The following is a 55,412-nucleotide window of genomic DNA, read 5'->3' as shown; positions in this document are numbered from 1 at the left end:
CACGCCGATCTCTTTCAGCTTCTGCGCCACCTTGATGCTGCTCTCGCTGCCGAGGTTGAGATCGAGCAGGGCAAAACTCGGCCGCGTGCGTTCAATCGAACGCAGCGCCTGATCGACGCTCGCGGCGGTGTCGACGTGGCGTGCGCCGAGATCGAGCAGGATGACCTCCGCCGCCATGGCGATGATCAGATTGTCCTCGACGATCAGCGCGGTCTCGGACAGCCGTGGACGGCTGGACTGTTGCTCCTCGATGCGCATGGCGGCTCCTGCTATTGATGGCACGATTTCTACGAAATTTGCGGGGATGACGAAGGTCGCCTGCACACCCAGAAGATCGAAGCGGATCTCGGCGTCGCCCTTGAGATCGAACGGCACCGAGCGCTCGATGATCGTGGTGCCGAAGCCCCGCCGCGACGGCGGCTGCACCGGCGGGCCGCCGCTTTCCTTCCATTCGATCACCAGGCTCGACGAAGGATCGAGGCGCCAGACCACCTCGACGCTGCCGGTGGAATCGGCGAGCGCGCCATATTTGGCGGAATTCGTCATCATCTCGTGGACGACGAGCGCCAGCGTGGCGAACGCCTTGGGATCCAGCGCGACGTCGGGCCCGCCCATCCTCACCCGGCCTGCGCGCGCCCCGAGATAGGCGCCGGCCTCGGATTCGACGAGGGTTCGCAGCGCCACCGGCGCCCAGTTCAGATTGGTGATCTGGTCGTGGGCGCGCGCCAGGGCCTGGATGCGGCCGCCGAGAACGCTGGCGAACTCCTCGACGCTCGTCGCGGTGTCCTTGCTCTGCGCCACCAGGGCGCGGACCAGGCTCAGGATGTTGCGGACGCGGTGGTTGAGCTCGGCGATCATCAGCTCCTGCCGCTCCTGCGCGCCGCGGCGCTCGCGCGCGGCGAGGTCGGACAATTGCAGGATGACTTCCAGCAGCGTGACTCGCAGGCTCTCGGCGATGCTGATGTCGGCCGCCGACCACGGCTTCGACTGGCCCGCCACCGTCTCCTGCCACAGCTCGAAGCTCTTGCGCGGCGTCAGCCGCGGCCCGTTCGGACCTTCATCATAGACCTTGTCGGGAGCGCCGGCCCAGTTCACGGACCGCACGACCTCGCGGCGGAAGAAGATCAGGCAATCGCGCGGGGTTCGCGAGATCGGAATGGCGAGAAAACCCGCCGCACGGTCGCGGAAGGACTGGCCGGCGGCATAGACCTTGGCGATCTCGGCGCTCGCCAGGATCCGCCCGGGCGAGGTCCGGTTGATGAAGGCGACGAGGTCCTTCACTTCCTCCTCGGTCGGCGTGTCTCCTTGAAGCGCGATCTTGTTGTCCGACCACACCGCGACGCCGTCGCAGTCGACCATCTTGCGATAGTCGCCGAGGAAGTCGACGATGGCGCGGCGGCTGTGCTCATGCGCAGCCGCGATCTCGATCAACCGCTCCTGAACCTGGTGGGCACGGGCTTCATAGGCGACGTCGCCCTCGCGCTCGCGCCCCTCGACGATCCAGGAGAACATCTGCCCGAACAGCTCGGAGGCCGTACGCTTGTCGAATGAGATGTAACGCGGCGAATAATGATGGCAGGCAAACAGTCCCCACAGCTTGCCGTCGCGCAGGATCGACACGGACATCGAGGCGGCGACACCCATGTTGCGCAAATATTCGATGTGAATCGGCGAGACCGAGCGCAGCACGCTCATCGACAGGTCGAGCAGCCCGGCATTGTGTGTGGCCGTGGACACCAAGGCTGCCGGTACGGCATTGACGTCGGCGATGATACGCAGCCAGTTGCGCTGATAGAGCGCTCGGGCCTGCCTCGGGATGTCGGAGGCGGGATAACGCAGGCCGAGGAAGGATTCGAGTCCCGCCTCCGCGGTCTCGGCGATCACCTCGCCCGATCCGTCCGGGTGAAACTGATAGACCATCACCCGGTCGAAGCCGGCCAGCGCCTTGAGCTGGCGCGCCGCCTCGCGCGCAAGATCGGTCATGCCGCGCGTCTTGCGGATCCGGTCGAGCATCAGGCGGACCAGCTCGCCGGAGTTGACACCCGGCTCGTGGACGCTCGGCTCCGCCTCGATGATGAGGTAGACGCCGGAGAAATGGATCGAGAGATCGTATTGCGGCTTGCCGGCCTGGAGCTCGATACCGAACAGGCGCTCGGTCGCATCCGGCCCGCTCAGATGATCGACGCGGCTGCGGATGGTCTCGACGGCCGCTTCGGAGATGACGGTCGCCAACGGCCGCTGGAGGATGTCGGCAAGATCGCTTCCGAGAAAGCCGCCGACATTGTCCGAGGCCATGCAGATCGTGAAATCCGAGAGAACGACGAGCATGAAGCCAAACGGCTGCACGCTGCCGGGAATGTGGATCGGCTCGCGATCGCAATTGGTGAGATTGACGGCCTCGTTCATGCGCGGTCCGCCGCCTGCTCGAACGCGGCGAAAGCCATGCGCGCCGCCGCGATCACCTCGACCTCGTCGCAGGCCTCGCTTTCGAGCTTCGCCAGGAAGCTCTGCCAGAGCCGCTTGCCTGTGCCGTGACGGAGATAGAGAGTGGCCGCGCTGATGCGCGGATCGGCGGCCTCCGCGACCTCTTTCAGCAGGAACTTGGCCCCGAGCCGGGAGCCCTCCAGCACGTACATGGTCCCGAGCAAGCCCCCGGGCGTCAGCGGCAGCACCGATACGGGAGATGGCGCGGCGCTGCCGAGCCGTCCAAGATCTGCCGCGATCGCCGCGCTGCGCGCCCGCTCCGGCCAGTCGGGAAACATGAAGGTGACGCCAGCCGCCTCGAGCGCGGATTCGAGCGGAAGCAGCGCGCCGGCGCTGGCCTGGAGAAAGCGGCGATAGCCGGTCAGGACGGTGAGATCGAACGACGACAATTGCGCATCGAGCTCCCGGTGCGCCGCCGCGGTCGCGTCTCTCAATCGTCCACGGAGTCCGGGAAAGCTGCTGTCTACCTGTGTGGAAACGTCCGAAACCCCAGCCAGCATGAACTTCCCAAACGCGCGCGATGCCGCGGCGCAATTGCCCCGGAAGCGAAGAAAACGCCGGCGGAACCCAAAGGGTTCCACCGGCGCTGCAAAATTGGCGCGGGTGACGGACCATGCCCCCGGACCTCTATTGCCGGAGGCGGGGCTTGTGCAGCTCGTACGTGATCTCCGCCCTGGTCATTCCGCAGTCCAGAAGCTCCCGCTCGGTCATTGCAGCGAGTTGATTTCGGACCCGGGACCCTTCGCGCTTGTGCCGGAGCATCTCGACGAGCGCCTGCCAGGCCCGCATGACCCTCGCCGGCTCGGCCCGATGACACCGGCCGGCGGAGGTGACGCGCACGCTCCTCAGCTCGCAGCTCTCACCGGCGCCTGCGGAAAAGGACCAAGCGCCCGCTCCGTCAGGATCGAGTCGCAGTACTCGCGGATTTCCTTGATCTTGCCGCCCTCGAGACGAAACACCAGGCAATAGTCGTTGTCGTAGCGCACGCCCTCAGGCGTGACGTTGTCGCCCTTGGCCTCCACGACGACTACGTCGCCGTCGGCGATGAAGCGGTGCGCGACCGTGCGCGTGCGGTCGCGCAGTCGGCTGCGCACATAGCCGTGCAGATCGACAAGGATTGCCTCCTTGCCCGAAAAGGTGCGCGACCAGGAATATTGGCCGGTGACAACCCATTTGGCGTCCTCGGCAAGGCTTGCGGCGAACAGGGCACGATCGCGCGCGGCAGGATCGGGATTGGCGGCGGCGGCGAAAATATCCTGCATCAGTTTCTTGTTGGCGGCGGCGCTCATGGCGGCATCTCCGTTTGGTGAGAACACGGAGATCATCGCCGCGCGAAGACAATTCTTCAAATCGATAGAGAATATGATATCTATTCGTTTGATGAATTTGACTTCGCTCGACCTCAATCTGCTGACCGCCCTCGACGCGCTTCTGCGCGAGGCCAGCGTCAGTCGTGCCGCCATGCGGATCGGGCTGTCGCAACCGGCGACGAGCCACGCGCTGCAGCGCCTGCGCGACATCTTCGGCGATCCGCTGCTGGTGCGCACCGGCGCGCGGATGGAGCTGACGCCGCGGGCGCAGGCCCTGCGCGCGCCGCTCGCGCAGGCGCTCGACCAGGTGCGCGGGTTGTTCGTGCCCGACGATTTCGACGCCGCGCGCAGCGAACGACAATTCCGCCTGATGATGCCAGATCTCGCAGTCGAGCTGCTGATGCCGCCGCTCATGGAGAAGGTGACGCGGGCCGCGCCCAATGTTCGCATCGACATCGTGCCGTGGCGGGGACCTGCGATCTTCCACGCCGAGTTCGCCCAAACCATCGACCTCGTGATCTCGATCGGCAATGCCTTCAAAGGCTTTCACCGCCAGCTGCTCTACACCGACAGCGACGCCCTCGCGGTGCGGCGCGGCCACCCCTGGGCCGCGAAGCTGAAGCGGCGCGAGACCTTCCTGGCCGCGCGCCATGTCGGCGTGATCATCCGCGGCAGCAACGAGGATCTGATCGACACCTGGCTGCAAGCCAAGGGCATCGAGCGGCATATTTCGCTGGTCGTATCAGGATATCTCGAAGCACTGCACGTCGCCGCCCGGACCGATCTCGTCGCCTTCGTGCCGCGCCGGCTGATCGCCGCATTGTCGAAACAGCTCGGCCTCGTCACGGTGACGCCGCCGCTCGACCCCGGCATCGACGAGCAGTTCATGTTCTACCCGACGCGGGCGCAGATGGACCCGGGCTCGATCTGGTTGCGGCGGTTGATGCTGGAAACGGGCCGGGAGCTGGAGAACAAATCTTCGTAGGCGGATCAGCGAAGCGTAATCCGCCTACCTCGTCGAGATCGCTGAGCATGGTGGGTTACGCCGAGCAAATGCGCCTTGCGCATCTGCTCAGCTAACCCACCCTACAAGAGCTGTCACGCCTTCTGCGCCGCCATCACCTTCGCCACCGCCGGGCGGTCCGACATGCGCTTGAAGTGATCGGCGATCTTCGGCGTGGCCTTGATGTCGACGCTGTCGCCTTCGAGCCAGGTCGAGAGCGTGTAGAGATAGGGATCGCAGATCGTGTACTGCTCGCCCATCACCCACGGCCCCTTGAACATTTTCTGCTCCATCAGCGCGAAGCAGGCGGCCATGGTCTGCGGAACCTTCGCCTTCATGTCGGCGAACGAGCTCTCCTGCGTCGCCCAGCGCGCACCGCGCATCTTGTGGGCGTGATTGATGTGCACGGTCGAGCACAGATAGGAGTTGAACGACTGCACCTGGGCGAAGTCGAAGGGATCGTCGAGCGGCGCGAGTTTAGCCTTGGGGAATGTCTGCGCGAGGTAAGCCAGCATCGCCGGCGTCTCGGTGAGGACGCCGCGATCGGTCACCAGCGCCGGGACGCGGCCCTTCGGGTTGATCTTGAGGTAATCCGGGCTGTTCTGCTGGTTGTCCTTGAAGCTCAGCCGCTCGGCCGTGTAGTCGGCGCCGGCCTCTTCCAGCGTGATGTAGGTGGCGAGCGCGCAGGTGCCGGTGGCGTAGTAGAGCTTGAGCATGTCGGACCTCATGGGAAAACCCGAGGTTAACGGCCCCCCGCCGCGCCGTCCATAGGCGACCTCTTCGCAGTTGCCCACCGCCGCCCTGCCATGCGAAGACGCGTCAATCGGAGGGGGATTGTCATGACCGTACTCATCGCCGGTGGCGGCATCGGCGGCCTGACGCTTGCGCTCAGCCTGCACCAGATCGGCGTTCCCGTAAAAGTGTTCGAGAGTGTCGCCGAACTGAAGCCGCTCGGCGTCGGCATCAACGTGCTGCCGCATGCGGTGCGCGAACTGATCGAACTCGGGCTTTTGGACAGGCTGGACGCCAGCGGCGTGCGGACGCGCGAGCTCGCCTATTTCTCCAAGCACGGCAAGCCGATCTGGAGCGAGCCGCGCGGGCTGGAGGCCGGCTACAAATGGCCGCAATTCTCGATCCACCGCGGCACGCTGCAGCAGCTCCTGCTCGACACCGCGGTCGAGCGGCTCGGCCGCGGCAACATTCTCACCAGCCATCATCTGACCAGTTGGACCGAGACCGCAGACGGCGTGCGCGCCGACTTCATCGACCGGGCGACCGGTAGTGCCGCCGGGACCTATGATGGCGCGATCCTGATCGCGGCCGACGGCATTCATTCCGCCGCGCGAGAAAAGCTCTACCCGAACGAAGGCCCGCCGATCTGGAACGGCCGCATCCTCTGGCGTGGCGTCACGCCGGCGAAAGCCTTCCTCAGCGGCCGCACCATGATCATGGCCGGGCATGAGATCCTGAAATTCGTCTGCTATCCGATCAGCAAGGAGCCGGATGCATCCGGCAATCACCTGATCAACTGGGTCGCCGAGCGACATATGCCCCCGACCTATCAGTGGCGGCGCGAGGACTATAACCGAACCGCGCGGCTGGAAGAGTTCCTGCCCTGGTTCGAGAGCTGGCAGTTCGACTGGCTCGACGTGCCCGGCCTGATCCGAAACTGCCCCCACGCCTATGAATATCCGCTGGTCGACCGCGACCCGGTCTCGCAATGGACTTTTGGCAAGGTCACGCTGATGGGCGATGCCGCGCATCCGATGTATCCGATCGGCTCGAACGGCGCCTCGCAGGCGATCCTCGATGCCCGCACCATCACCCGCGAGATTCTCGCGCATGGCCCGACGAGCGCGGCGCTGCTCGCCTATGAAGCCGAGCGCAGGCCCGCGACCACCGACCTCGTCCTGCTCAACCGCAAGAACGGCCCCGAGCAGGTGATGCAGCTGGTCGAGGAGCGCGCGCCCGACGGGTACCAGGTCGTCACCGACGTGTTGTCGCAAAAGGAGCTGGAAGACATCGCGGCGAACTACAAGCGCGTGGCGGGGTTCCAGGTGGAGGCGCTGAACGCCAAGCCGCCGATCGTGAGCAAGGATGCGCGGGCGGGAGCTTAGGACTTCGCGCGAAGCGAGATGCGCATGAATGCGCCCTGAGGGGTTTGTCCCCCCGCGCTCAACTCGCGATGAGAGTTCGCGGAGAGATACCCCTCATCCGGCGCTTCGCGCCACCTTCTCCCGCAAGGAGAGAAGGGAAGAGGAGCGCGCGGCCCGGCCTATTTCCCCACCACCCTCGCCGCCTCCAGCAATCGCTCGCTCGCGCTTGCCGTTGCCAGCACCGTGCCGTCTTCCGCCATCAGCTTCGCCTCGACGAACGCAATCGTCTTGCCGAGCTGCGTCACCTTGGCCTCGCCGACAATCGTCCCAGGCTTGGCCGGCGCCAAAAAGTTCACGGTCATGCTGATGGTGGTGGTGTAGAGCCGGCCCTCGCTCATCACCAGCACGGCCGGGCCCATGGTGTCGTCGAGCATGGCCGAGAGCATGCCGCCCTGGATGAAGCCTGCCGGATTGCAGAACTCGGGCCTGGCTTCGAAGGCGAGCTTGATCCAACCGTCCTCCGGACGCGCATCGAGTAGCCGCCACCCCAGCAGCTCGGCACAGGGCGGTCTTGGAAAGTTGTCGAGTGCGGTCTTGACCATTGGCAGCCTCCGTTTCGCAATCCCCTAGCGCAACGCTGCTGCCAGCGTGCTGTCAGGAGGATCGGCTTGGTGGAAGATCCAGCGCATGCGCGATCACCTTGCGCATGACGTTGGGCAGCGCTTCACCGGCCAGGGTCGCAGTCGGCACCCAGCGCATACCCTCGGGTGCACGCGTGCGCGCCTCCGCCTTCGCGGTATAGACCACGAGCTCCAGCGGAAAATGCGTAAAGACGTGGGTGACGACGCCCACCTTGCGCTGCCAGCGCGACAACCCCTTCAACTCCGGCGCCTGCTGCTTCGCGGTCGCATCGTCCTGGCCGGCGAGCCAGTCCGAGCCCGGCACTTCCGTCATGCCGCCGAGCAGGCCTTTTTCCGGCCGCGAACGGACCAGCAGCTCGCCGCCGCGCGTGACGACAAAGGCGGCGCCGCGCCGCAACGTGCCGCTCTTCTTCGGCGCCTTGCGCGGAAAGGTTTCCTGCGTGCCTTGCGCACGCGCGATGCAATCCTCATTGAGCGGACACAGCGAGCAGGCCGGCTTCTTCGGCGTGCAGATCGAGGCGCCCAGATCCATCAGCGCCTGGGCACTGTCGCCGGCGCGCGAATTCGCCAGCAGCGTCGCCGCCAATTGCTGGATCAGCGGCTTCGCCTGCGGGAGTTCTTCTTCAACCGCAAAGAGCCGCGACACCACGCGCTCGATATTGCCGTCCACCGGCATGGTATGGCGGTCGAAGGCAATCGCCGCAATCGCCGCCGCCGTGTAGGGCCCGATCCCCGGCAGCGCGCGCAGGCCCTCCTCGGTGTCCGGAAAGACGCCGCCGCGCTCGCGCGTGACGGCAACGGCACAGGCGTAGAGATTGCGCGCACGCGAATAATAGCCGAGGCCGGCCCACATTCGCAGCACGTCGTCCTGCGAGGCGTTCCCCAACGCCCTGACGTCAGGCCAGCGCGCGACGAATTTCTCGAAGTAAGGCCCGACCGCCTTCACCGTGGTCTGCTGCAGCATGATCTCCGACAGCCAGACGCGGTACGGGTCCGACGCCTCTCCGGGCGCCGCCCGCCAAGGCAGCCGGCGCCGGTGGCGGTCGTACCAGGCGAGCAGCAAGGTGGGGCGAGCCGACGACGTGGTGGACGTCGTGCTCCTTTCTTTCTTGCGCGCCGTCGTGGAGGACATTCGCCTTTACTAGAGGAGGATTTCGCCTGTGGCCAGCGCGACCGGACCGTTGCGAGCTATAACGCCTTGCGTTATACACAAGCATGATCCAGAGCTTCGCCAACTCCGAGACCGAGTTGATCTGGTCCGGGCGGCGAAGCAGGAAACTGCCGCCCGACATTCAGAATGCAGCGCTGCGAAAACTGCGTTTGCTGAACCAGGCGCGGGTGGCCGATCTCAGGGTTCCCCCGGGCAACCGGCTCGAAGCCTTGAGGGCTGATCGCCGGGGTCAGCATTCAATCCGGATCAATGATCAGTGGCGCATCTGCTTTGTTTGGGATGACGGAGGTCCGAGAGATGTCGAAATCGTCGACTACCACGACTAGGAACGGGCTCCTCCGCAACCCGCACCCCGGCGAGATCCTGCTGGAGGAGTTTTTGAAGCCGATGGATCTCAGCCAGAACGCACTGGCCCGCGCCGTTCGCGTGCCGCCGCGACGGATCAACGAGATCGTGCTTGGCAAGCGCGACATCACCGCCGACACCGACCTGCGGCTGGCCCGCTATTTTGGTCTGTCGGAGGGCTTTTTCCTGGGGCTTCAGATGGATTACGACCTGATGCAGCGGCGACGCGAGATCGATCGCGACCTCAAGGCCATTCGGCCGCGTGCAGCGGCCTAGATCCGGTCATGTCCAAATTTCCTCCCAAACCCGGCCCGATCAGCGCCAAACCGCTCGGCATCCTGCTCGACGACGTCTTTGCCGAGGCCTATGCCAAGCAGGGTTTTGCCGCGCGCGAGCTGGTGACGCGGTGGGCGCAGATCGCAGGGCCTGAGATCGCGGCCCATGCCGAGCCCTTGAAGATGCAATGGCCGCGGCCCGTAGAGGGCCAGCCGCAGGAGCCGGCGACGCTGGTGCTGCGGGTCGAGGGGCCGATGGCGCTGGAGATCCAGCATTCCGCCGACGTGATCCTGCAGCGGGTCAACCGCTTCTTCGGCTGGAGCGCGGTCGGCAAGCTGGCTTTCCGCCAGGCCCCGCTCTCGCGGCCACGGACCCGGAAGCGGCCCGGCCCGCCGGACCCCAAATCGGTCGCCAAGGTGGCGGAGAGCCTGGGGGCGATCGAAGACGAAGAACTGAAGACGGCGCTGGCGCGGCTTGGGGCGGCCATCAAGCGAAATTGAGCCTTATTTTGCGGCCAATCTGGACCCGTCCCTGCCGCTCGCCATTGCTTCAAACCACGTTTCAAGCTAGCGACAGGCCGCCCGGCGGGAACTCGATATCCCCCTGGGGCAAGACCACGCCAATCCGGGAGCCGACCTTGATCATCACCCGCCGCGCCTTCACCACGATGCTGTCGCTGACCGGGCTTGCCGCGGTCGCCGGGTTCTCGCCGCTCCGGTTGATTTCTGACGCCATGGCGCAGTCGGCTGGCGATGTGGCCAAGCCGGTGTCGCTGCCCGACATGGCGCTCGGCCCGAAGGACGCCGCCGTCACCATCACCGAATACGCTTCGATGACCTGCCCGCACTGCGCCGCCTTCAACGAGCAGGTGTTCCCGAAGATCAAGAAGGAATACATCGACACCGGCAAGGTGCGTTACATCTTCCGCGAGTTCCCGCTCGACATCAAAGCCGCGGCCGGCTCGATGCTGTCGCGCTGCATCGCGAAGGACGACGGACCGAAATATTTCGCGGTCACCGACATGCTGTTCCGCCAGCAGAACGACTGGGTCGTGAAGAACACCACCGAGACCCTGACGCGGATCGGCAAGCAGGCCGGCCTCACGCAGCAGCAGGTGGAAGCCTGCCTGAAGGACCAGGCGCTGCTCGACAAGATCGCCGCCGACCAGAAATACGCCAGCGACGTGCTCAAGGTGGATTCGACGCCGACCTTCTTCATCAACGGCGAGAAGATCAAAGGCGAGGCCTCGTTCGAAGAGTTCGCCAAGAAGATCAATCCGCTGCTCAAGAGCTGATTCGCGCGTCAAGACTCTGATTCGCATTTCGAAAGCCGTATCTTTCCCGGCATAAATCCCTTGGGAAAAGCGGCTTTGGCCGGTTGCCCTCGCGGCATACCGCGGCCATTGTCCAGCCGCATGAGGCGCCTCGCGCGACTCGCCCGGATAGCGACATTGCCTTCCATGGTAGTGTCCCGGCAGGGGGATTCGCGCCTGCCAACAGAGATGCGTGCTTATGAAAATCACCCGCCTGCGACTTCACGGCTTCAAGTCCTTCGTTGAGCCGACCGACTTCGTCATCGAGCCCGGCCTGACCGGCGTGGTCGGCCCCAACGGCTGCGGCAAGTCGAATCTCGTCGAAGCGCTGCGCTGGGCGATGGGCGAGACCTCCTACAAGAGCTTGCGCGCCGCCGACATGGACGCGGTGATCTTCGCCGGCTCCGGCAACCGTCCCGCGCGCAACCACGCCGAAGTGACGATGACGATCGACAATGCCGATCGCACCGCGCCGGCGGCGATGAACGACAGCCAGCTGCTCGAAATCTCTCGCCGCATCGAGCGCGAAGCGGGCTCGGTCTACCGCATCAACGGCCGCGACGTGCGCGCGCGCGACGTGCAGATCCTGTTCGCCGATGCCGCCACCGGCGCGCGCTCGCCGGCCCTCGTCCACCAGGGCAAGATCGGCGAGATCATCCAGGCCAAGCCCGAGCAGCGCCGCCGCGTGCTGGAAGACGCAGCGGGCGTTGCCGGCCTGCACGCCCGCCGCCACGAGGCCGAACTGCGGCTGAAGGCTGCCGAAACCAATCTCACGCGCGTCGAGGACGTGATCGGCCAGCTCTCCGGGCAGATGGAAGGCCTGAAGAAGCAGGCCCGCCAGGCGGTGCGCTATCGCGAGGTCGCGGCCAAGGTCCGCAAGGCCGAAGCCACCCTGTTCCACCTGCGCTGGATCGGCGCGCATGCCGACGTCAACGAATCCGGCCAGACCCATGATCTCGCCGTCCGCGAGATGGCCGAGCGCACCCAGCACCAGGCCGAGGCCGCTCGCATCCAGGCGATTCGTGCCGCCGAAATGCCGGCGCTGCGCGATGCCGAAGCGCGCGCCGCCGCCGGGCTGCAGCGCCTGACCAATGCCCGTGAGCTGCTCGACCGCGAGGAAGAGCGCGCCAAGGAGCGCGTCGCCGAGCTCGAGCGCCGCCTCGCGCAGTTCGAGGGCGACATCTCCCGCGCCCAGCAGCAGACGATGGATGCCGATGTCGCGCTGCAGCGACTCGACACCGAAGACGCCGAGCTCAAGGAAGAGATCAAGTCGCGCGTCGAGAAGCGCTCCGGCGTCGACGAGCGCGTCGCCGAAGCCGAGGCGGTGCTGACCGAGACCGAGCAGCAATTCGCCGAGCTCACCACCGCGCTCGCCGACCTCACCGCCAAGCGCAATCAGCTCGAGGCCAATGTCCGCACCCACCGCGACAAGCTCGCCCGGCTCGACCAGGAGATCGCGAACGTCGCCGCGGAAGAGCAGAAGCTTGCCGCCGAGACCGGCGGCTTCGGCGACCTCGACGAGCTGACCGCTCTGGTCGAGACCGCGGAGCAGACGCTGGCGGCTTCGGAAGCCGCGGCGCAGGCCAGCGAAGCCGCGCACGTCGCCGCGCGCCAGACGCTGGAATCCTCGCGCTCGCCGCTGGTCGAAGCGGACAAGCGTGTGCAGCGGCTCGACACCGAGGCACGCACGATCTCCAAGATCGTCAACGGCGAGACCAAGAATCTGTGGCCGCCGATCATCGACGGCATCACCGTCGACAAGGGCTTCGAGAAGGCGATCGGCGCCGCGCTCGGCGACGATCTCGACGCCCCGATCGACCCGTCGGCGCCGATGCGCTGGACCAATGTCGGCCACACCGAAGGCGATCCGGAACTGCCCGAAGGCGCCGTGCCGCTCTCCAATCACGTGCAGGCGCCGGCCGAGCTGGCCCGACGTCTGGCCCAGATCGGCGTGGTGCCGCGCGAGCGCGGTGCCGAGCTGGTCTCGCAGCTCAAGACCGGCCAGCGGCTGGTGTCGCCCGAAGGCGACGTCTGGCGCTGGGACGGCTTTGTCGCTGCCGCCCATGCTCCAACCGGCGCGGCCCGCCGCCTCGCCGAGCGTGCCCGTCTCGTCGACATCGAGAACGAGCTGGAGCAGGCCCGCATCGACGCGCAGATCAAGCGCCAAGCGCTGGAGAATGCCGAGTCCGAGCTGCAGATGGCCGCCAGCACGGAAGGCGCCAGCCGCGAAGCCTGGCGCGCCGCGCAGCGCGAGCTGAACGTCGCGCGCGAGCGCCATGCCACCGCCGAGCGCGAGATCAGCCGCCATGCCGCGCGCAAGGCGACGCTGTCGGAAGCGCACAGCCGCCTCGCCGCCGACCGCGCCGAAGCCGAGGCTGCCTATGAATATGCCGAGGCCGGCATCTCCGAGCTGCCGTCGAGCGAGGACACCGAGACCCGTCTCGCCGCCGCCCGCAGCGACATCGAAGGCCACCGCCGCATGGCCGCCCAGGTCCGCGCCGAGGCGCAGGCGTTGGCCCGCGAGGCCGAGCTCGCCGACCGCCGCGTGCAGGCGATCCTCGCCGAGCGCACCGAGTGGCAGTACCGCAAGGAAAGCGCGGCCTCCCACATCGACACCATCCAGGCCCGCATCGCCGAGCTCACGATCGAGCGCAGCGAGCTCGAAAACGCGCCGCAAGTGTTCGCCGAGAAGCGCAGCGCGCTGATCACCGAGATCGAATACGCGGAAAACGACCGCCGCATGGCCGCCGACGCACTCGCCACCGCGGAAAGCGCGATGGCCGAGACCGATCGCGTCGCCAAGCTGACCCTCGAAGCCCTGTCGAGCTCCCGCGAGGCCACGGCCCGCGCCGAGGAGCGCATGGAAGGCGCGCGGCGCCGGCTCGAGGACATCGAGCGCGAGATCCGCGACATGCTCGAGGTCGAGCCGCAGGCCGTCGCCGGCCTTGCCGAGCTCGAGCCCGGCGCGGAGCTGCCGCCGCTGCACGACATCGAGGAAGACCTCGAAAAGATGCGGCGCGACCGCGAGCGCCTCGGCGCCGTCAATCTGCGCGCCGAGGAAGAGCTGCGCGAGGTCGAGACCCAGCACACCGGCCTCGTCACCGAGCGCGATGACCTCGTGGAAGCCATCAAGCGGCTGCGCCAGGGCATCCAGAGCCTCAACAAGGAAGCGCGCGAGCGCCTGTTGACCTCGTTCGAGGTCGTCAACAACCACTTCAAGCGCCTGTTCGTCGAGCTGTTCGGCGGCGGCGAGGCCGCGCTGCACCTGATCGAAAGCGACGATCCGCTCGAAGCTGGTCTCGAAATCATTGCCAAGCCCCCGGGCAAGAAGCCGCAGACGCTGTCGCTGCTGTCGGGCGGCGAGCAGGCGCTGACCGCGATGGCGCTGATCTTCGCGGTGTTCTTGACCAACCCCTCGCCGATCTGCGTGCTGGACGAAGTCGACGCGCCGCTCGACGACCACAACGTCGAACGATACTGCAACCTGCTGAATGAGATGACCAGCTCGACCGACACGCGCTTCGTCATCATCACGCACAACCCGATCACGATGGCGCGGATGAACCGTCTGTACGGCGTCACCATGGCCGAGCGCGGCGTGTCGCAACTGGTGTCGGTCAGCCTGTCCGAGGCCGTGGACATTCTCGACCAGAACGTGGCGTGACGTGGCTGTCATTCCGGGGCTCGCGCAGCGAGAACCCGGGATCCATTCCTCGACCGACTCTGCCGCGCGATGGATTCCGGGTTCGATGCTACGCATCGCCCCGGAATGACGGTGGGCAAAGATGATCTCCCCCACCCTCCCCGCCGAACTGAAGGCCGCCCTCGACGGCAAGCTGCAGGGCTTCTCCCGCACCGACGCGGCGCAGCGCTCGCAAAAAATCTCGACCGCCTATCGCGCCGGCGGCGGCTCCGGCACGATCAAGTCCGAAGCCGATGCGCTCGCCTATGCGCTGGCGCGCATGCCCGCGACCTACGCCGCCGTCGCGGCCAGCCTGAATGCGCTGACCGAGATCGCACCAAGCCTCGCACCTGAAACGCTGCTCGACGTCGGCGCAGGCCCGGGCACCGCGAGCTGGGCGGCAGCGGAGACCTTTCCCTCGCTGCAGGATTTCACCCTGCTCGACGCCAACGCCACGTTGAGCCGGCTCGCGCTCGAACTTGCACGCGGCAGCTCGCGATTGGCGGAGTGCCGTTATCTGCCCGGCGATGCCGGTGCGAACCTCGCGGAGGCCTCGCAAGCCGATCTCGTGATTGCCAGCTACATCATCGGCGAGCTCAGCGAGGCCGACCAGCGCAAGCTCGCGGAAACCATGTGGGCCAAAGCGCGCCACGCGCTGGTCGTGATCGAGCCCGGCACGCCCGCGGGTTACGCGCGCATCCTCGCGCTGCGCCAGCAACTGATCGCGGCTGGCGCCTACGTCGCCGCGCCCTGCCCGCACGAAAGGCCCTGCCCGCTCGTCGCGCCCGACTGGTGCCATTTCTCTCAGCGCCTCCCCCGCTCGCAGGCGCACCGGCAGATCAAGGGCGCCGAGGTGCCGTTCGAGGACGAGCGCTTCATCTACGTCGCCCTGACTCGCACAGCGCCGGCGAGCCGCGCCGCACGCGTGCTGGCCCCGCCGGATGTTGGCAAGGCCGAGATCGCGGCGAAACTCTGCACCGAAGAAGGTGTCGCACTGACAAAGGTCCCACGGCGCGACAAGGCCGCCTACGCGAGTGCCCGGCGTTGGCGCTGGGGCGACGCCGTCATTGCCGAAAGTTAACCTCATCGGGAGCTTTTGCCTTGAACTCGGGCGGCTCCCCGTTCGACCAAGTCCTACCTCTCCTCTGCGCCGGGGCTCTCGCTCTGCGCCAATTTGGTCTAGGCTAGGCCCGCCTTCTTCCCCCTTCAGGAGTTCTCCATGTCGACCGGCTGGATCGTTCTCGGCGTCATCGTCGTCCTCGCTTTCCTCGCGTTCAGCGCCTACAACCGCCTTGTGGCGCTGAGCCAGCGCGTCGGCCAGGCCTTTGCCGATATCGACGTTCAGCTCAAGCAGCGCCACGATCTCGTGCCCAATCTGGTCGAGACCGTGAAGGGCTATGCCTCGCATGAGCGCGGCACGCTCGACGACGTCATCAAGGCGCGCAATTCGGCGATGTCGGCGCAAGGCCCCGCGCAGGTGTCCGCGGCCGAGAACCAGCTGTCCGGCGCGCTCGGCCGGCTGATCGCGCTGTCGGAGGCCTATCCGGACCTCAAGGCCAACGCCAATTTCCAGCAGCTCGCATCCGAGCTCTCCGACCTCGAGAACAAGATCGCAGCGAGCCGCCGCTTCTTCAACAACGCGGTCCAGGAATACAACACCGGTATCCAGCAGCTGCCCGCGGCGCTGTTCGCCGGCATGTTCGGCTTTACCAAGAGGGATTTCTTCGATCTCGGCGCCAGCCGCACCGAGGTCGAGGCGGCGCCGCAGGTAAAGTTCTGATCTTGAGCCGCTAGGTCGCAGGGCAACCGCGTCATGGCCGCGTATGGTCTCTACACGCACATCGCCTCGAACAAGTTTCGTTCGATGCTGTTGCTCGGCGGCCTGTTCGCGCTGGTCTATGTGCTGGTCTATGCTGGCGCGCTGGTCGCCGAGGTCGTCATCAACAGCAATGGCACGGTCGCCTATTATCTGAACCGCGCCTTCCACGACCTCATCGTCGCCGCGCCCGTTGCAACGGTCGTGGCCGCGGCCTGGATCGTGATCGCCTATTTTTTCCACCAATCGATGATCGATGCGGTGACCGGCGGCCACGACGTCGACAGGAAAGAAGAGCCGCGGCTCTACAATCTGCTCGAAAACCTCTGTATCTCGCGCGGCATCACCATGCCGAAGCTGAAGATCATGGACAGCCCGGCGCTGAACGCGTTCGCGACCGGCCTCAATCCCAGGCAATATTCCATCACCGTCACCACGGGTCTCCTCGATACGCTCAATGACAAGGAGATCGAGGCGGTGCTGGGCCACGAGCTGACCCACATCAAGAATGGCGACGTACAGCTGATGGTGGTCGCCGTCATCATCGCCGGCGTGGTCGGCTTCTTCGGCGAATTGTTCTTCCGACTGTTCACAAATTTCAATTGGAGCTCCGGCTCCGGCGGTTCGTGGTCCTCGGGCTCCTCCTCGTCGTCGCGCTCGTCTTCCTCGTCGTCGAGCGACAGCAAGAGCTCCGGCGGCGGCGCGGTGATCGTGATCATCATCGCGATCGTACTGATCGTGGTGGCCTGGCTGCTGTCGCAGGTGGTCAAGCTCGCGTTGTCGCGCTCGCGCGAATATCTGGCCGACGCAGGCTCGGTGGAATTGACCAAAGATCCCGATGCCATGATCTCAGCACTGCGCAAGATCGAGAATCGTGGCGAGCTGCCCGGCGCGACCTCGGCCGTGATGGAGCTCTGCGTCGACAATCCCCGCGAGGGCTTTGCCGACCTGTTCGCAACCCACCCCTCGGTGCAATCGAGGGTGGATGCACTGGTCAAGTTTGCCGGCGGCCATGATCCGGGCCCGCTGCTACCAACCGAGGAAACGGGCAAGCCCGGGGCGCCAGCCGACCCGCAGCATGCCCCACCGCCGCTCCATCATGGTCCCTGGAACGATGCCAGCGGCCCAGCCGCTCCGCCGCCCATGCCTGCCCCCGGAACCGCGAACAGCAACCCCGCGGGCAATCCCATAGGCCCTTGGGGCCGTCATTGAGCGCGCGATATGCCGTCACGCGCGGCAGTTTCGTCGCGCTTGGGAAAAACTTCGGGAATTGCCGTATCGACGGGCTGCGGAATTGAATTCTCCCTTGTTTCTGCCATGTTCGCGCCCAACAGCAGACTCGGGACATCCTTGGGACCATCCTCGGGACATCGATTTGGGACCCGGCCGATCGCGACCTCGCGATCGGGGGGCGCGCGTTAGGGGACAGCAATGGCAAAGCCGGCAGTGGTTGTGGTGGGCGCGGACAAGGGCGGGGTCGGCAAGACCACGGTGTCGCGCACCTTGCTCGATTATTTCTCAGCCAACAACGTGCCGACGCGCGCCTTCGACACGGAGTCGCCCCGCGGAACCCTGAAGCGCTTCCACCCTGACATCACCGAGATCGTCGACATGACGACGACGGCCGATCAGATGAAGATCTTCGATACGCTCAACGCGACGAGCCCGTCGGTCACCGTGATCGACGTCCGCGCCGGCCTGCTCTCGCCGGCGCTCGCATCCTTGCGCGACATCGGTTTCCTCGACGCCGCCAAGGCCGGCCAGATCACCTTTGCCGTGTTTCACATCCTCGGACCCTCGATCGCCTCTCTGGACGAAATCGCCGAGACCGCGGGCTTCATGACCGGTGCCAAATACTTCCTGGTGAAGAACTTCATCAACGACACCCAGTTCTTCCAGTGGGACCAGGCGACCTATAATTCCTACTTCCACCGCATCAAGGACGCCACCGAGCTGACCATCCCCAAGCTCAACGAAATGGCCTATGAGCAGGTCGAGGTGTCGTCCGTCCCGTTCCTGAAATTCGTTGCCAACAAGGGCATCAACGACGAGGCCGCGAACTATTCCTTCGTGCTGCGCGGCTATGTCAGGCACTGGCTGGCCAACGTCTGGAGCGAGTTCGACCGCATCCGCCTGACCGACATCGTCGGTTCGAAGTCCGTGACCCGCAACAGCGAAAAATAGTTGCGCAAGCCGGGCTGATACGGCTGGATTGGTCGCCAAGTTCGACTGATATAGCTGTCGATGCCCGCAACGCCCGTCTACATCATCTGCTCGCCCCGCCCGCAGGTCGGCAAGACCCTGCTGGCGCGGCTTTTGAGCGAATTCCTGCTGCTCAAGAACGGCAATGTCGCGGCCTTCGACGTCAATCTGAAGGAGCCGTCGCTGCTCGACTACCTGCCGGGGGTCACAGAGACCGCTGACGTGATCGACACCTACGGCAAGATGCAGCTGATGGACCGCGTCATCATCGACGATGGGCTTCCCAAGGTGATCGACCTCGGCTTCCACGCCTTCGACGAGTTCTTCAAGATGACCGACGAGATCGGCCTGTTGAAGGAGGCGGCGCGCCGACACGTCGCGCCCCAGATCCTGTTCGTCGCCGACACCGACCGCGTCTCGGCCCGCGCCCACGAGATGCTGCGCGGGCGGATCCCGCGGATGAACCTGATCACGGTCGACAACGAACATGTGGTGCGCGGCGAGCTGCCAGCTGCGATGGCCGGCGGCCGGCTGTTCCGCCTGCCCGCCCTGCCCGGCTTCCTCAAGACCTATATCGACCGGCTGAACTTCTCCTTCACCGGCTATCTCCGCCAGGAGAAGGACGCCTCGACCGAGCTGCACCAATGGACCCGGCGCAATTACCTCGCTTTCCGCGAGCTCGAGCTCAGCCTGATCCTGCAGCGGTCCTGATTGCGCTGGTTTTTTACCCGGATAATATTGACGACGGGCTGAAGCCGATTTATTGAGACGGGCATCGACATCCCCTCAGCAAGGCCCATCCCCCGTGAGCATCGACCGGAAAGCAGCGATCGCCGCCTACAAGGAGCGCAAGACCGTTGCAGGCATCTACGTTGTCCGCTGCGCGGCCTCGGGCGAGGCCTGGGTCGGCCAGGCGCCGAACCTCGAGACGATCCGGAACCGCATCTGGTTCTCGCTCCGCCAGGGCAGCCATACCTGCCGCAGCCTCCAGGCCGCCTGGAAAGCCCACGGCGAGGCCGGCCTGACGTTTGACGAATGCGAGCGTCTGGAGGACGAAGAGAGTGCCTATGTCAGGAACGCGCTCCTGAAGGAGCGCCTGCTGCATTGGCGGGCCGAGCTCAAGGCCGAGGCGATCTGACCGCCGACGGCGGCTCAGTGCCCCTCGAACGTCATCAGCGTGCGCACCGGCACGTCCATGGCACGGAGCTTGGCGGCGCCGCCGAGCTCCGGCAGGTCGATGATGAAGCAGGCGGCGACGACGTTGGCGCCGATCTGCCGCAGCAATTTTACGGCGCCTTCCGCGGTGCCGCCGGTGGCGATGAGGTCGTCGACCAGGATGACGCGCTCGCCGGGCTGGATGGCATCGACATGCATCTCCATCTCGTCGATGCCGTATTCGAGCGAATAGGCGATCCGCACCGTGGTGTGCGGCAGCTTGCCTTTTTTCCGGATCGGCACGAAGCCGGCCGAGAGCTGGTGTGCCACCGCGCCGCCGATGATGAAGCCGCGCGCCTCCATGCCGGCGACCTTGTCGATCTTGTTGCCGGCCCAGGGATTGACGAGCTCGTCGACTGCACGGCGGAACGCGCGCGCGTCCGCGAGCAACGTGGTGATGTCGCGGAACATGATCCCGGGCTTGGGATAGTCGGGGATGGTGCGGACGCTCGCCTTGATGTCGTGGTCAAAGGTCATTGGTGCCTCTCAATCGACACGCGCATCCAGCCGGAACGCGTTTTCAACAATACGTAGTCCCACCTCGTTGCCGAGCGACATCAGCGATTCCGGGTGGAATTGGACGCCGGCGACCGGCAGGGTCTTGTGCTCCAGCGCCATGGCGACGCCGTCCTCGGTGCTGGCGGTGACATCGAGCACCTCCGGCATGCTGTCGCGCTCGACGAAGAGCGAGTGATAGCGGCCGATGACGATCTCGTTCGGCAGATTGCGCATCAAGCGCCCGCCGCGCACCTGCACCCGTGAGGGGCGGCCGTGGGCGGGATGGGTGAGCTGGCCGAGCTCGCCGCCGAAATATTCTCCGATCGCCTGCACGCCCAAGCAGACGCCGAACACCGGCAGCTTCTTCTCGAGCGCCGCATCAATCGTCTTCTTGATCGCGAAATCCTCAGGACGCCCGGGCCCCGGCGACAGCACCAGCAAATCCCAAGTCTTCTGCTTGAGCATGTCGAGCGCGTGCACATGGCGGACCACGGTGACTTCGGCGCCGACCTGGCGGAAATAATCGGCGAGCATGTGCACGAAGCTGTCGTCGTGGTCGATCAGCAGCACCCGCTTGCCCGAGCCGGTCGCATCCGGTGCGAAGGTCGACAGCGGCTTCGGCGGATCGCCGCGCAGGGCCTGGAATAGGGCTGCGGCCTTGACCTGGCATTCGCGGTCTTCTGCGGCGGGGTCTGAATCAAACAGGCAGGTCGCACCGACGCGCACTTCAGCAAGACCATCCTTCATGCGGATGGTGCGGATGGTGAGGCCGGTGTTGATGCTGCCGTCGAAATTCACAGCTCCAATGGCGCCGGCATACCAGCGCCGCGGCGAGCGCTCGTGATCCTCGACGAACTGCATCGCCCACAGCTTCGGCGCGCCTGTCACGGTGACCGCCCAGGCATGGGTGAGGAAGGCATCGAGCGCGTCGAAGCCGGGGCGCAGCATGCCCTCGACGTGATCGACGGTATGAAACAGTTTTGAGTAGGTCTCGATCTGGCGCCGCGCCAGCACCTTGATGGTGCCGGGGACGCAGACCCGCGCCTTGTCGTTGCGGTCGACGTCGGTGCACATGTTGAGCTCGAACTCGTCCTTCTCCGAGTTCAGAAGCTTGCGGATCTGCTCGGCATCGCCGATCGAATCCGTGCCGCGCGCGATGGTGCCCGAGATCGGGCAGGTCTCGACCCGGCGGCCGTCCGAGCGCACGAACATTTCCGGTGAAGCCGAGACGAGAAACTCGCCCTCGCCGAGATTCATCAGCGCGCCGTAAGGAGACGGGTTGATGACGCAGAGGCGCTGGAAGACTTCGGCCGGCGAGCGGTCGCAAGGCTCGGCGAACAGCTGTCCCGGCACCGCTTCAAAGAGATCGCCGCGCGCAAAGGCGGCGCGCGCGGTCTCGACGGTCGCCTGATATTCGCCGGGCGCGTGATCGGCGAAGCCCTGGCGCGGCGTCTTCAAATAAGGGCTTTCGGCGGTCTCGCGCGGCAGGCCTGCGGTCGACTTGCCCTTCCAGGCGAAGTCGTAAGCGAGCACGACGCCGCGGCCGGTGGCGCGGTCATAGGCCAGCAGGCGATCGGGCACGTAGAGCACGATGTCGCGCTGGTCGGCCTCGCGTGCGCGCTTCTGCTCGAGATCCTCGATCTGGAACACGAGGTCGTAGGCGAAGGCGCCGAACAGGCCGAGCAGCCCGTCGTCATTGGCGGAGAAGGCTGCGATGATGTCGCGCACCAGCGACATCACGCTGGCGCGGCGGGTGCGCTGGTCCTCTTCGACCGGCGCGTCGCCGCGGACGATGTGGCCGGCAAGATGCGTCGCGCTCTTCTCGGAAATCACGACGCAGGGCTCGCGCAGGACATCGGCGAGGAAGGCGATCAGCACCTGGCCGCGCCCATTCAGCGCTTCCAGCTTGAAATCGACGCCAGTGGTCTCGAGCTTGAGCGGCGGATCGGAGAAGCCGAGGTCAAAACTCTCGTAGCGGCCGGGCACGGTGGTGCCCGAGGACAGCACTACGCCGCGGCGGCGGTCGAGCAGGTTGATGAGATCGTCGAGCCGGTTGGCGCCGCCCGTGAACTGCTCGGCCACGCGCGTGATCGCGAGACCTGCGCGGGTCAAGTAATCGCTTCGGGCCGGGAGGGCAAAGACTGTCCTGTTCATGTCGTCCTCTTACGAAACTTGCCGAGGGAACGCCACACAGGACAAACGAGAAGGCCGCCGCACTGTGCAGGCGACCTCAGACGATTTTGGGAGAATAAATCGCACCGGCCACCTCTTAGGAGGTGCGCCACCAAAGACGGGCTGGGCGGACGGCCGTGCTCATGGGCGGATACTCACCATCCGAGAGAGGCCATGTCAAGAGACGGAACCACGCCCCTGCCCGTCCGGGCCCTCTTTCGAGGCTTGAAAGCGTGAAAACAGCCTGACGGTTGTTCAGCCCTCGCGGACATATAGCAGGTCGATGGCGCCTTCTTCCTCGTTCATCCATCGATCGCGCTCGCGAAAGCCGTGTTTCTCGTAGAACGCACGCGCAGCGAAATTCTGCTCGAATACATTGAGCGTGAACCGGCCATGAGCACTCGCATGCGCACTCGCGATCGCTCGCTCCAGCAGCGCCGAACCGGCGCCGCGCCGGTGACACGATGGATCGACGAAGAGCTGATCGACATGCCGGCCCTCCAGCGCAATGAAACCCGCCATGGCGTCCGCCTCGAATGCTGCGAGTGTCCAGCTCCATTCGGCGAATTTAGGCGAATACCAGGCCTCGACCTCCTGCAGCGAATACGACCAGTTCATGAATTGATAGGCGATCAGGCAGGCGCGGTAGTGCACGAGACTGATCGCCTTGAGATCGTGCGTTTCGAGCGGCCGGAAGCTGAGGTTCGGGCTGCCCGTCATGCTACCCCAGATGCTTCCTGAAAAACTCCGTCGCCCGGCCCCAGGCGAGTTCAGCAGCTTCGCGGTCGTGTACGGCCTGGCGCTGCTCGTTGACGAAGGCGTGCTCGGCGTCATAGCGGAACAGCTCGAGCGACTTGCCGGCGGACTTCATGGCCTTTTCGAAGCCGCTGACCAGCTCCGGCGTGCACCAATCGTCCTTGTTGGCGAAATGAGCCTGCAGCGGGATCTTGACGTCGGCGGGTTTGGCCGCCTGCTCCGGTGGGATGCCGTAGAACACGACGCCGGCAGCGAGTTCAGGCACGTGCACCGAACCGATGATGGTCACGGCGCCGCCGAGGCAGAAGCCTGTCAGCCCGACCTTGGCGCCGTTGCGCGCCAGATATTGCGCGGCGCCGCGCACCGTCTGCGTGGTGGCGTCCATGAAGTCGAGGGAGTTCATCTCCTTGTTGGCGCTGTCCGTGTCGTGATACGGCACCACCTTGCCCTTGTAGAGATCGGGCGCCAGCGCATCGAAGCCGGCCAGCGCAAAGCGGTCGCACAGGCCCTTGATCTGGTCCGACAGGCCCCACCATTCCTGGATCACGACCACGCCCGGCGCGTTGCCGCGCGCGGCATTGGCGAGATAGCCCGAGGCGTCCTTGCCATCCGGGCGCTTGAAGGTGATGGCGGTTCCCATGGTGTCCTCCGATGAGTTTCTGGCAGAGCGATTGACGTGCATTTTGGCGGCTGGGACCGCGAGGCGCAATCCACACTCTCGTCATTTCGGGGCGCACGACAGTGCGAACCCGGAATGACCGAGAGCTGAGCTCAGAAAAAAAGCCCCCTTGCGGGGGCTTCTCATCTCTCGTTTCGCGCGCGCTGCTCAGTGCGAGCTGGCCCAGACCTTCTTCTTGGTGAAGTACATCAGGCCCGCGAACAGGATCAGGAAGATGAAGACCTGGAAACCGAGGCGCTTGCGCGCTTCCATGTGCGGCTCGGCGGTCCACATCAGGAACGTGGTGACGTCCTTGGAATACTGCGCCACCGTGGTCGGCGAGCCGTCGTCATAGGTCACCTGGCCGTCGCTGAGCGGCTTCGGCATCTTGATGGCGTGGCCCGGGAAGTACTTGTTGTAGTACGAGCCCTCCGGAATGGTGACGCCCTCGGGGACGTGATCGTCAAAGCCCTGCAGCACCGCCGAGACGTAGTCCGGACCCTGCTCCTGGTACTGGCTGAAGAAGTCGACGATGAACCAGGGGAAACCGCGCTTATAGGAGCGCGCCTTGGTGATCAGCGACAGGTCGGGCGGCGCCGCGCCGCCGTTCGCGGCACGTGCGGCCTGCTCGTTCGGGAACGGCGAGGGGAAATAATCCGCCGGCCGCCCTGCGCGCTCGAACATGTCGCCCGCATCGTTCGGACCGTCCTTGACCTTGTATTCGGACGCGAAGGCTGCCGCCTGCGCCACCGAATAGCCGGGCCCACCGGGCTCGGCGAGGTTGCGGAAGGAGACATAGGACAGCCCGTGGCAGCTGGCGCAGACCTCCTTGTAGACCTTCAGGCCGCGCTGCAGCGCGCCGCGGTCGAACTTACCGAAAGGGCCGGAGAACGACCATTTGTTGCCGGGAGGCGTGTCGCTGCCTTCAGACGCCTTCGCGCTGTCGACCGAGCCCGCGAACAGCGAACCCGCCAGTGCCAGCATGATCGCGGTCGACACCATCGGCGTCGATCGGCTGCCGGTCTTGGCCAGAACCGCATCGGAGATCGAGTTCGGCACGGGCCGCGGCTTCTCGATGCGCGAGAGCAGCGGCAGCACGATCAGGAAGTAGGCGAAGTAGCAGACCGTCAGAACGCGGCCGGCAACGACGTAGATGCCTTCCGGCGGCTGTGCGCCGAGATAGCCGAGCAGGATGCAGACCACGACGAAGATCCAGAAGAACTGCTTGGCCAGCGGACGATACTTCGACGACTTGGTCTTCGCGGCGTCCAGCCAGGGCAGGAAGCACAGGATGATGATCGCGCCGAACATCGCGACGACGCCCGCCAGCTTGTTCGGGATCGAGCGGAGGATCGCGTAGAACGGCAGGTAATACCATTCCGGCACGATGTGCGGCGGCGTCACGCCCGGGTTCGCCGGAATGTAGTTGTCGGCGTCGCCGAGATAGTTCGGCATGTAGAAGATGAACCAGGCGTAGAGCAGCATGAAGCAGGCGACGCCGAACATGTCCTTGATGGTCGCGTGCGGCGTGAACGGCACCGTGTCCTTTTCCGTCTTCGGCTCGACGCCGTCAGGATTGTTCTGGCCGGCGACGTGCAGCGCCCAGACGTGGAGCACAACGACGCCCGCGATCAGGAACGGCAGCAGGTAATGCAGCGAGAAGAAGCGGTTCAGCGTCGGGTTGCCGACCGAATAGCCGCCCCACAGCAGCGTCACGATGCTCTCGCCGAAATAGGGAATGGCGGAGAACAGATTGGTGATGACGGTGGCGCCCCAGAAGCTCATCTGGCCCCAGGGCAGCACGTAGCCCATGAAGCCCGTCGCCATCATCAGGAGGTAGATGATGACGCCGAGGATCCACAGCACCTCGCGCGGCTCCTTGTAGGAGCCGTAATAGAGACCGCGCAGCATGTGGACGTAGACCGCGAAGAAGAACATCGACGCGCCGCAGGCGTGCATGTTGCGCAGCAGCCAGCCGTAGTTCACGTCGCGGACGATCAGCTCGACCGACTTGAAGGCGAGATCGGCATGCGGCGTATAGTGCATCGCCAGGATCACGCCGGTCAGGATCTGCATCCCCAGCATGAAGGAGAGGATGGCGCCGAAGGTCCACCAATAGTTCAGGTTACGCGGGGTGGGATAGGCGACGAACGAGGAATGCATGAGGCCGAAGATCGGCAGGCGCCGCTCGATCCATTGCAGGGCCGGATTGCTCGGCTGGTAGTCGGATGGTCCGCTCATGATGCGATCCTGAGGAAATAAAACGACGAGACGGCGCGAAGCTTCGGACGTGCGTCCGAAGCTCAGCCGATCTGGATTTTGGTGTCGGAAACGAACGTGTACGGCGGCACCGGCAGGTTCGCGGGCGCGGGCCCCTGGCGGATGCGGCCGGACGAATCGTACTGCGAACCATGGCAGGGGCAGAAGAACCCGTCGTAGCTGCCTTCATGAGCGATCGGGATGCAGCCGAGATGGGTGCAGATGCCGATCACGACCAGCCATTGCTCGTGGCCGGACTTGACCCGGGCCTCGTCGGTCTGCGGATCGGGCAGGCTCGCCACGTTGACGGCGCGCGCCTCGTCGATCTGCTTCTTGGTGCGGTGGCTGATGTAGATCGGCTTGCCGCGCCAGAACACCTTGATGTCCTGCCCTTCGGCGACCGGGCTGAGATCGACCTCGATCGGCGCACCGGCGGCGATGGTCGAGGCGTCAGGATTCATTTGCGAGATGAAGGGCCAGAGCGCGGCTGCGCCCCCTACTGCGGCAGCTGCCCCCGTTGCAACGAATAAGAAATCACGGCGTGTCGGATGGTCCGCCGAAGACGCTGTCGTCACGATTCCAACCCTTTCTTCTTACGCAGCCGGCGGAACCGCTCCAGGAGGCGCCCATGAGGTCCCCGGAAAGGCTGCCGGCGCCCGCGGCCCCCCGCGGCGGCAGAACTTCGCTTATTCGCCTCTAAACAGGCGAAACAGCAGTCCAGAATCGTTCTATTGGCACCCTTGCCGGGCGAGCGCAAGCCCGCTATCGGCGCGGGGGCGTGCCATGCACGAATTCCCGGCCATGCGATGTTTTATTGAGACATTTCCGACCCGCAACCAACCCGCCACCCCCGATGCAGATAGCGCTTTTCCAGCCCGACATCCCACAGAACACCGGCACGATTCTCAGGCTCTGCGCCTGCCTCGGACTGGACGCCCATATCATCGAACCGGCGGGGTTCCCGGTCTCCGACCGCGCGTTCCGCCGGGCGGGAATGGATTACCTCGGCCATGTCAGCATCGTCAGGCACGACTCCTGGCTGAAATTCGAGGACTGGCGCGCCGCGCATGGCCACCGCCTGCTGCTGTTCACCACCAAGGCCGCCACCGACTATCGCGATTTCCGTTACCAGACGTCGGACATCCTGCTATTCGGGCGCGAGAGCGCCGGCGTCACCGACGCGGTGGTCGAGGCCGCGGATGCGCGGCTGGTGATCCCGATCAAAGCCGGGCTGCGGTCGCTCAATGTGGCCATGACCGCGGCGATGGCCGCAGGCGAGGCGCTGCGGCAGATCCGGAACCCGCAAGTTTGAAGGTTTGAGGAGAGACGATTGAGTTACGCGGTCAAGGAAATCTTCCTGACCTTGCAAGGCGAAGGCGCCCATGCCGGGCGCGCCTCCGTGTTCTGCCGCTTTGCCGGCTGCAACCTCTGGAGCGGGCGCGAGGCGGATCGGCTCGAGGCCACCTGCAAGTTCTGCGACACGGATTTCGTCGGGACCGACGGCACCCTCGGCGGCCGCTACGCCTCGGCTGCCGAGCTCGCCGATACCATCGCCGCACAATGGCGCGCCTCCACAGCCAACCGCTATGTCGTGCTCACCGGCGGCGAGCCCCTGCTCCAGGTCGATGCCGCATTGATCGAGGCGCTCCACGCCCGTGGCTTCGAAATCGGGGTGGAGACCAACGGCACCATCGAAGCGCCCGATGGCCTCGACTGGATCTGCGTCAGCCCCAAGGGCGGCAGCGAGCTGGTGCTGCGCCAGGGCCACGAGCTGAAGCTGGTCTATCCGCAGGCCCTCGCCGCCCCTGAAGCCTTCGAGCACCTCGCCTTCGAGCGCTTCTCGCTGCAGCCGATGGACGGCCCCGAGGTCATCGAGAACACCGCGCGCGCGATCGACTACTGCCTGCACCACCCGCAATGGCGGCTCAGCGTGCAGACGCATAAGTCGCTCGGCATCAGATAGAACGCGACCGGGAATGCAGATGGACAGTTCGACGATCGAAGACCGCAAGACCCGCGCCCGCACCTGGTTCGAAGCCTTGCGCGACGACATCTGCGCGAGCTTCGAGCGGCTCGAGGACGACGCGCCGCCAAGCCTTTATCCGGGCGAGGCCGGCCGCTTCAAGCGCACGCCCTGGCAGCGCACCGACCATACCGGCGCGGCCGGAGGTGGCGGGGTGATGTCGATGATGCATGGCCGGCTGTTCGAGAAGGTCGGCGTGCACTGCTCGACGGTGCACGGCGAGTTCGCCCCCGAGTTTCGGGCTCAAATTCCCGGCGCCGCGGACGATCCGAAATTCTGGGCCTCGGGCATCTCGCTGATCGCGCATATGCGCAATCCGAACGTGCCCGCCGTGCACATGAACACGCGCTTCGTCGTCACCACCAAGGCCTGGTTCGGCGGCGGCGCCGATCTCACGCCGGTGCTCGACCGCAGGCGCACGCAGGACGACGCCGACACCATCGCCTTCCACGCCGCGATGAAAGAGGCGTGCAACCAGCACGGCAGCGTTGCCGACTACGACAAGTACAAGAAATGGTGCGACGAATATTTCTACCTGCCGCACCGCAAGGAGGCGCGCGGCATCGGCGGCATCTTCTACGACTGGCACGACAGCGGCGACTGGGACGCCGACCTCGCCTTCACCGGGGACGTCGGCCGCGCCTTCCTGAAGGTCTATCCCGAGATCGTCAGGCGCAATTTCGAAAGCGCCTGGACCGCCGCCGACCGCGAGGAGCAATTGATCCGGCGCGGCCGCTATGTCGAGTTCAACCTGCTCTATGATCGCGGCACCATCTTCGGGCTCAAGACCGGCGGCAATGTCGAGTCGATCCTGTCGTCGATGCCGCCCGAGGTGAAATGGCCGTGACGACGATGAAGCCCGCCTTGAAGCCGCTGCCCCGCGCCATGCTGATCGACATGGACGACACCATCCTGTCCGCCTATGGCCGGCCCGAGATCGCCTGGAACACGATCGCGAACGAGTTTGCCGAGGAGCTCGCGCCGCTGCCGCCGCCGCAGGTCGCGGCCGCGGTGCTCGCCTTCGCGCGAAACTTCTGGGCGAACGCGGAAGCCGCATGGCGGATGAAGCTCGGCGAGGCGCGGCGGCTCACGGTGCGCGGCGGCTTTGCCGCGCTCGCCGCAAGCGGCCATCGCGCCTTGCCCGACGATCTCGCCGATCGCATCGCCGACCGTTTCACCACCTACCGCGAGGAAGCGATCTTCGTCTTCCCCGGCGCCCATGATGCGATCGACGCGTTCAGGGCCAGCGGCGTCAAGCTCGCGCTCGTCACCAACGGCGCCGCCGAGATGCAGCGCGCCAAGGTCGAGCGGTTCGAGCTGACGCATCGGTTCGACCACATCCAGATCGAGGGCGAGCACGGCTTCGGCAAGCCCGAGGAGCGCGCCTATCTGCACGCTATGGAGGCGCTCGGCGTCACGCCTGAGGACACCTGGATGATCGGCGACAATCTGGAATGGGAAGTCGTGACGCCGCAGCGGCTCGGCATCTATTCGATCTGGATCGACGTGCATGGTGACGGCCTGCCCGAAGGCTCGACCGTCAAGCCCGACCGCATCATCCGTTCGCTGACCGAGCTGGTGCCGGGCCGCTCCTGAGCAGGGGCTCCAAACAAAAAATGCGAAAACAACCCCATGCACAGTAGACGGCCCTAGCAGAATCAAAGGGTTACGGATTCTCCAAAAAAGGCCTTCTGATCCGTCGGGCAAAACAGGGGTATGATGCCATCGTCGAAACTTGCGGCGGGGAGATTTTGGCGCGAGTTGCAGTCATCTGCCGGCCTCGAACGGCAGCAGCCGCCAAAATTTCTTCGCCTGCTGACGTAACGACCTGCCGAGCTTGCACGTAGATGACCCCGCGGGCGCGTTTCAGCGCCAACGGGAGGCACGGCATCGTGAGTGGAGAATTGAACATCCGAAAAGCCGAGGCGAGCGACTATGCCGCCGTTCGCGCTCTTGCGGACGCACTGGCGGCTCATATCGAAGAGCCGCCGCCGCCTCTGACGCTGGACCGCTATGTCGCCTTCTATGCGCGCGAGCATGCGCCCGTGCACCTTTTCGTCGCGCTGCTTGGAGATCGCGTCGTCGGCATGATCGCGTGGATCCTGACGCACGAGCTCTATAGCGCTCAGGCCGCGCTCTACATCAGCGACATTGCGGTACACGCCGATGCGCGCGGGAAGGGCATCGGCAGAGCGCTGATGATGAAGGCCAAGGAGTGGGGCTCCGATTACGGCGTCACGAGGCTCGGCTGGGATGTCTGGAAGCACAACGCGTCGGCCATGCGATTCTATGAGCGCCTCGGCGCCACCGTCGACACCGAGGCCGTGCCGCATCTTCTGCGGCTGACGAACGACTAGCTTCATCATGGCTGGTTGGCGACTGCGGGCGTCGCGGCCTGACGACATCGAAGCGATATACGAGGTGTGGCGTGCTGCCGTGCTGGCCACCCACGACTTCCTCAGCGAATCCGATTTCGCGGACATCTGCATTCAGGTCCGGCGAGACTATCTTCCGCATCGCGACTTCACCGTTGCGGTCGACGAGGACGATCGGGTGATCGGATTCATGAGGATGGAAGGAACGGAGATCGACGCGCTCTACATCGCGCCGGCGTTTCGCCGTCAGGGACTGGGACGGCGGTTCGTGGCCGAGGCGGCCTCTCGTGGCGAGAACCTCGAGGTCGAGGTGAATGCCCAAAACACCCAGGCCGTCACATTCTACGACGCGATGGGTTTTCGCGTCGTAGAATCGAAGCAAACCGATCGTGATGGGCGGCCTTATCCGCTGCTGCGACTACGGCGGAGTTTGCCTCGCGATCTCCCCTGATTTGCGTCGCCCTGCTCTCCACCTCTGCGTCGGCGGAATTCCCGCCTCGGCCGGCCGTGATCGGCCTGTCATCTCCGCTTGCTAGCTTGCCTTCCGGATCGATCACGCGAAAGGAACACGCGATGGACTTGAAAGCCGGCGATGTCGTGATGCTGAAATCCGGCGGCCAGCCGCTGACGGTTGCGGACGTGAAGCAGGACGAGGTGCTCTGCCTCTGGATGGGCATGGAAGGCGATCTGTTCCGCGAGACGCTGCCGCTGGCTGTGCTCGACCGCGTGGAAATCGAGGAAGAGGACGACGAGGACGAAGACGAGGACGAGGAGTAAGCACCGCCTAAGATCGCATTCCGGTCAGCCCGGCCTGCCCCGGTCCCAGTGCGTCCGATGTCCGCTTCTCTGCCCATCATGGCGCAACGGCGGACATCGCTGAATGTCGCAGAAGGGCCGATTCCGTTGAAAAAGGCGGGCAGTATTTCCTTGTAATGGCTCGGTCGCGATGTGGCCGAACTGCTCTACCGATCGCTATGCGAGCCTCGGGGTGGACATCGGGATCAGCTTGGCCATCTTTCTTAGGTTCTGGGCGGTGGCCGCCAGGATGAACTCGTCATGCGCACCGTTTGGACCTCGTAAGCGTAGACGGTCGAGTTTGAGGATGCGCTTGAGGTGCGCGAACAGCATCTCGATCTTCTTGCGGAGCCGACGCGAGGTGCGGCCCTCCCATGATCTTGCGATCTGGCGCGCCATGTCGCGAGCGCCCTCGTAGATCGAGCGTGGCACCCTCCGTGATGGCTGCTTGGGGCAGCATCGGGACTTCAATGCGCAGCGATCACAATCGTGCTTGCTGGCAAGGTAAAGCATGGTGGCGCCATCATTCACCAGCGTTCCGGTCGTGGTAAGAACTTTGCCGCCGGGGCAACGATAAACGTCCCCGGCGTGGTCATAGGTGAAGTCGTCGCGCGAGAAGATCCCGTCTGTGCGAGCCGACTTGTCGAAGACTGTAACGTGCGGCTCGATGCCATGCTCATAGACCAGCCAGGCGAGCATCTCGGCCGAGCCATAGCCGCTGTCGCCGAGGAGCCGGCTCGGATAGAGATCAAACCGCTCCAGCGAGCGCTCAATCATGCGCTTGGCAGCCAATACCTCCGCCTGCCGGATTGCCGTCGTCGCCTCAACATCGACGATGATCGCGTTCTCGATGTCGATCAGGTAGTTCGTCGAGTAGGCAAAGAAGGCTTGGCCGCCGTGCGCTCCCGTCCAGCGCGCCGCTGGGTCGGAGGGCGACACGAACTTCGGGGTCACTTCGGTGGCTGCTCCGAACGCGGCATCATCGAGGACAGCCAGATACTCGTCGATCGCTCGGCCGGCAGCCTCCGGTGGAAGTCCCTTGTCGCCTTCGATCCCCTTCTGCCGATTGGCATCGGCCTTGATCAGGCTCGCATCGACGGCGAATCCTTCACCACCGACCAGCCGCTCCTCGATACAGCGACGCAAAACGCTCTCGAACACGCACCGGAAGAGGTCGCTCTGTCGGAAGCGGCCATGCCTGTTCTTGGAGAACGTCGAGTGATCAGGTACTGCGCCATCTAGACCAAGCCGGCAGAACCATCGGTAGGCCAAGTTAAGGTGGACCTCATCGCACAGGCGCCGCTCCGATCGAATGCCGAAGCAGTAACCGATCAGCAGCATCCGGATCATCAGCTCGGGATCGATCGAAGGTCGACCGATACTACTGTAGAAAGGCGCCAGGTCCTGTCTGACCTCTTCAAGGTCGACAAATCTATCGATCGACCGGAGCAAGTGGTCGGCCGGGATATGCCTTTCCAGCGAGAACTCATAGAACAACGCGGCCTGCTCGACTTGCCGATGTCCCATCATGATCTTCAGTCCTGCCAATTAGACTGACTGAATCATTGATCCCTCTGCGTCGCAACCGCCGCCTTTTTCAACAGAATCGGCCAACAGCGGACGTTCGCGATCTGGAACGGGGCCGCCAACTAATTGCGTCACCTTACTCATTTGATAAGGAGTTTCCGTGCATCTTCCGCCGCTCGGTCCAAGCGCATGCGGCTCTTCCCTTGGCCTAGTTCGTCACGATATTGGCTAAGAGAGAAAACACTGAGTTCTTTGACGGTCAGCGCCCCAGCAGTGCGCGGAATCTCAAAAGTAACAACCGACCGGTCATCGATAAGCACGGTGTATATGTCTTCGTATTGTTCTGTAATGGTTTTTAGCACGTGAAAAACCGTGCCGCGTAGGCCATTGGCCGCCATGAGGCTTATCAAGTCCGCGTCTTGACTACTTTCATGTTGCTGCAAGATGCGAGACTTGTATTTGTCGTGGAGCCGTTGCGGTGACATCCGTCTAATCCTTCCCGTCCCTTCGAGGAAAATGACAGCGGAGACCGACGTCTGCAATGGGTCGATTCTGTTGAAAAAGGCGGCGGTTGCGACGCAGAGGGATCAATGATTCAGTCAGTCTAATTGGCAGGACTGAAGATCATGATGGGACATCGGCAAGTCGAGCAGGCCGCGTTGTTCTATGAGTTCTCGCTGGAAAGGCATATCCCGGCCGACCACTTGCTCCGGTCGATCGATAGATTTGTCGACCTTGAAGAGGTCAGACAGGACCTGGCGCCTTTCTACAGTAGTATCGGTCGACCTTCGATCGATCCCGAGCTGATGATCCGGATGCTGCTGATCGGTTACTGCTTCGGCATTCGATCGGAGCGGCGCCTGTGCGATGAGGTCCACCTTAACTTGGCCTACCGATGGTTCTGCCGGCTTGGTCTAGATGGCGCAGTACCTGATCACTCGACGTTCTCCAAGAACAGGCATGGCCGCTTCCGACAGAGCGACCTCTTCCGGTGCGTGTTCGAGAGCGTTTTGCGTCGCTGTATCGAGGAGCGGCTGGTCGGTGGTGAAGGATTCGCCGTCGATGCGAGCCTGATCAAGGCCGATGCCAATCGGCAGAAGGGGATCGAAGGCGACAAGGGACTTCCACCGGAGGCTGCCGGCCGAGCGATCGACGAGTATCTGGCTGTCCTCGATGATGCCGCGTTCGGAGCAGCCACCGAAGTGACCCCGAAGTTCGTGTCGCCCTCCGACCCAGCGGCGCGCTGGACGGGAGCGCACGGCGGCCAAGCCTTCTTTGCCTACTCGACGAACTACCTGATCGACATCGAGAACGCGATCATCGTCGATGTTGAGGCGACGACGGCAATCCGGCAGGCGGAGGTATTGGCTGCCAAGCGCATGATTGAGCGCTCGCTGGAGCGGTTTGATCTCTATCCGAGCCGGCTCCTCGGCGACAGCGGCTATGGCTCGGCCGAGATGCTCGCCTGGCTGGTCTATGAGCATGGCATCGAGCCGCACGTTACAGTCTTCGACAAGTCGGCTCGCACAGACGGGATCTTCTCGCGCGACGACTTCACCTATGACCACGCCGGGGACGTTTATCGTTGCCCCGGCGGCAAAGTTCTTACCACGACCGGAACGCTGGTGAATGATGGCGCCACCATGCTTTACCTTGCCAGCAAGCACGATTGTGATCGCTGCGCATTGAAGTCCCGATGCTGCCCCAAGCAGCCATCACGGAGGGTGCCACGCTCGATCTACGAGGGCGCTCGCGACATGGCGCGCCAGATCGCAAGATCATGGGAGGGCCGCACCTCGCGTCGGCTCCGCAAGAAGATCGAGATGCTGTTCGCGCACCTCAAGCGCATCCTCAAACTCGACCGTCTACGCTTACGAGGTCCAAACGGTGCGCATGACGAGTTCATCCTGGCGGCCACCGCCCAGAACCTAAGAAAGATGGCCAAGCTGATCCCGATGTCCACCCCGAGGCTCGCATAGCGATCGGTAGAGCAGTTCGGCCACATCGCGACCGAGCCATTACAAGGAAATACTGCCCGCCTTTTTCAACGGAATCGGTCAAAAGCTGCCGCGGACAATCGAGTTCAGCGACTTCCGATTGGCCCTCGGCAGCCGACGTTATGATAACGACCCGGATCGCGGAAAGCCGCGAATGCCCGATCGGGCCCAGGCAAGCTACGCCAAGAGCTGCCGCGCCGCCGCCGAGATCATCACCAGCCCGCCGGTGATCACCGCGACATCCAGGATCACCGTGTGGATATGCACGGGCATCCGCTCCACGAATGCCTTTGCCAGGAACGCGCCGGGGATCGCGATCGCGCCGATCAGGAGGGCTAAGGCCAGCACCTGCGCGGTGACGGCGCCGGCGAGGCCGAACACGGAAACCTTGATGAGGCCGGTGCCGAGCGAGATCATCGCGTCGGTCGCGATCACGGCGGCGCCCTCGAGGCCCGCGGCCATCAGGAGCGAGAGCAGGATCACGCCTGAGCCCGAGGTGCCGCCGACGAGAACGCCATAGCCGACCGAGCCGGCGGCAAGACCGCTGTCGGAGATCTTGACCTCGCGGCGGCGAAGCACCCGGCGCAGCGGCACGCTCAGGATCAGCATGGTGCCAATCACGAGAGCTGCGCCCGCATTGGTCAGCCGCGTGTAGCCATAGGCGCCGAGCGCCGTCGTCAGTGCGGCGCAGGCGAGCACGATAGCTGCGCGGCGGCGGTCGGCGTAGCGTAGATAGGCAATCGCGCGGCTGCAATTGGTGAAGATGGCGGAGATCGCGATGATCGGCACCACGGGCTCGGCGCCGACCAGCGGCACCAGCACCAGCGGCATCAGGGCGCCGGTGCCATAGCCGGCGAGACCACCGATGACCGAAGCAAACAACGCCATCAACGCGACCAGCAAGAGCTGAAAGATCGAGATGTCGGCGAAGGCTGAGACGATGGTCACGTTCTCTCGTCGCGGCTGATGCGGGCCGCAGCTTGATCGGCGATGGAAGCGAGCGCGGCATCATCTAGTGGAAAATCCGCCGCAAGCCAAGCGTCCTCGGCGAGCGTCAACACATGCCCGAGCGCGGGTCCTTCGGACAATCCGCGCGCGAGGAAATCGGCGGCTTTCAGCGGAAATTTCGGCGCAGTCCAGCGCTGCGGCAGCTCGGCGAGCGCGCGCCAGCGCATCGAGGTGACATCGCCGCCGTTCCTCGCCCAGCCGAGCAACACGCGATCGTGATAGCGCTCAGGCCCGAGCCGGTAGAGCAGCCGCCGGGCATTGGCATCGTCCTTGGTGGCGAGGCGCCACCAGCGGTGGCCCATCGAATCCAGCGCCTTGGTCTCGGCATTGGACAGCCGCAAGCGCGTGGCGACGCGCTTGGCATCCTCGGTCACGGCGACGGTCAGCGCGGCGAGGCGCCGCGTGCTGCTCGCGGCGAGGCAGAGCTCGCGCTCGATCGCGATCATCGTCGCCAGCGGCCCGGTGTAGACGACGCCGCCGACCAGCGCCTGCAGCAAGCCGCCCTCGGCCATGGCCAGCGCGGCGGCCGCGGCGCCCGATGCCACCAAGAGCTTCAGCATTTCCATACGCACCCGCTCGGCCGAGAGGCTGGCGAGGCCGTCGCGCCCGCGGATGCAGGCGAGCGTGCCGTCGCGGTCGGGCTCGCCCGCGCCGAACGCGGCGTGGATGCGGAAGAAGCGCAGGATGCGCAAATAGTCCTCGGCGATGCGCTGGTCGGGATCGCCGATGAAGCGCACGCGGCGCGCTCTGGCATCCGCGATGCCGCCGACATGGTCGTAGACGACGCCCCTCGCATCGACCGACAGGCCGTTCATGGTGAAGTCGCGCCGCTCGGCGTCCTTCACCCAGTCGCGGCCGAACGCGACCTTGGCCTTGCGGCCGAAGGTCTCGGTGTCCTCGCGCAGCGTCGTGACTTCGTAGGGGTGGCTGTCGATGACCAGCGTGACGGTGCCGTGATCGATGCCGGTCGGCACGCTCTTGATGCCGGCGGCCTTGGCGCGCCGCATCACCTCCTCCGGCCGCGCCGTGGTGGCGATGTCGATGTCGCCGGGCAAAAGGCCGAGCAGCGCATTGCGCACGGCGCCGCCGACCACCCGCGCCTCCTCGCCGTCGGCATTGAGCAATCGCAGGACACGCGCGGTCCCGCCCGAGATCAGCCAGGGCGCATCGGCGAGTATCGGCGCAACCAGGGGCTCCTGGCTCATCGTGCCGCCCCTATCTTTCCACGCCAGGCACCAGCCTGCCGTTCTCGATATGGGCGGGAATATAGGTCGAATCCGGGGCGGCGCCGGAGAAATGCGCGAAGCCGATCAACCCCGCGATGACGAGCACGAGCGCTGCCAGGACGAGGCGCGCCACGACGGTGACCGGCCAGGACGAGCGCGCGAACAGGCCGGAGCGCGTTGCGGCCAGGAACAGCGCATAGACGGCAAAGGGAATGAGGAAGATTCCGATCTCGGTCAGAACCGGCCGGATCATGACGAATAGATCCGCTCATACAGCACACGCAGCATTCCGGCCGTCGCTCCCCAGATGTAGCGTTCCGCGAACGGCATGGCGTAGTAGAACCGCTCCATGCCGCGGAATTCCTTGCTGTGCACCTGATGGTTCACGGGGTTCATCAGGAAGGATAGCGGCACCTCGAAGGCGTCATCAACCTCCGAATGGTTGATGCTGAGCGAAAAGCCGGGCCGCACCCTGGCGACCGTCGGTAGGATGCGGAAGCCGAACGCGGTGCCATAGAGATCGAGATAGCCGAGCGGCTCGACGAAATCCCTGGACAGCCCGACCTCCTCCTCGGCCTCGCGGAGCGCCGCGTCCAGCGGCGAGGAATCGGTCGCGTCGATCTTGCCGCCGGGAAAGGCGATCTGGCCGGCATGGTCGTTGAGATGGGCCGAGCGCTGCGTCAACAGGATGGTCGGCTCCGGATGATCGACCACGGCGATCAGGACCGCCGCGGGCCGCACCGGCTGCTCGCGCGCGACGATCTCCAGCATCTTGTCGGTGCCGGGATCGCCCGAGGCGGGAATGATGTTGGGATCGTAGAGGCCGGCCGGCACGTCGAAGCCCAGCTTCGCCTTCGAGCGGGCGAAGAAATCCGCCGCGCCAATCGCGACTGGATCTTTCTTCAGGATTGGCTTGTTCAAAGCGCGGCCCTCACCTGCTCCGCATCGGCCATGGCGAAGAATTCGCCGGATGATTCGACGCCGAACATCGGCTGGCCATCGACCATCCGCTCCTCGCCCATGTCAACCAGATCGTAATAGAGCGCCCGCGTGACCTTGGCCCAGAGATCGGCGCGGACATGCAAATAGGGCGTCAGCCCGCCGTCCGCCGCCTGCTCGAAGCGCAGCCGGTGCGCGGCATCGCAGGTGACCCAGTCGTCGACATTGGTGCGGAAGCTCAGCACCCGCTGGCGGCCCTCGCCATGCGTCAGCATCTCGACCGCCATGAACGGCGCATCGTCGACGCGGATGCCGACCTTCTCCACCGGCGTGACCAGGAAATGCTTGTCGCCCTCGCGCTTGAGGATGGTCGAGAACAGCCGCACCAAAGCGGGACGTCCGATTGGCGTGCCCAAGTAGAACCAAGTACCATCGGAGGCGATTCGGATGTCGAGATCGCCGCAAAACGGCGGATTCCACAGATGCACCGGCGGCAGGCCCTTTTTGGCGCCTTCGGTATTGGCAGCGTTTTTGGCAGCGGCCGTTAGCCCTTCGAGACCGTGATTGGCGCTCTGCCCTTGGTTCGCCATGGTTTGCCCTGACTTTGTCCTTGGCACGTTTGGTGCAGGTCTACGTTGTACTCGGGTGCACGGTTCCACCCCGGATGAGCCCGGTGTGGGAGGTCGCCACTTCGTGATGCCGTACATAACCCGAAGCCGATAAGGTGGGGATAGGTTAATTCAACGAATACATGGCCTTCCTGCAAGTCTAGCATGGGGCCCATGATCTAACGTGATGATCTGACGTGATGCGATGACATGACGGCCTAGGCAAGCCGCATGGCGGGCTGAAGGAGCGAACGGATGGCGGAGAGTGTCGAGAAACTCGAGGACGGGATCGTCCGTTCGGCCGAGCAGGTGTCGGGCCAGATTCGCGCCGCGAAGGAAGCGATCGCGTCCGTCATCTTCGGGCAGGATCGCGTGATCGAAAACACGCTGGTCACCATCCTCTCCGGCGGCCATGCGCTGCTGATCGGCGTGCCCGGCCTTGCCAAGACCAAGCTGGTCGAGACGCTCGGCGTGACGCTCGGCCTCGATGCCAAGCGCATCCAGTTCACGCCGGACCTGATGCCGTCCGACATTCTCGGCGCCGAAGTGCTGGACGAGAGCACCGCGGGCAAGCGCGCCTTCCGCTTCATTTCGGGTCCGGTGTTCGCGCAGCTGCTGATGGCGGACGAGATCAACCGCGCCTCACCGCGCACGCAGTCTGCGCTGCTGCAGGCCATGCAGGAGCAGCACATCACCGTCGCCGGCGCGCGCCACGATCTGCCGAAGCCGTTCCACGTGCTCGCGACGCAGAACCCGCTGGAGCAGGAAGGCACCTATCCGCTGCCCGAAGCGCAGCTCGACCGCTTCCTGATGGAGATCGACGTCGACTATCCCGATCGCGACGCCGAACGCCGCATCCTGTTCGAGACCACCGGCGCCGAGGAAACGCTGGCGAAGGGATCGATGACCGCGGACGCGCTGATCACCGCGCAGCGGCTGATCCGGCGCCTGCCGGTCGGCGATTCCGTCGTGGAGGCGATCCTGTCGCTGGTGCGTTCGGCCCGTCCGGGCGCGGAGAGCGGCGAAGCCGGCAAGTTCATCGCCTGGGGCCCCGGCCCGCGCGCCAGCCAATCCTTGATGCTGGCCGTGCGCGCGCGTGCGCTGATCGACGGGCGCCTCGCGCCCTCGGTCGACGACGTGCTCGACCTCGCCGAGCCCGTGCTGAAGCACCGCATGGCCCTGACGTTCCAGGCGCGCGCCGAGGGCCGCACGATTCCGGACGTGATCAAGCAGCTCAAGACACGGATCGGTTGATGGCAGCGGAGAACGGGCACACGGCGAAGGAGATCATCGCGATCCGACGTGCCGATGGCGAAAGCCGCACGCTCGCCGCGTCCTTGCCACGCCTGGTGCTCGAAGCCCGCCGTATCGCCGCCAACGTCATCCACGGCCTGCACGGCCGGCGCCGCGCTGGCTCCGGCGAGAATTTCTGGCAGTATCGCCGCTTCGTCTCCGGCGAGCCGGCGCAGAACGTCGATTGGCGGCGCTCGGCGCGGGACGACCATCTCTATGTCCGCGAGCTCGAATGGGAAGCCTCGCACACTGTGTGGATCTGGCCCGACCGCTCGCCCTCAATGGCGTTCGCCTCGAAGACCGCGCGCGAGTCCAAGCTCGAGCGGACGCTGATCGTCGCCTTCGCGCTGGCCGAGCTCCTGGTCTCCGGCGGCGAACGCGTCGGCATTCCCGGGCTGATGGCGCCGACCGCGAGCCGCAGCGTGATCGACAAGATGGCGCAGGCGATGCTGCATGACGATGCCGATCGTCTCAGCCTGCCGCCGTCCTTCGTGCCTGCCGCGCTCGCCGAGACGATCGTGCTGTCGGATTTCTGGTCGCCGATCTCCGAGATCAGGACGACGCTCGCCGGACTCTCCGGCTCGGGCGCGCACGGCACGCTGGTGCAAATCGTCGATCCCGCCGAAGAATCGTTCCCCTATTCCGGCCGCGTCGAGTTCGTCGAGCCCGAAGGCTTCGGCGTGATCACCGCCGGCCGCGCCGAGAGCTGGGCGCAGGACTACACCACGCGGCTCGCGCTGCACCGCGACCAGATCCGCGCCGAGACGGGCAAGCTCGACTGGCTGTTCACCACGCACGCCACCGACCGCTCCGCTGCTGAACTCTTGCTGTTCCTGCATGCCGGCATGCAGGTGAGCAAGTCGGGCGCCCGCGCCACGACCATCAAGGCGGGGCCTGCCGCATGACGGGACTGCCGCTCGCCTTCACCGAACCGCTGCTGCTGATCGGCCTCGTCAGCCTCCCGGTGCTGTGGTGGCTGCTGCGTGTGATGCCGCCCCGGCCGCGCCGCATCGAGTTTCCGCCGACGCGCCTGTTGTTCGACATCGCCCCGCGGGAAGAGACGCCGTCGCGGACGCCATGGTGGCTGACCGCGCTGCGTCTGCTTGCGGCTGCGCTGGTGATCTTCGCGGCCGCAGGCCCGATCTGGAATCCGCAGACCGGCCTCGCCGGCAGCAAGGCGCCGCTGATGATCATGTTCGACGACGGCTGGAGCGCCGCATCGCACTGGGACGTCAGGGTCAGGGCCGCCGACGAGCTGATCGCCAATGCCGACAACGACCGCCGCGCCATCGCGCTGGTGCCGCTGTCCGAGCCGAACCGCGACATCACCCTGATGCCGGCGGGTGCCGCGCGCGTCGCGCTGCGCCAGCTCGCGCCAAAGGCCTATTCCATCGACCGCGTCGACACGCTCGCGGCGATCGACCGCTTCCTGAAGGCGACCGGCGATTGCGAGATCGCCTGGCTGTCGGACGGCGTCGACACCGGCCGCGGCGAGGAGTTCGTGACCGGGCTCGGCAAGACCGTCGGCGAGCGCAGCCTGACCATCTTCGAAGGCGGCACCTCCTCGCCGCTGGCGCTGGTCGCGGCCGAGAACGCCGCCGCACGGATGACGGTGAAAGTGCTGCGCACCGACAGCGGCATCGTGATCGGCACCGTGCGCGCGCTGGACCAGAAGGCCTCGCCGATCGGCGAGGCGCGCTTCTCGTTCGGCCCGCAGGACAAGGAGACCGACGCGGCGTTCGACCTGCCGGTCGAGCTGCGCAACGACATCACACGGCTCGAGATCTCGGGCGAGCGCTCCGCCGGCGCGGTGCAGCTGCTCGACAAGCGCTGGCGCCGCCGCGCCATCGGCATCGTCTCGGGCGCGACCAGCGAGACCGCGCAGCCGCTGCTGGCGCCGACCTTCTATCTCACCCGCGCGCTGGCGCCGTTCGCCGATGTCAGGCTCGCGGACAAGGGCTCGCCGCAGCAGGGCATCACGCAGTTTCTGGACCAGAAGCTGCCGATGATCATCCTCGCCGATGTCGGCACCATCGCCCCTGAGCTGCGCGAGCGGCTCAACGCCTGGATCGACCAGGGCGGCGTCCTGGTGCGGTTCGCAGGTCCCCGCCTCGCGCAGGCCGAGGACGATCTGGTGCCGGTCAAGCTGCGCAAGGGCGGCCGCACGCTCGGCGGCAGCCTGACCTGGGAGAAGCCGCAGCATCTTGCGACCTTCGCCGCCGACGGCCCGTTTGCCGGCGTGATGGTCCCCAGGGACGTCACCGTGAGCCGCCAGGTGCTGGCCGAGCCCGACGCGGTGCTCGCCACCAAGAGCTGGGCCTCGCTGGAAGACGGCACGCCGCTCGTCACCGGCGAGCATCGCGGCAAGGGGCTGGTCAGCCTGTTCCACGTCAGCGCCGACATGCGCTGGTCGGACCTGCCGATGTCGGGCACCTTCGTCGAAATGCTGCGCCGGGTGGTCGACATGTCCGGCTACACGTCCAAGCCCGGCGCAGGCGTCGCCAGCGAAGCGACCACCGAGACGGTGGCGCCGCTGCACATCCTCGACGGCTTCGGCGCCTTCGGCCCGCCGCCGGCGACCGCAAAACCCCTGCCCGCGGACTATCGCGACCGCGCCACGTCAGATCATCCGCCGGGCTTCTATGGCCCGGCCGAAGGACCGCTCGCCGTGAACACGCTTGCCAGCGCCGACCGCATCGCGGCCCTCAACACCGCGAGCCTGCGCGCCCGGCACGCCACCTACACCAACGCCGAGCCGCAGGACCTGCGCGGCTGGCTGCTGTCGACCGCGCTCGCGCTGTTCCTGATCGACGCCATCATCGTCGCGGTGCTCGGCGGCGGGATCGCCGCGCTGCTGCGCCGCCGCGCCGCGCCCGCCATGATCGTGCTTGGCTTTGTCCTTGGCCTGCTGTTCGCATCGCTCGTCCCGGCGCCATCTCGCGCCGACGATGCCACCGACGATTTCGCGATGCGAGCGACGGCGCAGACCCGCCTCGCCTATGTCGTGACAGGCAATGCCGACGTCGATTCCATCGTCAAAGCGGGGCTGAACGGGCTGACGCTGTTCCTGGCGCAGCGCACCGCGCTCGAGGCCGGCGACCCCGTCGGGGTCGATCCCGCGCGCGACGAGCTCGCCTTCTTCCCGCTGATCTACTGGCCGATCGTGCCGGGCGCGCCCAAGCCGCCGCAGGACGCCATCAACAAGATCGACGCCTACATGAAGCAGGGCGGCACCGTGCTGTTCGACACCCGCGACGCGATCGAAGCCCCGCCCGGCGCGAACGGCGCCGCGCAGACGCCGGCCATGCAGACGCTGCGCCAGATCCTGTCCTCGCTCGACGTGCCCGAGCTCGAGCCGGTGCCGCGCGAGCACGTGCTGACCAAGACCTTCTATCTGCTGCGCGACTTCCCCGGCCGCTTCGTCACCGGCCAGACCTGGGTCGAGACCCTGCCGCGCGACGAGGACGAGGACAGCGCGCAGCGGCCGGCGCGCGGCGGCGACGGCGTCTCGCCGATCATCATCACCTCGAACGATCTCGCCGGCGCCTGGGCCGTGCGGCCCGACGGCCAGGCCATGCTGCCGGTGACCGGCGGCGACACCCGCCAGCGCGAATTCGCCTACCGCGCCGGCGCCAACATCGTGATGTACACGCTGACCGGCAATTACAAGGCTGACCAGGTGCATGCACCGGCGCTGATCGAACGGCTGGGGCAATAGGATCGTCATGAACTACGGCATCGCCTTCACGCCGCTGGTCCCCACGATCGTGCTGTGGCTCGCGCTCGCCGCGATCGTCGTTATCGCGCTCGTGCTGCTGGTTGCGCGCGCGCGCGGCGCCGCCGTGCGCGTGGCCGCGCTGGCGCTGTTCCTGCTCGCGCTCGCCAATCCCTCCTTCACCCGCGAGGACCGCGAACCTCTCACCTCGGTCGCCGCTGTCGTCGTCGACAAGAGCCCGAGCCAGAATTTCGGCAGCCGCAATCGTGAAGCCGCGCAGGCGCAGGAAGCGCTGGTCGACGGCCTGAAGAAGATCAAAGGGCTGGAAGTGCGCGTCGTCGAGGCCGGACAGGCTGACGGCGAGACCGACGGCACAAAACTGTTCGGCGCCCTCGCCTCGGCCCTGTCCGACGTGCCGGTCGACCGCGTCGCCGGCGCGTTCCTGATCACCGACGGCCGCGTCCACGACATTCCGGCGAACGCCGCCGCGCTCGGCTTCCAGGCGCCGGTACACGCGCTGATCACCGGCCAGAAGGACGAGCGCGACCGCCGCATCGCGATCACGGCCGCGCCGCGCTTCGGCATCGTCGGGCAGACCCAGACCATCAGCTACCGCCTCGACGACCAGGGCGTCACCGGCGAACGCGCCAGGGTCACGATCCGCAGGGACGGCGAGGTCATCAACGAGCGCACGCTGTCGAGCGGCCAGGCCGCGAGCGTCGACGTCGACATCAAGCATGCCGGCCCGAACATCGTCGAGATCGAGGCCTCCCCGCTCGAGCGCGAATTGACGCCGGTGAACAACCGGGCCGTCGTCGCCATTGACGGCGTGCGCGACAAGCTGCGGGTGCTGCTGGTCTCTGGCGAGCCGCATTCCGGCGAGCGCACCTGGCGCAACCTCTTGAAGTCCGACGCCAGCGTCGACCTCGTGCACTTCACCATTCTGCGTCCGCCGGAGAAACAGGACGGCACGCCGATCAACGAATTGTCGCTGATCGCGTTTCCGACCCGCGAATTGTTCCAGCAGAAGATCAACGAATTCCAGCTGATCATCTTCGATCGCTACGCGCGCCAGGGCGTGCTGCCGATCGCCTATTTCGATAACATCGCGCGCTATGTCCGCGGTGGCGGCGCGGTGCTGGTCTCGGCCGGACCCGATTACGCCTCCAACACCAGCATCTGGCGCACGCCGCTGGATACGGTGCTGCCGGCTGAACCGGTCGGGGTGACGGAAAAGCCGTTCTATGCGCATCTGTCCGACATCGGCAAACGCCACCCCGTGACGCGCGCTCTCGAGGGCTCGGCCTCCGAGCCGCCGCGTTGGAGCCGTTTCTTCAGGACGGTCGACACCCGCAATTCCGTCAACCCGCCTGTCATGACGGGCGCCGACGGCAAGCCGCTGCTGTTCCTGTCGCGCTTCGGCGACGGCCGCGTCGCGCTGCTGCTCTCCGACCACATCTGGCTGTGGGCGCGCGGCTATGAGGGCGGCGGCCCGCATCTCGACCTGCTCAGGCGGATGTCGCACTGGCTGATGAAGCAACCCGATCTGGACGAGGAGGCGCTGCGCCTGCAGGTGCAGGGCAAGGACCTCGTCGTGGTACGCCAAACCATGGCGGACAGCGTCCAGCCGGTGAGCGTGACCTCGCCGTCGGGCGTGTCGAACGATTTGACGCTGAGCCCGGGCGATCCCGGCGAATGGCGCGCCAGCCTTCCCGCGAGCGAGCTCGGCCTGTGGCAGGCCACCGACGGCACGCTGAAGGCACTGATCAATGTCGGCCCGACCAATCCGAAGGAGTTTTCGGAAGTCACATCGACGGTCGATACCCTGAAGCCTCTGGCCCAGGCGACCGGCGGCAACGCGGTGCGCGTGGCAAGCAGCGCCAGCGTCGAGCTGCCGCGCATCCTCCCGGTGCGTTCGGCCAGCGTCTTTGCCGGTGACGGCTGGATGGGCGTGCGGATGCGCGATGCCAGCGTCGTCAAGGGCGTCGGCGTGCTGCCGATCTTTGCCGGCCTGATCGGACTTCTGCTGCTGCTCGGCGCGTTCGCGGCGACGTGGGTGCGCGAGGGGCGCTGAGCGCTCCGTTGCTCGAACGCCACATCGGCCCGCCACCCCTCGCTGCTTGGTTCGAGAACCGTTGACATCTACTCATGGGTCGAGTGATGTTACATTATAACATCGCGACGCCCTCGGATCTGGCGCCTTGCGATGTGGGGGTAGCTTGTTCCGATGAAGTGGTTCCGGTCGAATATCAGGCACGGCGCCCGGCTCGCGTTGTTCGCGATGCTGGTGCAGTTCGCGCTGACGTTCGGGCACAGCCATTGGTTCGCGCAGGCTGCACCGCTTGCCCAGGCCACACTGCAGCAGACCGACGGCGGCAAAGACAGTGCCAAAGACCAGGCTTCGGCCGACCGCTCCGCGATTCACAAGCCATCGCCCTCGACCCCCGATGGCGACCATCCGGCTGACGACAATTGCGCGATCTGCGCCGTCGTCGCGATGGCGAGCACGATCCTGTTCGCGACGCCGCCTCTCTTGCAGCTGCCGCAGGCGATCGACCTGCTCTACCGCACCACTGACGCCGAATTTCTCCATCTGAAATCGGCCGGCACGGCGTTCCAGCCGCGCGCTCCTCCCGCGTCCTGATCTCCAACGATTGATCATGCCTGGGCTCGCCGCCGATCGGCGCATGCCCGGGATCCGTTGAAGTCGAATTCCGTCGCGCCGCGACGGCAGGCCGCCTCCGATCAGCAGACCATCATGCGGACGGCGCCTGACTGGAATCAGGACATGTCATTTCAATCGCGACGCGCGCAGCGTCTTGGCGGAGCAAGCCTGCTCCTGCTCGGTGCCGCCGCCACACCGGCTTTCGCCCAAACGCCTGCGCAAGACAAATCGTCGACCGAAATCCCCGCTGTCACCGTGACGGCCCCGAGCCCGATCGTGCGCAGAGCGGTGGTGCCGTCCCGCAATCCCGGCCGCGGTACGAGAACGGCACGTGTGCGCAACCGCGAGCAGGCGGCGGAAGCAACGCCGGCAACGGCCGCGCCCGCCATACCCCAGCAGGGCGTGCTGCCTGTTGTGACCAACCAGTTCGCGACGGTCACGGTGGTGCCGAACGAGGAGATCCGCCGCGAGGGCGGCGGCCAGCTCGGCGATCTCCTGTTCTCCAAGCCCGGCATCACCGGATCGAGCTTCGCGCCTGGCGCCTCCAGCCGGCCGATCATCCGCGGGCTCGATGTCAACCGCGTCGGCATCGTCGAAAACGGCACCAATTCGAGCGGCGCATCCGATCTCGGCGAAGATCATTTCGTCCCGATCGATCCGCTCGCCACCAACCAGATCGAAGTGGTGCGCGGGCCTGCTGCGCTGCGCTACGGCTCGACCTCGATCGGCGGCGTCGTCAGCGCCACCAACAACCGGATTCCAGATGCGGTGCCATCCTGCGCGCCGTCATTCCAGGCTTACGGCCTGCCGACCAAGGCCCCGCTCGCAAGCGCCTCGACCTCGCCTTGCGTCACCGCCGAGACGCGCACCGCGTTCTCTTCGGTCGACCGCGGCGTCGAAAGCGGCGTGCTGCTCGACACCGGCGGCGGCAATTTCGCGTTCCACGCCGATGCCTATGGCCGCACGACCTCGGACTATTCCATTCCGGGCTATCCTTATCTGAATGATCAGTCGCGCCCCGTGAATGGCCGCCAGCCGAACTCGGCGACGCGTTCGGACGGTGCCTCGATCGGCGGCTCCTACTTCTTCCAGGGCGGCTATATCGGCGCGTCGATCACGCAGAACGACTCGCTCTACCACATCCCCGGCATCGACGGCGCCGACCACCACACGCGGATCGACGGCCACCAGACCAAGATCAACGTCAAGGGCGAGTACCATCCCGATGCGACCGCGATCGACACGGTGCGCTTCTGGGCCGGCGCGACCGACTACCGTCACAACGAGATCGGCCTTGCCGATCCCGCCGATCTCAACAGCGACGGCATCCGCCAGACCTTCACCAACAAGGAGCAGGAGATCCGCACCGAGGTGCAGCTGATCCCGTTCAACGCGCGCTTCGCCGAGGTGACGACCGCGCTCGGCTTCCAGGTCGGGCATCAGGAATTGAGCGCGCCGAGCCCGGACAATCCCGGCACGTTGTTCAACGGCCTGTGGGACCCCAACAACAGCACACGCGTTGCCGGTTACGCCTTCAACGAGTTCAAGTTCACGGCTGCGACGCGGGCGCAGGTCGCCGGCCGCATCGAGCATGTCGAGCTGCACGGCACGACGCCGGACTTCCCGGCGGATTACCTCCCCGACGGCGCGCCGCAGGCGGCGATCGCGCGCAATCCATCGTTCACGCCGAAGAGCGGCAGCATCGGGCTGTTGCAGGACCTGCCCGGCGGTATGGTCGGCAGCATCACCGCGCAATATGTCGAGCGCGCGCCGAAGGCGGCCGAATTGTTCTCGCGCGGTGGGCACGACGCGACCGCGACGTTCGACATCGGCAATCCCAATCTCACCATCGAGACGGCGAAATCGGTCGAGCTCGGCGTGCGCAGGGCAACGGGGCCGTTCCGCTTCGAGGCGACCGTCTACTACACGCATTTCGACAATTTCATCTATCGCCGCCTCACCGGCGTGTCCTGCGACGACGACTTCGCATCCTGCGGCACCCCGGGCGCCGAGCTGAACCAGGCGGTCTACTCGCAGCGCAACGCGAACTTCCGCGGCGGCGAATTCCAGTCGCAGCTCGACGTCGGCGCCTTCCAGGGCGGCATCTGGGGCATCGAGAACCAGCTCGATTTCGTCCGCGCCACGTTCAGCGACGGCACCAACGTGCCGCGCATTCCCCCGATGCGCATGGGCGGCGGCGTGTTCTGGCGCGACGACAACTGGCTGATGCGCGTGAACCTCCTGCACGCCTTCGCGCAGAACAACGTCGCGGCGATCGCGGAGACGCCGACGGCAGGCTACAATCTGCTGAAGGCCGAAATCAGCTACAAGACCAAGCTCGACCGCAACTGGTTCGGCGCACGCGAGATGATGGCCGGCATCGTCGGCAACAATCTCCTCAACGAGAACATCCGCAACTCTGTGTCCTACAACAAGGACGAGGTCTTGATGCCCGGCATCGGAGTGCGGGCATTCGCGAACTTCAAGTTCTGAGGCGGAATGCGGTCGGGGCCTTTAGGGCCCCGACATATGCCTGTTCAGCGGTGGGCTATAGCCCAGATGGAGCGCAGTGAAATCGGGGCTGCGGACTCACGCCGAGCGCGCGAGCCGCTTCTCGAAACGCCATTGATCGACGGGAAATGGCCCGATCGAGGTCTCCGACATCATGACGAAGGTGCCGACGTTGTCCCAGCCGCTCTTTTCGTAGAATCGCGCGGCACGCATGTTGCCGACCGCGCATGCGAGCCACGCCAATTCGACACCCCGCGCCGCGAGGCGTTTCTCGGCGTCCGCGATCAGTGCGGCAGCCACCCCCGTCCCGTGGGCAGCCTGCGACACGAAGAGCTGATACAATTCGTCAGACTTGATCGCGCAGAAGCCCGAGGGCGTGCCGACCGGGCCCATGACAATGATGGTGTCGAGCATGGCTGCGAGGCGATCACGAAAGTTCGGCAACGTGCGGAGGCGGACGAGCTCGGGCGGTGCGAGCGAGGCGTGCGAGCCGTGCCAGGCGTCGTGCCACACCTGCGCGAGGTGATCGATCTCGGCGGGGTCGGCGGGACGCACCTGCATGGTCGTGACTCCAAGAGATCGCCGTAGCCCGGAGCTATATCCCTATCCTGCCCGCGCCTTGCTCCAGTCCGGGCCGACCGGGCCCGACACGCCCTCGAAGGCGCCATCGACGAGCTCGAACACCAGGATGCGGGCGGCATCGACCGGGCCCGGCATGGTGACGCGGCCCTTGGGGACCTGCTTGAAGCCGACGCGGCTGTAATAGGGCTCGTCGCCGACCAGCAGCACGATGGAATGGCCCTTGGCCTTCGCGTCCTTCAGCGCGCGCTCCATCAACTGCCGGCCGATACCGCGATCGCGGAATGGCGGCTCGACGGTAAGCGGCCCGAGCAGCAAGGCCGGTGTCTCGCCGACCAGCACCGGCAGTTGCCTGACCGAGCCGACCAGCAGCGTGCCGATGCGGGCGGTGAACGACAATTCGAGCAGGTGATCGACGTGCTCGCGGATGCGATAGGCGCTGAGCACGAAGCGGCCGGGGCCGAACGTACGTTCGTGCAACCGTTCGATCGCCTGGGCATCGCCGGCAGCTTCGGGAAGGATGGTCAGTGAGAGATCGGTCATGTCGGCATGCGTCTTCGAGCGAAGAAGTCCCAATTCGCGTTCGGAAAACGCGTCAATGTCACAAGCGGGATAACATCTCGGCGGGCCGCGGTCCATCGGCCTCGTGGGCGATGGACCCCCGGACCGGGCCGCGGGTGAGGACGACCGCGAACAGCAGCGTCCAAAGCGACTGCATCAGGATCGGAATGACATAGTACGGCGTGAAGACCGGATGCGTGGCAAAGAAAGCCAGGTTCAGCACGAGATTGCCGGCGACGAGCAGCGCGAGCTTCCTGACGCCGGGATGGCCGGCGAAGCGCCACAACAGCACGGTCGACGCGCAGGCGATCACGATCAGCGGAAACTGCGTGTCGCGGAGATAGGCCAGCAGCACTTCGGGATCGAGGCGCGGCGGCGCGGTATCCTGACCGCCGTAGGCCGAGACCAGGGGATGGCCCGAATTGACGAGGTTCGCCGCGAACACCGGCAACAGCCCGACCAGGAACGCGAGGCCCAATGCGAGCCCTGCCGCGAAGGTCTCGCGGCTGCGCCAGATCAGGAAGGACAATCCGAAGAACAGGAAATAGCCCGCGGACAGAACGACGTTGGCAATCCTGAAGCTCGCGGACAGGCCGAGCAGAATGCCGATGGCTGCGATCATCAGCAGCCGGCGCCGGTCCTCTTCGACGAACAGCCTCGCCGTGAGCAGGCCCGTCAATGCACAGACGACCATGGTCGGCGCCATCGAATAGCTCGCCTTGGTCGGATTGATCATGAAATAGATCGAGAGCGCGCCGAACAATGCGGCAAGCGTCAACGCGCCCCTCTCGCGCGCCCGCCACACGCCGTAAAGCGCAAGCGCTGCGATGATCGAATTCGCCAGCACATAGAGCGGAACGACCTGGAACCCTTCCGGGAACAGCGCCAGCACGAACCCGGTGCCTGGCGGCGGCGTCATCACGCTCTTGCTGCCGTCAGTCGTCAGCGTGTGGCACGGCGCCCGGGTCCGATCGCTCCAGTCGGGATAACCGATACTGCGCAATTTGCTCGCGAGATAACCGTCGGTTTCGCGGGCGAGGCTGGTGTCGAGCCCCTGCCATCCGAAGCGCTGGAACAGATGCGCCTGCCTGAGATAGCAGATGTCGTCATAGACGCCGCGGCTCTCGCTCCAATGCGAGATCAAGCGAATATTGCTGGCCAGCATTGCCAGAAACAAAATCGAGACAAGGACTTTTGCAGCTCTCATGGAGGTCTGCCGGGCGGCCCGGCGCAGCTGGGGAAAAGGCAGGCCGCCTGTACAGGAAAAGCATCGGCAAGTATAGCAAGGTGGGGGATTTTGGAGGTGAGGCTGACGTGGCCGAGTTGGGCATGGATATGGGCTTGGATTCGGTCGCGGCATCGAATTCAACCGACGCGTGCCACGACGGTGCCGCCGCACCGCGCATCCTGCTCGTCATCCCCTGCTTCAACGAAGAAGCCTCGATCGGCAATCTCCTCGATGAGATCGCCGCGACCCGCCGCCGCTATCACACCCTCGTCGTCGACGACGGCTCGTCCGACGCAACTAGCGCGGTCGCAGCTTGCCGCTCACCGGTCGCCCGCCTCGCGCACAATCTCGGTATCGGCGGCGCGGTGCAGACCGGCATCAAATATGCGGCGCGTCAGGATTTCGATTTCTGCATCCAGATCGACGGCGACGGCCAGCACGATCCACGCGCCATCGAGACGCTGCTGAACGCCTATCGCAAAGACCCCGCCAACATCACCATCGGAAGCCGCTTCATCGACAATGCCGGCTTCTGCTCGACGCGCATGCGGCGCGCGGGCATCAAGCTGATCGTGCTGGCGCTCAACAGCCTGTTCTCCGGCGGACGCATCACCGATCCGACCAGCGGCATGCGGCTGCTCGACCGCTCCGCCATCGCCTTCTTCGCGAAGGCCTATCCTGCGGATTTCCCCGAGCCGATCTCACTGGCCTGGGCGATGCGCGCCGGCCTCACGGTCAACGAGGTCCCGGTCGAGATGCGGGCGCGCGAAACCGGCGTCAGCTCGATCGACGGGCTGAAATCGGCGAGCTACATGATCCGCGTCCTCGGCTACATCCTGCTCGCGCGTCTGGTGAGATCGCCATGACGCGCTGTTCCACATCGTCCTGCCACTTCACCAGCTCGTCGAACATCCCGAGGGGACCGCGATGACGGACGTTCTTCCCAGCTTAGAGACGGTCATCGTCATCTCCGTCTTCGCACTGATCTACATGCTGATGCTGCTGAAGAGGACGCTGCGGGGCAGATTGGATCTCTACGATTTCCTGATGCTGTCCATGGTGGCGATCATCCCGGCGGCGTTCGCCTTGTTTCCGAGCATCGCCTATCTCGTCAGCCATTTGACCGGCGTCGTATTTCCATTCGTGGTGATGTTCGGCGCCCTGTTCCTGGTGGTCTTCGCGTTCATGCACAACATGACGGCGCGGCTGCACAGGCTGGAGCGGCAGAACTGCGCGCTGATTCAGGAGCAGAGCCTGCTTGCGCTGGAGCTGCAGGCAAAAAAGAGCGGCCGGTCCGACGGTTGAGCTCGGCCGCCAGATTGCCTCAACGCCGGATCGCTTCACCGCCAGATCACCTTACCGCCAAGTCGCAATCAGGGGCTTGCCATCCAGCACTTCCGCAATGCGCAGCCGCGTGCCAACCGTGGTCCCCTCGGGCAGCGCATTGATCGCGAAGAATCCGCATTCGACGATCTCGCGGTTGGGCTCAGGGATGCGGTCCTGCCGGAAATGCCTGACCACGTAGACTGCGACGTGATCGCGGCGGGAAACGTGGCTGTTGAGGAAGATGCCATGCAGCTCGGCAGCACCGGTGAGGTCGATTTCGCCCTCCTCCTTGAGCTCGCGCCGCATCGCCTGTTCCATGGTCTCGCCGAGATCGACGCCGCCGCCGGGCAAATACCAGCCGCTGACATAGCTGTGCCGGACCAGGAACACGCGGTTGTCGGCATCCAGCACCACGGCGCGGACGCCGAGCGTCATGCCGCGGACGATCAGGAAATAGGCGTGGAAGAATCGCCGCAGCAGCGGCTCGGCTTTCCGTCGGACACGGTTCAGACGTTCTCCCATCAGGCTTCCTCGACGCCGCGGTTCAGGCTCTGCTTGCGCGTTCCTTGCGAGCTTGCCATTACAGCAGAGCAATAGCGAGGCAATCGCGCCCCATGGCTCCCAACACGATGGCTCCCAACACGCTGGCTCCCTTCACGCTCGCCCATCTGTCCGATCCGCATCTGGCGCCCCTGCCGAAACCGCGGCTGATCGAGCTCGCGGGCAAGCGCGCGTTCGGCTACGTCAACTGGACGCGCAACCGCCACAAGTACCAGCGCCGCGAGGTGCTCGACGCGCTGGTTGCCGACATGAAGGCGCAGGCGCCCGACCACATCGCAGTGACCGGCGACCTCGTCAACCTCGCGCTCGAAGCCGAGTTCGCGCCGGCTCGCGCCTGGCTCGACGAGGTCGGCCCGCCCGACCGCGTCACGACGATTCCTGGCAATCACGACGCCTATGTCCGCGCGACCTTCCACCGCTTCGGCGAAACCTTTGCTCCCTATCTCTCGGGCGACGACGGCCGCATCGGATTTCCCTCGGTGCGCCGGCGTGGGCCTCTCGCGCTGATCAGCCTGTCCACGGCGGTGCCGACGCTGCCGCTGATGGCAACGGGCACGCTCGGACGCGATCAGCTTGCAGCCCTCGAAGCGCTGCTCGATCGCCTCGCGGCCGAGGACGTCTTTCGCGTGCTGCTGGTGCATCATCCGCTGAAATCCGACGCGCGCCAGAAGCGGATGACGGACGCAGCCGCGCTGCTGGCGCTGCTCAAGCGCCACGGCGTCGAGCTGATCCTGCACGGGCACGACCACATTCATTCGACGATGTGGTTCGAAGGCCCCAACGGCAACATTCCCGCGCTCGGCGTGCCCTCGGCCTCCGCGCTCGCGCACGGGCGCTACCCGGCGGCGGCGTATAATCTGCTCAGAATCGAGAAGGACAATGCCGGCTGGCGCTGCGAGCAGACGGTGCGCGGGCTCGGGGCCGGTTTTCAGGTCGGGCAGATCAAGCATGTGAGGCTGATCTAGCTCGCTATCATTCCGCAGCATGAGCGACTGTGCGCAATTGCGCACCTGAGAATCCATCGGGCCGCAGTGCGTGGCGATGAATGGATTCCGGGTTCGCGCTTCGGGCGCCCCGGAATGACGTGAAGAAAATTCACCAGCTCCGCAAGGCCGCCACCACGGCAAGCCCGAACAGCGCGGCGGCGCCGAGCACGAATCCGAACACGAACGGCCAGAGGCGCGAGCGACGCGGCGGCGGCTCGGCCACCGGCATGGGTTCGGGCGGGACCACCATGGCCCGCTCGCGCTCGACCATGCGGCGCGCGACATAGTCGGTGACGGCCTCGACGATTGCCCCGGTGTCGTGCGATTCGGCGAGCACGATGCGGCCGAAGCGGGTGTCCTGGACGAAGCGGTACATCCGCTTGTCGCGTCCCATCACGATGTGGGCGACGACGTCGATCCACAGCCGCGGCGTATCGCCCTGGCTGACGCCGCGGTCGAACAGGTCGATCTGGTCGGGCACCTGAGCGAACAGCGGGTCGAGCGCATCATTGAGGATTTCGAGCCGCGCCACCTCGGCGTCCCTGAGATCGACCACGACGCCGGTCCGGTCCGCGGCCTCGATCCGCGCACGCAGCAGCGCATCGCGCAGCCGCACCGGGCGCGGCTGGCCGGGAGGGGTCCCGCTGGTCTCGGGCTCTGACATGGTCGGCCTCGTCCTCGACTTATCCTCATTAACCTATCAGCAACCACACCCTCAGCAAAGACCCACAATTCCAGATACTTACGGCGCCCACAGCCGTTTCGCCTGTGCCAAAAACAGACGATCCCACCCAGGCAGAGCCTGGATGGGACCATCCGTCCTTGGACGTCTTCTTAAGTGAGGGCGATCAGGCCGAGACCCGCGAGGGCTCCTCCACGATCGAGAAGCGGACGCCGGCCTTGTGGCGGCTCTCTTCCGAGACTTCCTTCCAGCAGTCCTCCGCTTCCTTGCGGGTCTTGAACGGACCCTTGACCTGGGCGGAGCCCTCCACGAGCTTGTGGAAGTTCATCGAGCCGAACTCGCCGCCGATCACCCAGAAATTGCTGCCTTTGGTCATTGTCAGTCTCCTGTCCAATAGCGTGCTGCGTTAGCCGAACTGGTTCATCGTGTTGTGGGCGCCGCCCGCCTTCAGGGCAGCCTCGCCGGCGAAGTACTCCTTGTGGTCGTCGCCGATGTCAGAGCCGGCCATGTTCTGGTGCTTCACGCAGGCGATGCCCTGACGGATCTCGGCGCGCTGGACGTTCTTGACGTAGCCCAGCATGCCCTGCTCGCCGAAATACTCGCGAGCGAGATTGTCGGTCGAGAGCGCCGCCGTGTGGTAGGTCGGCAACGTGATCAGGTGGTGGAAGATGCCGGCGCGCTTGGCCGAATCCGCCTGGAAGGTACGGATGCGCTCGTCAGCTTCCTTGCCCAGCGGCGTATCGTCGTACTCCGCCTTCATCAGCTCGGCACGGTTGTACTTGCTGACGTCCTGGCCCGCTTCCTTCATCGCGTCGTAGACCTGCCAACGGAAGTTGAGCGTCCAGTTGAACGACGGCGAGTTGTTGTAGGCGAGCTTGGCATTCGGCACCACCTTGCGGATGCGATCGACC

57 protein-coding genes (2 of these 57 only partly in view) are annotated in these 55,412 nt (G+C 65.5%); 30 read left to right on the top strand and 27 right to left on the bottom strand.

All coding sequences use genetic code 11. The features are described from left to right. The 4 genes from XH83_RS08800 to XH83_RS08785 all read right to left on the bottom strand — a co-directional run. Nucleotides 1-2,406: the 5' portion of an HWE histidine kinase domain-containing protein gene (locus tag XH83_RS08800; RefSeq protein ID WP_194406616.1), read on the bottom strand. The gene continues 141 nt to the left of window position 1, outside the view; 2,406 of the gene's 2,547 nt are visible here — the first part of the coding sequence; its start codon is at nucleotides 2,404-2,406; its stop codon lies off the left edge, out of view. Further along, entirely contained in the window at nucleotides 2,403-2,984 is a 582-nt protein-coding gene (locus tag XH83_RS08795) for a biliverdin-producing heme oxygenase (RefSeq protein WP_194406615.1), read from the bottom strand. Before XH83_RS08795 ends, XH83_RS08800 begins: the two co-directional genes overlap by 4 nt. Nucleotides 2,985-3,111: 127 nt before the next feature. Continuing rightward, nucleotides 3,112-3,195: a hypothetical protein gene (locus XH83_RS40355; protein ID WP_371746355.1), complete on the bottom strand. Its 84-nt coding sequence runs from the start codon at nucleotides 3,193-3,195 to the stop codon at nucleotides 3,112-3,114. Nucleotides 3,196-3,329: 134 nt separating this feature from the next. Continuing rightward, nucleotides 3,330-3,773 (bottom strand): nuclear transport factor 2 family protein, encoded by a 444-nt coding sequence (locus XH83_RS08785; RefSeq protein ID WP_194406613.1) that lies wholly within the window; start codon nucleotides 3,771-3,773, stop codon nucleotides 3,330-3,332. A gap of 91 nt (nucleotides 3,774-3,864) precedes the next feature. Here XH83_RS08785 and XH83_RS08780 point away from each other — a divergent pair, with 91 nt between their 5' ends. Then, nucleotides 3,865-4,779 carry a LysR family transcriptional regulator gene (locus XH83_RS08780; protein ID WP_194406612.1) on the top strand — a complete coding sequence of 305 codons (915 nt, stop codon included), beginning with the start codon at nucleotides 3,865-3,867 and terminating at the stop codon, nucleotides 4,777-4,779. A 113-nt stretch (nucleotides 4,780-4,892) separates the two neighbouring features. Here the strand turns inward: XH83_RS08780 and XH83_RS08775 are convergent, their stop codons facing one another. Continuing rightward, nucleotides 4,893-5,513 (bottom strand): glutathione S-transferase family protein, encoded by a 621-nt coding sequence (locus XH83_RS08775; protein WP_194408204.1) that lies wholly within the window; start codon nucleotides 5,511-5,513, stop codon nucleotides 4,893-4,895. Between the two features lie 123 nt (nucleotides 5,514-5,636). Here XH83_RS08775 and XH83_RS08770 point away from each other — a divergent pair, with 123 nt between their 5' ends. Continuing rightward, nucleotides 5,637-6,914, top strand: a complete 1,278-nt coding sequence (locus XH83_RS08770) for a flavin-dependent oxidoreductase (protein WP_194406611.1) — start codon at nucleotides 5,637-5,639, stop codon at nucleotides 6,912-6,914. 158 nt (nucleotides 6,915-7,072) lie between these two features. On the opposite strand, the gene XH83_RS08765 is transcribed toward XH83_RS08770, so the two are convergent. Then, nucleotides 7,073-7,495, bottom strand: a complete 423-nt coding sequence (locus XH83_RS08765) for a PaaI family thioesterase (RefSeq protein WP_194406610.1) — start codon at nucleotides 7,493-7,495, stop codon at nucleotides 7,073-7,075. A gap of 52 nt (nucleotides 7,496-7,547) precedes the next feature. Next, nucleotides 7,548-8,666: an A/G-specific adenine glycosylase gene (mutY, locus tag XH83_RS08760; protein WP_194406609.1), complete on the bottom strand. Its 1,119-nt coding sequence runs from the start codon at nucleotides 8,664-8,666 to the stop codon at nucleotides 7,548-7,550. Nucleotides 8,667-8,749: 83 nt separating this feature from the next. On the opposite strand from mutY, the gene XH83_RS08755 reads away from it, so the two are divergent. The 11 genes from XH83_RS08755 (at nucleotide 8,750) to XH83_RS08705 (ending at nucleotide 19,476) form a co-directional block, all read left to right on the top strand. Next, entirely contained in the window at nucleotides 8,750-9,031 is a 282-nt protein-coding gene (locus tag XH83_RS08755; RefSeq protein WP_194406608.1) for a type II toxin-antitoxin system RelE/ParE family toxin, read from the top strand. Then, a complete protein-coding gene (locus tag XH83_RS08750; RefSeq protein ID WP_028134868.1) occupies nucleotides 9,003-9,326 on the top strand; it encodes a HigA family addiction module antitoxin in 324 nt (107 codons plus the stop codon). Before XH83_RS08755 ends, XH83_RS08750 begins: the two co-directional genes overlap by 29 nt. 8 nt (nucleotides 9,327-9,334) lie before the next feature. Continuing rightward, nucleotides 9,335-9,826 (top strand): DUF721 domain-containing protein, encoded by a 492-nt coding sequence (locus XH83_RS08745; RefSeq protein ID WP_194406607.1) that lies wholly within the window; start codon nucleotides 9,335-9,337, stop codon nucleotides 9,824-9,826. Nucleotides 9,827-9,963: 137 nt separating this feature from the next. After that, entirely contained in the window at nucleotides 9,964-10,620 is a 657-nt protein-coding gene (locus XH83_RS08740) for a DsbA family protein (RefSeq protein WP_194406606.1), read from the top strand. Nucleotides 10,621-10,837: 217 nt separating this feature from the next. Further along, the gene (gene smc, locus XH83_RS08735) at nucleotides 10,838-14,302 is read left to right on the top strand and encodes a chromosome segregation protein SMC (protein ID WP_194406605.1); all 3,465 of its coding nucleotides are present in this window, start codon (nucleotides 10,838-10,840) and stop codon (nucleotides 14,300-14,302) included. Between the two features lie 121 nt (nucleotides 14,303-14,423). Then, nucleotides 14,424-15,401: a small ribosomal subunit Rsm22 family protein gene (locus XH83_RS08730; RefSeq protein ID WP_194406604.1), complete on the top strand. Its 978-nt coding sequence runs from the start codon at nucleotides 14,424-14,426 to the stop codon at nucleotides 15,399-15,401. A 138-nt stretch (nucleotides 15,402-15,539) separates the two neighbouring features. After that, entirely contained in the window at nucleotides 15,540-16,100 is a 561-nt protein-coding gene (locus tag XH83_RS08725; RefSeq protein WP_194406603.1) for a LemA family protein, read from the top strand. A gap of 33 nt (nucleotides 16,101-16,133) precedes the next feature. Next, nucleotides 16,134-17,348: a M48 family metallopeptidase gene (locus tag XH83_RS08720; RefSeq protein ID WP_194406602.1), complete on the top strand. Its 1,215-nt coding sequence runs from the start codon at nucleotides 16,134-16,136 to the stop codon at nucleotides 17,346-17,348. A gap of 219 nt (nucleotides 17,349-17,567) precedes the next feature. Further along, the gene (locus XH83_RS08715) at nucleotides 17,568-18,320 is read left to right on the top strand and encodes a hypothetical protein (protein ID WP_063196576.1); all 753 of its coding nucleotides are present in this window, start codon (nucleotides 17,568-17,570) and stop codon (nucleotides 18,318-18,320) included. 60 nt (nucleotides 18,321-18,380) lie between these two features. Then, complete coding sequence (locus XH83_RS08710; RefSeq protein WP_194406601.1) at nucleotides 18,381-19,049, top strand: hypothetical protein; 669 nt, start codon at nucleotides 18,381-18,383, stop codon at nucleotides 19,047-19,049. Between the two features lie 94 nt (nucleotides 19,050-19,143). Beyond that, nucleotides 19,144-19,476, top strand: a complete 333-nt coding sequence (locus tag XH83_RS08705) for a GIY-YIG nuclease family protein (RefSeq protein WP_194406600.1) — start codon at nucleotides 19,144-19,146, stop codon at nucleotides 19,474-19,476. A gap of 14 nt (nucleotides 19,477-19,490) precedes the next feature. Here XH83_RS08705 and XH83_RS08700 read toward each other — a convergent pair whose 3' ends face one another. From XH83_RS08700 to petA, 6 genes are all read right to left on the bottom strand, one after another. Continuing rightward, nucleotides 19,491-20,030: an adenine phosphoribosyltransferase gene (locus XH83_RS08700; RefSeq protein WP_018323310.1), complete on the bottom strand. Its 540-nt coding sequence runs from the start codon at nucleotides 20,028-20,030 to the stop codon at nucleotides 19,491-19,493. Nucleotides 20,031-20,039: 9 nt separating this feature from the next. Continuing rightward, nucleotides 20,040-22,205, bottom strand: a complete 2,166-nt coding sequence (locus XH83_RS08695; RefSeq protein ID WP_194406599.1) for an anthranilate synthase component I — start codon at nucleotides 22,203-22,205, stop codon at nucleotides 20,040-20,042. Between the two features lie 273 nt (nucleotides 22,206-22,478). Further along, a complete protein-coding gene (locus XH83_RS08690; protein ID WP_194406598.1) occupies nucleotides 22,479-22,943 on the bottom strand; it encodes a GNAT family N-acetyltransferase in 465 nt (154 codons plus the stop codon). Nucleotide 22,944: 1 nt separating this feature from the next. Next, the gene (locus tag XH83_RS08685) at nucleotides 22,945-23,619 is read right to left on the bottom strand and encodes a dienelactone hydrolase family protein (protein WP_194406597.1); all 675 of its coding nucleotides are present in this window, start codon (nucleotides 23,617-23,619) and stop codon (nucleotides 22,945-22,947) included. 186 nt (nucleotides 23,620-23,805) lie between these two features. Next, a complete protein-coding gene (fbcH, locus tag XH83_RS08680; RefSeq protein ID WP_194406596.1) occupies nucleotides 23,806-25,878 on the bottom strand; it encodes a cytochrome b/c1 in 2,073 nt (690 codons plus the stop codon). 62 nt (nucleotides 25,879-25,940) lie between these two features. Further along, the gene (gene petA / locus XH83_RS08675) at nucleotides 25,941-26,471 is read right to left on the bottom strand and encodes a ubiquinol-cytochrome c reductase iron-sulfur subunit (RefSeq protein ID WP_194406595.1); all 531 of its coding nucleotides are present in this window, start codon (nucleotides 26,469-26,471) and stop codon (nucleotides 25,941-25,943) included. A gap of 278 nt (nucleotides 26,472-26,749) precedes the next feature. Between petA and XH83_RS08670 the strand changes: the two genes are divergently transcribed. The 7 genes from XH83_RS08670 to XH83_RS08640 all read left to right on the top strand — a co-directional run bounded on the left by XH83_RS08670 (nucleotide 26,750) and on the right by XH83_RS08640 (nucleotide 31,071). Next, on the top strand, nucleotides 26,750-27,208 hold the full coding sequence (locus tag XH83_RS08670) for a tRNA (cytidine(34)-2'-O)-methyltransferase (RefSeq protein WP_194406594.1): 459 nt from the start codon (nucleotides 26,750-26,752) through the stop codon (nucleotides 27,206-27,208). Nucleotides 27,209-27,226: 18 nt separating this feature from the next. Further along, a complete protein-coding gene (queE, locus tag XH83_RS08665; RefSeq protein WP_194406593.1) occupies nucleotides 27,227-27,859 on the top strand; it encodes a 7-carboxy-7-deazaguanine synthase in 633 nt (210 codons plus the stop codon). 19 nt (nucleotides 27,860-27,878) lie between these two features. Beyond that, a complete protein-coding gene (hemF, locus tag XH83_RS08660; protein WP_194406592.1) occupies nucleotides 27,879-28,766 on the top strand; it encodes an oxygen-dependent coproporphyrinogen oxidase in 888 nt (295 codons plus the stop codon). Next, nucleotides 28,757-29,515 (top strand): HAD family hydrolase, encoded by a 759-nt coding sequence (locus XH83_RS08655; protein WP_194406591.1) that lies wholly within the window; start codon nucleotides 28,757-28,759, stop codon nucleotides 29,513-29,515. The genes hemF and XH83_RS08655 overlap by 10 nt, the downstream gene beginning before the upstream one ends. Nucleotides 29,516-29,811: 296 nt before the next feature. Next, nucleotides 29,812-30,276: a GNAT family N-acetyltransferase gene (locus XH83_RS08650; protein WP_194406590.1), complete on the top strand. Its 465-nt coding sequence runs from the start codon at nucleotides 29,812-29,814 to the stop codon at nucleotides 30,274-30,276. Nucleotides 30,277-30,283: 7 nt separating this feature from the next. Next, complete coding sequence (locus tag XH83_RS08645; RefSeq protein ID WP_194406589.1) at nucleotides 30,284-30,745, top strand: acetyltransferase; 462 nt, start codon at nucleotides 30,284-30,286, stop codon at nucleotides 30,743-30,745. A gap of 122 nt (nucleotides 30,746-30,867) precedes the next feature. After that, a complete protein-coding gene (locus XH83_RS08640; protein ID WP_194406588.1) occupies nucleotides 30,868-31,071 on the top strand; it encodes a YodC family protein in 204 nt (67 codons plus the stop codon). Nucleotides 31,072-31,266: 195 nt separating this feature from the next. On the opposite strand, the gene XH83_RS08635 is transcribed toward XH83_RS08640, so the two are convergent. Continuing rightward, complete coding sequence (locus XH83_RS08635) at nucleotides 31,267-32,619, bottom strand: transposase (RefSeq protein WP_194403708.1); 1,353 nt, start codon at nucleotides 32,617-32,619, stop codon at nucleotides 31,267-31,269. A 137-nt stretch (nucleotides 32,620-32,756) separates the two neighbouring features. Then, a complete protein-coding gene (locus XH83_RS08630) occupies nucleotides 32,757-33,101 on the bottom strand; it encodes a hypothetical protein (protein WP_194406587.1) in 345 nt (114 codons plus the stop codon). 141 nt (nucleotides 33,102-33,242) lie between these two features. On the opposite strand from XH83_RS08630, the gene XH83_RS08625 reads away from it, so the two are divergent. Continuing rightward, entirely contained in the window at nucleotides 33,243-34,595 is a 1,353-nt protein-coding gene (locus tag XH83_RS08625) for a transposase (protein WP_194403708.1), read from the top strand. 195 nt (nucleotides 34,596-34,790) lie between these two features. Here the strand turns inward: XH83_RS08625 and XH83_RS08620 are convergent, their stop codons facing one another. The 5 genes from XH83_RS08620 to XH83_RS08600 are packed head-to-tail and all read right to left on the bottom strand — an operon-like array spanning nucleotide 34,791 to nucleotide 38,376. Beyond that, nucleotides 34,791-35,561 (bottom strand): sulfite exporter TauE/SafE family protein, encoded by a 771-nt coding sequence (locus XH83_RS08620; RefSeq protein WP_194406586.1) that lies wholly within the window; start codon nucleotides 35,559-35,561, stop codon nucleotides 34,791-34,793. Continuing rightward, on the bottom strand, nucleotides 35,558-36,826 hold the full coding sequence (locus XH83_RS08615; RefSeq protein WP_194406585.1) for a CCA tRNA nucleotidyltransferase: 1,269 nt from the start codon (nucleotides 36,824-36,826) through the stop codon (nucleotides 35,558-35,560). The genes XH83_RS08620 and XH83_RS08615 overlap by 4 nt, the downstream gene beginning before the upstream one ends. A 10-nt stretch (nucleotides 36,827-36,836) precedes the next feature. Beyond that, nucleotides 36,837-37,100 (bottom strand): DUF6111 family protein, encoded by a 264-nt coding sequence (locus XH83_RS08610; RefSeq protein ID WP_194406584.1) that lies wholly within the window; start codon nucleotides 37,098-37,100, stop codon nucleotides 36,837-36,839. Beyond that, nucleotides 37,097-37,768, bottom strand: a complete 672-nt coding sequence (locus tag XH83_RS08605; protein ID WP_194406583.1) for a CoA pyrophosphatase — start codon at nucleotides 37,766-37,768, stop codon at nucleotides 37,097-37,099. The genes XH83_RS08610 and XH83_RS08605 overlap by 4 nt, the downstream gene beginning before the upstream one ends. Further along, complete coding sequence (locus XH83_RS08600) at nucleotides 37,765-38,376, bottom strand: DUF1285 domain-containing protein (protein ID WP_194406582.1); 612 nt, start codon at nucleotides 38,374-38,376, stop codon at nucleotides 37,765-37,767. Before XH83_RS08600 ends, XH83_RS08605 begins: the two co-directional genes overlap by 4 nt. 273 nt (nucleotides 38,377-38,649) lie before the next feature. Here XH83_RS08600 and XH83_RS08595 point away from each other — a divergent pair, with 273 nt between their 5' ends. From XH83_RS08595 to XH83_RS08570, 6 genes are all read left to right on the top strand, one after another. After that, entirely contained in the window at nucleotides 38,650-39,648 is a 999-nt protein-coding gene (locus XH83_RS08595; protein WP_194406581.1) for a MoxR family ATPase, read from the top strand. Next, nucleotides 39,648-40,592 carry a DUF58 domain-containing protein gene (locus tag XH83_RS08590; RefSeq protein ID WP_194406580.1) on the top strand — a complete coding sequence of 315 codons (945 nt, stop codon included), beginning with the start codon at nucleotides 39,648-39,650 and terminating at the stop codon, nucleotides 40,590-40,592. The genes XH83_RS08595 and XH83_RS08590 overlap by 1 nt, the downstream gene beginning before the upstream one ends. Next, nucleotides 40,589-43,405 (top strand): DUF4159 domain-containing protein, encoded by a 2,817-nt coding sequence (locus XH83_RS08585; RefSeq protein WP_194406579.1) that lies wholly within the window; start codon nucleotides 40,589-40,591, stop codon nucleotides 43,403-43,405. Before XH83_RS08590 ends, XH83_RS08585 begins: the two co-directional genes overlap by 4 nt. Nucleotides 43,406-43,412: 7 nt before the next feature. Beyond that, nucleotides 43,413-45,476 (top strand): hypothetical protein, encoded by a 2,064-nt coding sequence (locus XH83_RS08580; protein WP_194406578.1) that lies wholly within the window; start codon nucleotides 43,413-43,415, stop codon nucleotides 45,474-45,476. 153 nt (nucleotides 45,477-45,629) lie between these two features. Beyond that, nucleotides 45,630-46,046 (top strand): DUF2946 domain-containing protein, encoded by a 417-nt coding sequence (locus tag XH83_RS08575; protein WP_194406577.1) that lies wholly within the window; start codon nucleotides 45,630-45,632, stop codon nucleotides 46,044-46,046. Between the two features lie 144 nt (nucleotides 46,047-46,190). Then, nucleotides 46,191-48,560: a TonB-dependent receptor gene (locus tag XH83_RS08570; protein ID WP_194406576.1), complete on the top strand. Its 2,370-nt coding sequence runs from the start codon at nucleotides 46,191-46,193 to the stop codon at nucleotides 48,558-48,560. Between the two features lie 96 nt (nucleotides 48,561-48,656). Here XH83_RS08570 and XH83_RS08565 read toward each other — a convergent pair whose 3' ends face one another. From XH83_RS08565 to XH83_RS08555, 3 genes are read right to left on the bottom strand one after another with little or no spacing between them, the layout of a single operon-like run. Beyond that, entirely contained in the window at nucleotides 48,657-49,139 is a 483-nt protein-coding gene (locus XH83_RS08565) for a GNAT family N-acetyltransferase (protein WP_194406575.1), read from the bottom strand. 42 nt (nucleotides 49,140-49,181) lie between these two features. Continuing rightward, nucleotides 49,182-49,700, bottom strand: coding sequence for a GNAT family N-acetyltransferase (locus XH83_RS08560; RefSeq protein ID WP_194406574.1), 519 nt, complete (start codon nucleotides 49,698-49,700; stop codon nucleotides 49,182-49,184). A gap of 58 nt (nucleotides 49,701-49,758) precedes the next feature. Further along, entirely contained in the window at nucleotides 49,759-50,925 is a 1,167-nt protein-coding gene (locus XH83_RS08555) for a hypothetical protein (RefSeq protein ID WP_246776443.1), read from the bottom strand. A gap of 122 nt (nucleotides 50,926-51,047) precedes the next feature. Between XH83_RS08555 and XH83_RS08550 the strand changes: the two genes are divergently transcribed. Both XH83_RS08550 and XH83_RS08545 read left to right on the top strand, forming a co-directional pair. Continuing rightward, a complete protein-coding gene (locus tag XH83_RS08550; protein ID WP_246776442.1) occupies nucleotides 51,048-51,812 on the top strand; it encodes a glycosyltransferase family 2 protein in 765 nt (254 codons plus the stop codon). Between the two features lie 61 nt (nucleotides 51,813-51,873). Then, entirely contained in the window at nucleotides 51,874-52,251 is a 378-nt protein-coding gene (locus XH83_RS08545) for a DUF2304 domain-containing protein (protein WP_194406572.1), read from the top strand. A gap of 51 nt (nucleotides 52,252-52,302) precedes the next feature. On the opposite strand, the gene XH83_RS08540 is transcribed toward XH83_RS08545, so the two are convergent. Then, nucleotides 52,303-52,794, bottom strand: coding sequence for an NUDIX domain-containing protein (locus XH83_RS08540; RefSeq protein WP_194406571.1), 492 nt, complete (start codon nucleotides 52,792-52,794; stop codon nucleotides 52,303-52,305). A 122-nt stretch (nucleotides 52,795-52,916) separates the two neighbouring features. On the opposite strand from XH83_RS08540, the gene XH83_RS08535 reads away from it, so the two are divergent. Beyond that, the gene (locus XH83_RS08535; protein ID WP_194408202.1) at nucleotides 52,917-53,798 is read left to right on the top strand and encodes a metallophosphoesterase; all 882 of its coding nucleotides are present in this window, start codon (nucleotides 52,917-52,919) and stop codon (nucleotides 53,796-53,798) included. Nucleotides 53,799-53,928: 130 nt separating this feature from the next. Here XH83_RS08535 and XH83_RS08530 read toward each other — a convergent pair whose 3' ends face one another. The 3 genes from XH83_RS08530 to XH83_RS08520 all read right to left on the bottom strand — a co-directional run. Continuing rightward, entirely contained in the window at nucleotides 53,929-54,483 is a 555-nt protein-coding gene (locus tag XH83_RS08530; protein ID WP_194406570.1) for a hypothetical protein, read from the bottom strand. Between the two features lie 184 nt (nucleotides 54,484-54,667). Continuing rightward, complete coding sequence (locus XH83_RS08525; protein WP_028134831.1) at nucleotides 54,668-54,877, bottom strand: hypothetical protein; 210 nt, start codon at nucleotides 54,875-54,877, stop codon at nucleotides 54,668-54,670. Nucleotides 54,878-54,907: 30 nt separating this feature from the next. Beyond that, a protein-coding gene (locus XH83_RS08520) for an isocitrate lyase (protein ID WP_194406569.1) crosses the window boundary here: on the bottom strand, nucleotides 54,908-55,412 show its final stretch. The gene runs 1,130 nt beyond the window's last position; 505 of the gene's 1,635 nt are visible here — the last part of the coding sequence; its start codon lies off the right edge, out of view — the gene reads right to left on this strand; it ends in the stop codon at nucleotides 54,908-54,910.

It is taken from the genome of Bradyrhizobium sp. CCBAU 53351 (genome assembly GCF_015291745.1).
Classification (GTDB): Bacteria; Pseudomonadota; Alphaproteobacteria; order Rhizobiales; family Xanthobacteraceae; genus Bradyrhizobium.
Note: the sequence above shows the minus strand (reverse complement) of the source record. Positions and strands in the feature narration are given on the sequence as shown.

What these genes read in the sequence shown, in the direction of transcription:
- XH83_RS08630 (WP_194406587.1), bottom strand. Translation starts at nt 33,101, where the DNA reads ATGTCACCGCAACGGCTCCACGACAAATACAAGTCTCGCATCTTGCAG.
- XH83_RS08700 (WP_018323310.1), bottom strand. Translation starts at nt 20,030, where the DNA reads ATGACCTTTGACCACGACATCAAGGCGAGCGTCCGCACCATCCCCGAC.
- XH83_RS08600 (WP_194406582.1), bottom strand. Translation starts at nt 38,376, where the DNA reads ATGGCGAACCAAGGGCAGAGCGCCAATCACGGTCTCGAAGGGCTAACG.
- XH83_RS40355 (WP_371746355.1), bottom strand. Translation starts at nt 3,195, where the DNA reads ATGACCGAGCGGGAGCTTCTGGACTGCGGAATGACCAGGGCGGAGATC.
- XH83_RS08560 (WP_194406574.1), bottom strand. Translation starts at nt 49,700, where the DNA reads ATGACCGATCTCTCACTGACCATCCTTCCCGAAGCTGCCGGCGATGCC.
- smc (WP_194406605.1), top strand. Translation starts at nt 10,838, where the DNA reads ATGAAAATCACCCGCCTGCGACTTCACGGCTTCAAGTCCTTCGTTGAG.
- XH83_RS08610 (WP_194406584.1), bottom strand. Translation starts at nt 37,100, where the DNA reads ATGATCCGGCCGGTTCTGACCGAGATCGGAATCTTCCTCATTCCCTTT.
- hemF (WP_194406592.1), top strand. Translation starts at nt 27,879, where the DNA reads ATGGACAGTTCGACGATCGAAGACCGCAAGACCCGCGCCCGCACCTGG.
- XH83_RS08585 (WP_194406579.1), top strand. Translation starts at nt 40,589, where the DNA reads ATGACGGGACTGCCGCTCGCCTTCACCGAACCGCTGCTGCTGATCGGC.
- XH83_RS08575 (WP_194406577.1), top strand. Translation starts at nt 45,630, where the DNA reads ATGAAGTGGTTCCGGTCGAATATCAGGCACGGCGCCCGGCTCGCGTTG.
- XH83_RS08550 (WP_246776442.1), top strand. Translation starts at nt 51,048, where the DNA reads ATGGATATGGGCTTGGATTCGGTCGCGGCATCGAATTCAACCGACGCG.
- XH83_RS08590 (WP_194406580.1), top strand. Translation starts at nt 39,648, where the DNA reads ATGGCAGCGGAGAACGGGCACACGGCGAAGGAGATCATCGCGATCCGA.
- XH83_RS08725 (WP_194406603.1), top strand. Translation starts at nt 15,540, where the DNA reads ATGTCGACCGGCTGGATCGTTCTCGGCGTCATCGTCGTCCTCGCTTTC.
- XH83_RS08685 (WP_194406597.1), bottom strand. Translation starts at nt 23,619, where the DNA reads ATGGGAACCGCCATCACCTTCAAGCGCCCGGATGGCAAGGACGCCTCG.
- XH83_RS08525 (WP_028134831.1), bottom strand. Translation starts at nt 54,877, where the DNA reads ATGACCAAAGGCAGCAATTTCTGGGTGATCGGCGGCGAGTTCGGCTCG.
- XH83_RS08655 (WP_194406591.1), top strand. Translation starts at nt 28,757, where the DNA reads ATGGCCGTGACGACGATGAAGCCCGCCTTGAAGCCGCTGCCCCGCGCC.
- XH83_RS08580 (WP_194406578.1), top strand. Translation starts at nt 43,413, where the DNA reads ATGAACTACGGCATCGCCTTCACGCCGCTGGTCCCCACGATCGTGCTG.
- XH83_RS08615 (WP_194406585.1), bottom strand. Translation starts at nt 36,826, where the DNA reads ATGAGCCAGGAGCCCCTGGTTGCGCCGATACTCGCCGATGCGCCCTGG.
- XH83_RS08545 (WP_194406572.1), top strand. Translation starts at nt 51,874, where the DNA reads ATGACGGACGTTCTTCCCAGCTTAGAGACGGTCATCGTCATCTCCGTC.
- XH83_RS08750 (WP_028134868.1), top strand. Translation starts at nt 9,003, where the DNA reads ATGTCGAAATCGTCGACTACCACGACTAGGAACGGGCTCCTCCGCAAC.
- XH83_RS08710 (WP_194406601.1), top strand. Translation starts at nt 18,381, where the DNA reads ATGCCCGCAACGCCCGTCTACATCATCTGCTCGCCCCGCCCGCAGGTC.
- XH83_RS08690 (WP_194406598.1), bottom strand. Translation starts at nt 22,943, where the DNA reads ATGACGGGCAGCCCGAACCTCAGCTTCCGGCCGCTCGAAACGCACGAT.
- XH83_RS08745 (WP_194406607.1), top strand. Translation starts at nt 9,335, where the DNA reads ATGTCCAAATTTCCTCCCAAACCCGGCCCGATCAGCGCCAAACCGCTC.
- XH83_RS08780 (WP_194406612.1), top strand. Translation starts at nt 3,865, where the DNA reads ATGAATTTGACTTCGCTCGACCTCAATCTGCTGACCGCCCTCGACGCG.
- XH83_RS08635 (WP_194403708.1), bottom strand. Translation starts at nt 32,619, where the DNA reads ATGATGGGACATCGGCAAGTCGAGCAGGCCGCGTTGTTCTATGAGTTC.
- XH83_RS08695 (WP_194406599.1), bottom strand. Translation starts at nt 22,205, where the DNA reads ATGAACAGGACAGTCTTTGCCCTCCCGGCCCGAAGCGATTACTTGACC.
- XH83_RS08765 (WP_194406610.1), bottom strand. Translation starts at nt 7,495, where the DNA reads ATGGTCAAGACCGCACTCGACAACTTTCCAAGACCGCCCTGTGCCGAG.
- XH83_RS08670 (WP_194406594.1), top strand. Translation starts at nt 26,750, where the DNA reads ATGCAGATAGCGCTTTTCCAGCCCGACATCCCACAGAACACCGGCACG.
- XH83_RS08555 (WP_246776443.1), bottom strand. Translation starts at nt 50,925, where the DNA reads ATGAGAGCTGCAAAAGTCCTTGTCTCGATTTTGTTTCTGGCAATGCTG.
- XH83_RS08645 (WP_194406589.1), top strand. Translation starts at nt 30,284, where the DNA reads ATGGCTGGTTGGCGACTGCGGGCGTCGCGGCCTGACGACATCGAAGCG.
- XH83_RS08625 (WP_194403708.1), top strand. Translation starts at nt 33,243, where the DNA reads ATGATGGGACATCGGCAAGTCGAGCAGGCCGCGTTGTTCTATGAGTTC.
- XH83_RS08730 (WP_194406604.1), top strand. Translation starts at nt 14,424, where the DNA reads ATGATCTCCCCCACCCTCCCCGCCGAACTGAAGGCCGCCCTCGACGGC.
- XH83_RS08570 (WP_194406576.1), top strand. Translation starts at nt 46,191, where the DNA reads ATGTCATTTCAATCGCGACGCGCGCAGCGTCTTGGCGGAGCAAGCCTG.
- XH83_RS08565 (WP_194406575.1), bottom strand. Translation starts at nt 49,139, where the DNA reads ATGCAGGTGCGTCCCGCCGACCCCGCCGAGATCGATCACCTCGCGCAG.
- XH83_RS08715 (WP_063196576.1), top strand. Translation starts at nt 17,568, where the DNA reads ATGGCAAAGCCGGCAGTGGTTGTGGTGGGCGCGGACAAGGGCGGGGTC.
- XH83_RS08755 (WP_194406608.1), top strand. Translation starts at nt 8,750, where the DNA reads ATGATCCAGAGCTTCGCCAACTCCGAGACCGAGTTGATCTGGTCCGGG.
- mutY (WP_194406609.1), bottom strand. Translation starts at nt 8,666, where the DNA reads ATGTCCTCCACGACGGCGCGCAAGAAAGAAAGGAGCACGACGTCCACC.
- XH83_RS08770 (WP_194406611.1), top strand. Translation starts at nt 5,637, where the DNA reads ATGACCGTACTCATCGCCGGTGGCGGCATCGGCGGCCTGACGCTTGCG.
- XH83_RS08640 (WP_194406588.1), top strand. Translation starts at nt 30,868, where the DNA reads ATGGACTTGAAAGCCGGCGATGTCGTGATGCTGAAATCCGGCGGCCAG.
- XH83_RS08795 (WP_194406615.1), bottom strand. Translation starts at nt 2,984, where the DNA reads ATGCTGGCTGGGGTTTCGGACGTTTCCACACAGGTAGACAGCAGCTTT.
- XH83_RS08785 (WP_194406613.1), bottom strand. Translation starts at nt 3,773, where the DNA reads ATGAGCGCCGCCGCCAACAAGAAACTGATGCAGGATATTTTCGCCGCC.
- XH83_RS08540 (WP_194406571.1), bottom strand. Translation starts at nt 52,794, where the DNA reads ATGGGAGAACGTCTGAACCGTGTCCGACGGAAAGCCGAGCCGCTGCTG.
- XH83_RS08775 (WP_194408204.1), bottom strand. Translation starts at nt 5,513, where the DNA reads ATGCTCAAGCTCTACTACGCCACCGGCACCTGCGCGCTCGCCACCTAC.
- fbcH (WP_194406596.1), bottom strand. Translation starts at nt 25,878, where the DNA reads ATGAGCGGACCATCCGACTACCAGCCGAGCAATCCGGCCCTGCAATGG.
- XH83_RS08530 (WP_194406570.1), bottom strand. Translation starts at nt 54,483, where the DNA reads ATGTCAGAGCCCGAGACCAGCGGGACCCCTCCCGGCCAGCCGCGCCCG.
- XH83_RS08595 (WP_194406581.1), top strand. Translation starts at nt 38,650, where the DNA reads ATGGCGGAGAGTGTCGAGAAACTCGAGGACGGGATCGTCCGTTCGGCC.
- XH83_RS08720 (WP_194406602.1), top strand. Translation starts at nt 16,134, where the DNA reads ATGGCCGCGTATGGTCTCTACACGCACATCGCCTCGAACAAGTTTCGT.